We start from the raw sequence: 57,671 nt of genomic DNA, 5'->3' as shown, positions 1-57,671 counted from the left end.
TTCGTCTCGTAACGGAGCAGGCTATCCAGCTGCGCGCGGAACGACAGGCGCCCTGGCTCGCTTGCTTCAAGTCGCATCACGATGACACCGTCTGGGTGGGATGCGAAGGTCTCGCGCGTATAAACTACGGAGCCTATCGAATACTGGACACGTGAGACTCCTACCGATAAGTCCAATGTACGCACATACGACGTATAGCAATGACCATACTCGAATGTAAGCCGCAGATGGCCTAATGGCAGGTAGGACTGCGTATACGGTCCCATCATTTCCTTGCACAGTTGGTCCGCTTCGACATAACGTTCTTCAGCGACCAGTCTGCGCACCTCTGGGAGCACTTCAAGCGCACGCGGGTTCGTGCCGTCAATTGGAAACCCCGACCATAATGTATCTTCGTTTAATTGCAGCTCTTCTTGCTCGACACCTCCATAGATCATAGCGCCAAGGCATCCATTACCGACTGGAAGCGCTTCCGTCCACACGGTTGCGGGTCTGTCATATTGAAGTTTCAAGTCACTCGTCCCCCTCTCCACATATTGACAATGTAGCTTTTTATCCGAAGGACCGTCAAGCGATTCCGCGCCGCTTACCTTAATTTCATATTTGCATATAAAAAAACAGCCCCGATGAACGCTAGCCGAACAGGCCAGGCAAGATCATCAGAGCTGCTTCAAAAGCACCTATATTAGAACGTCTTCGTCGTCCATGACTCGCAGTTCCATACTTCCGTTACAACTTCGCGATAGAACTCCGGTTCGTGGGAGATCATCAGAATGCTGCCTTTGTATGCCTTGAGAGCACGCTTCAGCTCATCCTTCGCATCGACGTCCAAGTGGTTCGTCGGCTCATCGAGTACGAGCAGATTCGTTTCACGGTTGATCAGCTTGCACAGACGGACCTTCGCCTTCTCGCCACCGCTCAGCACAGCGATTTTGCTCTCGATATGCTTAGTCGTCAGGCCGCATTTCGCAAGCGCAGCACGTACTTCAAACTGATTGAAGGAAGGGAACTCATTCCAGATCTCATCGATACATGTGTTGTAGTTCGCGTCCTTCGCTTCCTGCTCGAAGTAGCCGATGTGCAGCGTCTCGCCAAGCTGTACGGAACCCGAGATCGCCGGAATTTCGCCGAGAATGCTGCGGAGCAGCGTCGTCTTACCGATACCGTTGGCACCGACAAGCGCGATCTTCTGACCGCGCTCCATCCGCAGGTTCAGCGGATTCGACAGCGGCGAGTCATAGCCGATCACGAGATCCGATGTTTCGAAGATGAGACGGCCGGATGTGCGTGCATCCTTGAAGTTGAACTGCGGCTTCGGCTTCTCCTTCGCAAGCTCGATAACATCCATCTTATCCAGCTTCTTCTGACGGGACATCGCCATGTTCCGCGTCGCAACGCTCGCTTTGTTGCGGGCAACGAAGTCTTTAAGATCCGCAATTTCCTGCTGCTGGCGCTTGAACGCGGACTCCAGCTGCTGCTTCTTCATGTCGTACACGTTCATGAAGTGGTCGTAATCGCCGACATAGCGGTTCAACTCTTGATTTTCCATGTGGTAGATCAAGTTGATAACGCTGTTCAGGAACGGAATATCGTGAGAGATGAGAATAAAAGCATTCTCGTATTCGTTCAAGTAACGTTTCAGCCATTCAATATGCTGTTCGTCGAGATAGTTCGTAGGCTCGTCAAGGAGAAGAATGTCCGGCTTCTCGAGAAGCAGCTTGGCGAGCAGAACCTTCGTCCGCTGACCGCCTGAGAGGTCATGAACGTCACGCTCCAGACCGATATCGGTCAAGCCGAGACCGCGAGCCGTCTCTTCGATCTTCGCGTCGATCATGTAGAAGTCCTGGTTCGTCAGCGTGTCCTGAATCGTACCGACATCCTCAAGCATCTGCTCGAGCTCCTCGGGAGTTACCTCGCCCATGCGGCCGTACATGTCGTTCATCTCTTGTTCCATGTCGAACAAGTATTGGAAGGCGCCCTTCAGTACATCGCGGATCGTCATTCCTTTGTTCAGCACCGCGTGCTGGTCCAGGTAGCCGACACGCATCCGCTTGGACCATTCGACTTTACCGTCGTCCGGCTGAAGCTTTCCTGTAATAATGTTCATGAATGTGGATTTACCTTCGCCGTTGGCGCCGATCAGTCCGATATGCTCGCCCTTCAGCAGACGGAACGAAACATCGTTGAAGATGGCCCGATCGCCGAAGCCGTGGCTAAGTCGTTCTACGTTTAATATGCTCATGATTGCACCTTTTCTGCTTAGACTTTAGATTTTCACAGTTTTCCACGTTATATTATAGCGTCAAGCGACACGCAACTCAATAATAAGAATCGCGGAAAAATACATAACAGGGCTGGTTCTTTCAAACATTAACGCTAATACTTGTGCAGGAGGTAACCGTTTTGACCGAAATGAACCAGACACTGTCCGTTTTTGCGCTTGGCGGCGTTTACGAAATTGGCAAAAACATGTATGGCATTCAGTATGAAGACGACATCATCGTCATCGATTGCGGTTCCAAATTTCCCGACGAAAGCTTGCTGGGCATCGATCTGATTATTCCCGACATCGCCTACCTGAAGGAAAACCAAGACAAAGTACGCGCATTAATTATCACGCATGGGCATGAGGATCACATCGGCGGCATCCCTTACATCCTAAAGCAGCTCAACATGCCGATCTACGCGACTCAGCTGACATTAGGCCTGATCGACGTGAAGCTGAAGGAACATGGGCTTCTCCGGGATACCGTATCTGCACGAATCGATGCGAATTCCATACTTACGCTCGGCGCTTTTACCATAAGCTTCTATCAAACGAACCACAGCATCCCGGATTGTTTGGGCGTTGTCGTTGATACGCCTCTAGGCACGGTCGTCCATACCGGAGACTTCAAGTTTGATCTGACCCCTGTTAACCGGCAATCGCCTGATATTCACCGCATGGCCGAAATCGGGCAACGAGGCGTTCTTGCACTGCTCTCAGAGAGCACCAATGCGGAGCGTCCTGGATTTACCCCTTCGGAAAATCAAGTCGGCGAGCATCTGATGGAAGCGTTCATGCGGGCGAAGCAGAAAATTATCGTCTCGACCTTTGCCTCCAACGTGAATCGCCTGCAGCAGGTTATAGATGCATCGGCGATGACGGATCGCAAAGTCACGCTGCTCGGCAGGAGCATGGTCAACGTCGTCGAAATCGCCGCAGAGCACGGTTATCTGCAGGTTCCCGACGGACTAATCGTTGAGATCGATGAAGCGATGAAGATGAAGCCGCACCGGGTCACGATCCTTTGTACCGGCAGCCAAGGGGAACCGATGGCCGCTCTTGCACGACTGTCGACCGGAAGCGCCCGCAATGCCAAGATCAATCGCGGCGACACGGTTATCCTCGCTTCCTCCCCTATACCAGGCAACGAACGGGCTGTCGCGCGGATTATCGACAATTTGTTCATCCTCGGCGCCAAAGTCATTTATGGTCCAGGCAAAGGGCTGCATGTCTCGGGACACGGCAGCCAGGAGGAGCTGAAGCTGATGCTGACGCTTATGAAGCCTAAATATTTTATTCCTATTCATGGCGAGTACCGGATGCTGTACCAGCATCGTTTGTTAGCTGAGTCTCTGGGCATAGAACAGGAACGAGTCTTCATCATCAATCTGGGCGATGTCGTAGACATTACAGCGGACTCTGCTGTACAGCGTCGCAAAATCAGTGCGGGCAATACGCTGGTAGATGGCCTCGGAATCGGCGTAGGCAGCATGCTGCTCCGAGACCGCAAGCATCTGTCGGAAGACGGCATCATCGTTGTCGTTGTCACGAGAAGCAAGGCAGACGGCACGGTTCTTTCTGGACCAGATCTCATCTCCCGCGGTTTCGTCTATTCCAGAGGTGAAGGCGAGGATCTGATGTCTGCCTCCAGCAAAATCGCCGCTGATGCGATTGCCCGGCTGCAAGAAGAGCATGTGAACGAGTGGAACCGCTTGAAGCAAAGCTTGAAAGAGTCGATTGGGCAGTTCCTCTACGCGAAGACGAAGAAGCGGCCGATGATCCTGCCGATAATCATGGATATTTAGACCAATAAGGGCCCAAGCTGCACAATGGAAGTGTGGTTTGGGCCATCATTTTTTATTTGATCTCGCCATAATCTTTAATGCTCGTATGCACGTTCACATGAATCTCCGCCTTTGCAAAAGCCTCCGGCCAATCGTTCTGGACCTTCTTCCAATTGCGATACTCAAATGCCCGAGCAAACAAACCCAGACCGATCGGATCGACTTTATTCTTCTGGAGCTTCTGTAAGAGGTTTCTAAGTTGCTTATTCAGCTGCTCATTGATCATTTGCTCAAGCTTATGCGCATCGTCCTTGACATTGTAATCAAATAATCGCTCCGTGATTTGAATGGGAAGCCCAATTTCATAGGTGAACTGGAACTGCCCGCCCCTATAGGAGGTTTTTATTTTACGGTTCACTTTCTTCACATAGAAACTAACCGTTCCCATATGAAAAACCGTGCCGGGCTTATCTTTCTCCGGAAGAACGACCGTTAGCGTCAAGTCTTGATATTTCTCATCCTGTAAGATTTGTAACAGCTCATTCTCCACGATATTCAGCGATGTGACGTACTTGCCTTCCTTATTGAGAAGCGCGGTGCCCATTAACCGAATCTCTCCAGGTTCTCTTCGCAGTTCCGTAATATACGGCGTGACGCCTTTCTCGTATATCTGTCGCTGCATTGTGAACAGTGTTGTCGTTTCAACAAGATTTCGCTCGTGAGCCGTATCGACTAGTTTCGCAATATGCAGCGGAAGCCTGCGTTTGTCTTCAGGCTCGAAGAACATGACGTCATCTACATCGCCGTCGACCATAATGATCCGTGCATTCGACCTCACTTTGGCATCGCGAAACAATACATCCAACAGCTTGTACCAATACGGGTGCTGCAGCAGCTTCTTGCCGATCAGCAGGTTTTGGAGCTTGCCTGTACTAACCAGCGCGGATACTTTCGCTTCAAAATAACCGCGAGCGTCACGAGGGGATATCGCCTTTACTTTCGTCTCTTCATTCTTCTTCTTCGCTTCCTTGCTGAAGACTGGACTGGACATATAAACGAGCAAGTGATTGTCTTTATCCAGATCTACGCCCTCCATGAGAATGAGCGTCACATTCTCAAGATTCAACCGGTCCTTGCAGCCGGTTAGCAGAAGGCTGACCGAGATTAGCAGCAGCATCGTACGTTTTGCGCGGCTCAAGTCTGCCACCTCTTGAATTGCGACATCACCAGAAGGACAAGCCATAAGCAGACTGGACCGATGAAAGCGACAGCAAATCCTATTTTGCTGAAATAGCCTGATGCTTCAATACTTTCATTCCAGCCAGTGTTCAAAGCGTAGTTTGTGATAACCATCGCAACGAGAAAAATTCCGGCGTGCACGTAGTACTTGCCAACAATCAGTCTGCTTGTACAGTATACCGACATGAAGAGAGCCGAAATCCATGTTTTGGCGATGACCATCAAGTAAATAGAAAGGATCAAGAGGTCGAATCGTTCAATGAACCTAAATTCGATAATCTTCACTGCGGATATGACCGCATCGTTAAAGAACGTAATTTCATCCGGGCTAAATACAAGAAAACAAATGATCGTGATGAACAGATAGATGAGCATCGTTAATGTATTCGCAATAATAACGCCTTTAGAAGCCGATTGCTTCTTCTCCAGATGCGGGTAGATGAAGAAAATACACTCGAAGCCAAGGAACGAGAGGATCGTCGTGTTAACCGTGCGTATCACTGGCAACCAGCCTTCCTTAAGCACGGGGAGCAGGTGGAGCCAGTTGCCGTCTTTAAACAAAGTGGAGATGACAAATACCATCCAAATGGAGGCAAAAAACGTAATCTCCGCGAACCGTCCGATATCGCGGACGCCTCCTTTGATAAGCATGTAAGCCGGTATTACGAATAGCAGCATCAGGACCCACGATTGGGTCTGCTGCATGATCCAGCTCTGCGTGAGCAGCACCATACGGTCAAAAATCAAGTACGCGTACAAGAGGAAATAGACCGCAAAAAGGGCCATAGCAAGCTTCCCGATCCATTTGCCAAAATAATGCTCGATTAAATCGATGATCGAGCCATCCGGATACTTCTTCATGACCTGCACGATAATCAGGCTGGCAGCGGTCGAGAGAATCCAGCCAAGAATAATCGCGATCCAGCCGTCTGTTCCGCTAACATCGGCAACGTCCTTCGGCATGGAGATGATGCCGACTCCAAGCTGCATGCTGTGTATGATGAGTATGAACTGCAGCGTTGTAATTCGATTGCTTTTGCTTGGTTTCAGAGCTGCATCCATTATTACATCATCACCTTTTAAAGACGTCTTTTCGGGCCTATTCTCGTTTTTTGCAGGGATCGGATGCTATCTGGCCGATTCTTCATGCTCCAGAGCGGCATACGGATGAACACATCCTTCCAATCCTTGATGCGCACCGGTGCGATCGGCGTGCTATATGACTCCCCCAGCGAGCGCAGCTGGACGAGATGGATAATCAGCGTCATGAAACATGCCACAATTCCAATGATGCCGAACATGGAAGCGATGAACATGACTGGGAACCGGATCAGCCGAATGGCCGCGGCCATATCGAAGTTAGGCAAGATAAACGACGCAACCGCAGTCGAGGCGACAACGACGACCATCAGATTGCTAACAATCCCCGCTTGCACGGCTGCTTGTCCGATGACAATACCTCCCACGATCCCGACGGTCTGCCCGACTGGCGCAGGCAGGCGAACGCCGGCTTCCCGCAGCATTTCCAGCATGAGCTCCATGAGGAGCGCTTCAAGTAATGGCGGGAACGGAACAGCTGCCCGGAACTGACCGATCGACAAAATCAGATCCAGCGGAATGACTTCCACGTTAAAAGAGATACAAGCGATGTAGATCCCCGGAAGGAATGCCGCAATGAAGCAGGCAACGAAACGCAGAATGCGCATAAATGTCGCAACCGGCCAACGGGTGCTATAATCATCAACCCCTTGGAAGAAGGCAGCAATGCCTACCGGTGCGATCATAACGCTTGATGAGCGGTCCACGACAACGCATATGCGTCCTTGAAGGAGCTGCGATGCGGCGGTATCCGGCCTTTCCGTTGTTATAAACTGCGGCAGCAGCGAGAACGGCCGATCCTCCAGGTACTCTGTAAGCTCGCCGGTATTCAGGACACAGTCAATGTTTAACTCCATTAAACGATTGTGCAGCTCTTGAACGAGCTCAGGCAGCGCAAGATCCTCCAAGTACAGGATGGTCACTTTGCAGCGGACCCGGCTGCCGACATAGAGCTCAATCATCTTGAGCTCTCGCGTACTGAGCATGCGGCGCAGCAGCGCGACATTCTGCCAGCCGGACTCGATGAAGCCTTGGTGCGCCCCCTTCAGCGATGCTTCGATCTGAGAGTCGGATATCGCGCGCTGCGGCCAGCCTTGCGTATCGAGGGAATATGCGAGCTCTGCCCCTTCCAGGAAGAGGATGCTATGCCCTTCCAGGAGCATGAGCTCGATCTGGCTCCACTGCTGCGTCGATTTCAGATCGCCGATTGTGATCGGCAAATTCGTCATATGCTGACTCTCGTCAATCGGCTCGAACATGAGCTGGTAGAGCACGTTGTTGTTGATCGAATTTTTGTCCACGAGGCCGCACAGATAGACGAGCGCCGCTCGCTGGCCGGACTGCTTATAGATGAACGAGCGGATAATCAGATCCGGAGCTTTGCTGAATATGGACTGAAGCACAGCCAGGTTCTCTTTCAGTCCCGCAGCAACGGTGCCGCGGTCCGGGGTATGGTCTTCTCTGGATTGCCGCAGCATGACAACTTGGCGGTGTGTTAGTAACTTGTATAAACGAAGAAAAAATTCCACAGCTGCCACCGTCCCTCGTGTTCAGAATCGATCCACCGTTCCCTTATTGTGCCAATTGAGGCTGGAAATTATTCGTAAATGCAGGTGCGGCGGGTTGGAGGCTGGCGTCTTGGGCTTGCTGGACGGATGGTTTTCAAGCTGCGCAGACTTGACGGATTGAGAGCGGGTTTCCGCTCTCCAGCAGCGGAAACACATCGGTTGGCTGGTTTGGCGTGCTGAGAGTCGGATTATCCGACTCTCAAGCACTAAAATGCCCGAATCCAAGCACGAGAGCCGGATATTCCGACTCTCATTGCTGAAAACATCCCAAATAGACCCAAATTCAGGGCTGAGAGTCGGAAAAGACGTCTCTCAGCACCGGCTTCCACTCTTATCAAGCCTGAGAGACGGAAAATCCGACTCTCACACAAAAAGCCGCCACTCCAGCCACTTCTACAAGTGACTTTCGGGACAGCTTCTACTCTCACTTATTCACACTTCGCCTACTGTTGCTTCAACTCAGCAAGCTTTGCACCCAACAACCCCAGCGCCTCGCGGACTTTGTCCTTCGGCGTGCCGAGATAGCGGTCGCCTAAGCTTACTTCAAAGTAGCTATTGTCCGCGTCCACTTCACGAACGTAGCGGGTCAGTCCGACGCCCGTCTCCGCGTAGACTGCCTTGAACAGCTGCTCCAGCCGCTCCTTTGGCACAGCCGCATGAACATGGAACATGTTCGACACCGGAACTTCCGGTCTCGTCTCAATATGCTGGCAGCTGTTGTACAGCTCAGCAAGCTCAATCGCAGCGTGATAGTACTGCTCCATCTTCGGCAGACGCTGCTCGAAGTAGTAGTCGCTGCTGATGATGTACGGGTACAGGCTGATCAGATCGCCGCCGTGACGCCGCTTCCAGACTTTCGATTCCGCAGTAAACGACTCGTCGCCTGCAAGCATCGCGCCAGCAATGCCGCCGAGCCCTTTATAGAACGAAACATAGACGCTGTCGAACAGCCGGCATACTTCAGCAGCTGTTTTCTTGTAATACGGCAGCACTTCGAATAGCCGCGCACCATCAAGGTGAAGCTTAATGCCGCGCTCACGGCAATAAGCCGAGATGGCTTCCAGCTCGCTGAACGGCAGCAGCGTACCGCCGATTTCGCGCTGCGGAAGCTCGAGCAGAATGCAGGATACCTTCTCTGTCATCTGCTGAATATCTTCCAGGCCGATCGTTCTGCTCTTATCAGCCAGCAGAAGCGGCTCCAAGTGATGCAGCTCGTGAAGACCGTTCTGCTCGTGGATCTCCAAGTGGCAGAGCGGATGATACGCGATCTTCTTATTGCCCGCTCCATCGCTCCAAATCCGAAGCGCGATCTGCTGCGCCATCGTGCCGCTCGGGAAGAACACTGCTGACGGCTTGCCTAGATACGAAGCGATTTTCGCCTGGAAGTTCTCAATAATAGCACCATTGCCGTAAATATCGCTGTCCTGCTCTCCGTCTATCGACCGGAACGCCTCCAGCAATTGATTCACATTCCATCTGCTGCTGCCTGTAAGTGGATAAGATGCTGCGTTAAAAGCTTCTAGTAGTGTTTGTTTTGCCATTTGTTCTGTCATTTGTTCTGCCATGATGCGATCCTTGCTCCTTCTTATCCGTTTAAACGTTTGTGATTCTGATGCGCCAAAGTCAGGAAATTCACATAAATTGGCTGCAAGTTGAACTTCTTGCCGAATTCGAACTTATAGCTGGCAACATGCACATTGTTCGACTTGTAATACGGCGAAGTGATGTAATGAATCGTCAATTCGCTATCGTCGAAGCCTGTGCCTCCCGTTTCCATCGTCACATCGATAATAGAATCGAGATGAATTGAAGCGACTCTCGTCTTCTTCCCGGTTACACCTTGATGATCGATGAAGATAAGACGCTCATCCGTTATGATGAACGAGTCACGGACTAACTTGAAGCCCATTTGGATTTTCTCATTCGACATTAAGTACATGCCATATTGGCTCGTTAACTCTTGTACGGATACTTCTGAATAGTTGCCAAACAGACCGCCTAATAGGTTTGCCATGCCACCCGTCCTCCTATGCGTCCCCAATAGTATGATGCATCTCGGTAGTATTCGTCATTTTGCGCGTTTTTCCTCTAATTGGCTCATCCCCTACCGGCTCAGCACTCGAATGCCCATGACGACATTCCAGATGACGACCAGAAAACCGAGCAGTGCCGAGATCAGTCCAAGGAACAGAATCGTCCCGACATGACCTGAGAATATCGCCACAAAGAACAGCGGCAGCGCGATTATCGGGATGAGATGGGACAGCAGCGCTCGCTTAGCGTGACCCTTCACTTCGTAATCGTTCGACACGAAGTAGATGACCACAGGTACAATGAAGCCCGCGAAGAAAATGCTGAAATAGCATAATGCCGAGATGATTTTGTTCGATTCCATGTTAGAGCCACCTCTCACTTCATTTTGAAACGATATACGAACCTTACTTGTACAAAGTTTCGATTTCCATCATTGTCCCGTCCCCCTTCTGACGGTCTCACATATGATAACGTATGCAGTAACACTCTTCCTCAGGGGGAGGTGATTCTAAGTGACATTTGCACTTACGGATTGGATGATGTATTCCATGTGGGTTGTTCTTGGCATGATGGGTCTGAACTTCTTGCTTGGCCTGTACAAAGGTTTGATGGCAGGCAGCTTTACAAGCGACATGTTCACCACTTACCTTAAGGACATGTTGTACTTTGTACTCCCGCTCTTCATGATGGCGAACATGGATGCTTCCTTCGACAACTCGGGTTGGATCATGTTGACTGCTTACTACGTTGGCGCATTCGGGGTTGTGTTCAAGTACTTCATGGACCTCAAGAACAAATTGTAAACGGATACGCGAACACCTACACAATTCCATGCCACACCACTGAAGCAAGCTGCCGATTCACGGACAGCTTGTTTTTTATATGCTGGCGCAAACGAAAAAAGCCCTCTTGCGCGGCAAGCGCAGGGAGCCTCTCTCTTCGATCTATTTCGGGCTGATCCACGATACGTCCAAATCTTGAAGCCCCTCCCGCCAACCGCTGGGTGGAGCGATGTTCGAAACGACGTGCTGGATTTGGCCAAGCTCGGCAATCTTCGCGACCGTCCGTTTGCCGATCTTCGATCCATCCGCTAGCGCAATGACCGTCTCCGCACTTCGGATCAGCTTACGCGTGAACAGTGCACGATCGTAATCGTAGCTCGTCAGTCCGTTCTCGAGCGATACGCCGTCGACGGAGATGAACGACTTGTTCACGTAGAAGTCCTCCATAATCTTCTCTGCGATAGGACCGGACACACGCAGATGCTTCGGATTCACTTCACCGCCGATAAAGATGATTTTGCCGTCAAAAGAACCCCGGGTATGGTAGTCAATGAGCAGCGTCAGCGTCGGAATCGAACAGACGAAGATCGTTAGATTCCGCTTGCCGTCGAGGCAATGGAGCATCTGCATCGCGGTACTGCCCTCGTCGATGACGATGACGTCGTTATCATCGATCAAATTCGCAGCCAGCGCGCCGATAATACGTTTCTCCTCGGCGTGGATAATTTCGCGCTCCGAGTAGGCGAGCTCGATATCCGCTTTATGCTTAACGGCGCCGCCGTATACTTTCTTCAGCTTGTTGTCTTTCTCGAGCTCATCAAGGTCGCGGCGAATCGTCTCTGTCGACACATCGAAATGGCGGGACAGCTCGCTTACGTTCACTTTTCCATGCTCGTTAAGCATCGCGATAATGCTTTTCTTCCGTTCTTCACCTGCAAGGGACACTGACTTTTATCCTCCCCGTTTACTCTACATTACATCAATTATAGCAAAGTTTTCCGGACTAGTAATACCTGCTGCGCGAATCCGTCAAATTCATGTCGCCCTGTTTACGGCTGAGTAATGTCAAGCTTCACGGATTTGCCGATATGTTCAGAGGGCAGCTTACGTGCCGCTGGAATCACATAGTTGAAGCCTTTCGTCACGACAGTCTGCACCCCATCGCCATTCGACTCCTGAACCGCGCCTGAGATCAAGTTCATCGGCGGGTTGCCAAGGAAGCTCGCGACGAACAGGTTGACGGGCTGGCTGAACAGCTCATGCGGCGGCGCATACTGCTGAATCTTGCCGCCGTTCAGGATCGCTACGCGGTCCGAGATCGCGAGCGCCTCTTCCTGATCATGCGTCACGATAATCGTCGTTACGCCAAGGTCGCGCTGCAGCTTGCGGATTTCATCGCGCACATCAAGCTTCAGTCTCGCATCGAGGTTCGACATCGGCTCGTCGAGAAGCAGAATCTCCGGGTTCTTCGCCAGCGCACGCGCCATCGCGACCCGTTGCTGCTGCCCGCCGGACAGCTGTGCCGGCTTGCGGTCGAGCAAATGGTCGATTTGCACGATTTTGCTGATCTCCTTCGCACGTTCGTACGCGGCTGGCTTTGCCATTTTGCGCTCGCGGAGCGGGAATGCGATGTTGTCACGCACCGTTAGATGCGGGTACAGCGCATAGGATTGGAACACCATGCCGATATTGCGGTCCTTCGGCTCGACGTGATTGACTAGACGTTCGCCGAAGTAGATTTCGCCGGATGTCGGCTTCAAGAGACCGGCCAGCATCATCAAGGTTGTCGTCTTGCCGCAGCCGGACGGACCTAACAGTGCTACGAATTCGTCTTTCTTAATCTCAAGATCAAGTCCGTCCACTGCATTCGCGCCGCTGTTTCCGCGCTTGACATCGTAAGCTTTCACAATATTTTTCAGCGTAATCATACTTGTTTCGCGCCTCCCATGTTGACCTTCATAAACAGCTTCTGCGTGAAGATATAGAACACGATGACCGGAAGCGTATAGAACAGGCCGATCGCGGTAATGAGAGCATAGTTAATGATCTGATTCTCTTTCGTAACGAGCTTCGACAGGTAGCCTGCCAGCGTCAACATGTCGTCATTGAAGATCAGCAGCTTGAACAGGAACCACTCGCCATACGCACCTAGGAAAGCGAACACGGAGATTGCGCCGATGCCGGAGAGCACATAAGGCACGAGCACTTTTATGAACGCGCCGTAACGCGTCGTCCCATCAACCATCGCAGCCCACTCGATGTCCCAAGGCACTTCATCGAAGAAGCCTTTCATAATGTACACGCGGCCTGGAAGAGAACCCGTTATCGCAACGAGAATAACGCCGAGGTACGTGTTCACGAGATGCATCTGCACAAGAATGAAGAACGTGGCAATGATCAGCGTAATGCCGGGAAAAGCACGCATCAGGAACAGAAACTTCATCATCGCGCGCTTCCCTTTGAAGTCGAGCCTGGAGAATGCATATGCGGTCGGCACCGAAATGCCCACTTCGATCACAACGATAAGCAGCGAATAGATAAGCGTATTGAGGACGATCGGCCAAATCATCGGCAGCTTCACGCCGGCGTATTCCACCGGCTCTTTGAAGAACATGAAGTTCGCAAGCGAAAATTCATGCGTCGTGAAATTCATCGTCACCGCCAGGAAGTAGCAGACGATCATGGCGATAATCGGCAGCGTAAACAGCGTCATATACGTTTGGACAAGCGCCTTCTTCAGCGTACTGGAAGACAGACGTGTTCACCTTCATTCGGAGTAGATTAGTCCTCGATTCGGGACGGTTTAATGAGCTGGTCAAAATCAAACAGACGAATGAGCAGCATCTTCGGCACGAACGAGATCAGTACAACGATCATCAAGATCGCAGCGCCATAACCGTAATACTTCAGGTTGAACGCTTGCTGGAACGCGTATAGCGAGAGTGTTGTCGTATCGCGCATCGGTCCGCCCTGCGTGAGCATGATGATGAAGTAAGACGATACGAAGCCGATCAGATCGGAGATCGTGATGTACATGAGCGGCCACTTGAGCGTCGGCAGAATGATCTTGAGAATGACGGACTTTTCGCTTGCGCCATCGACTCTTGCTGCTTTATACAGATCTTCCGGGATGGAGTTGATTGCTGCGGAGAGCAGAATCATCCCGCCGGAAATCGTCGATACGATCGTAGCCAGGGTGACAATTGCCATTGCGCCCTTCGTGAACCACGACACCGGCTCCGAGATAACGCCAAGGTCCATCAGAACGCCGTTCAAGAAACCGCCATCCGTCGGGTCAAACAGGGATTTCCAGAACGTGACATAGACGACGGACGGTCATCGATGCGTTCAGATCGGTGAAAGACATGCCAATCGTCGCAACCGCCGGCAATATGGAAAAGACGAGCACAAGCACAGAGAACGTTGCGATGAACAGATACGGGTAGATAATTTTGCGGAGCGGCTTCTTATAGGGCTTTGCTTTCACTGCATCGGAATAAGTATTCGTCTTGACAGCAGCTTCCAAATTGCTCATGGGCGAACACGCACCTTCTTCCTTCGCTTTAAAAAAATCAAGAGGCGCGCGAACGATCCATACGCCCTGCACGCCTCTGCTTCAAATTTACTTCTCGATCTCTGCACGATCAGCCGGCACATTCTGTTTTACGTCTTTCTGGAAGTAATCGAACGCTTCGTCAGCCGACTTGTTCTTCGTCAAGATGGCATCAATACCAAGTGTGTAGCCTTTCACGAATGTTGCGTAGTCAGGCAGCGCCGGACGAGTCTTCGTAAAGTCAACGAGGTACGCATGATCCTTATAGAACGACATTTCTTTGAAACGCGGGTCTTCTTGCGCTTCCGGCGTTACAGGCAGTTGTTTAATTTTGTTTTATGTGATATTAATCGCAAAATACTGCGGCAAGTGCGTCCTCAATCTGCTGCAGCGCCCATTCCAGTTGTTCTTGCGTCGTAATAAGCGGCGGAACAAGCGTCAGCACGTTGCCGTTCGATACTTTGAAGCTAAGTCCGCGCTCCATGCAGATATACATCACTTTCTCAGCGCCTTCTACAGCTTTCGCTTTCGTTGCACGATCCGTTACCAGTTCAATCGCGGCAAGCATGCCCTTCACGCGAATATCGCCGATGACTTCATGTTTCTCCATCATGCCGGAGAGTCGCTCCTTCAAGAACAGCTCCATCTGCTGCGCATGTTCAAGGAGCCCGTTATTCTCAATAAACTCAATCGTCGCCAGTGCAGCCGCGCAGCCAACCGAGCTTTTCTCATGGGTATAGTGGCCGAGCGAAATATCTTGCGCGACATCGAGACCTTCGCGAACGATGATGCCAGCCATTGGGAAGACGCCGCCGCCGAAACCTTTGCCGATGACGACGATATCCGGGATGATGCCGTAGTGTTCATGAACGAACATCGTTCCAGTCCGGCCGAATGCAGTCGGAATTTCGTCGAGGATGAGCAGTACGCCGTAGCGATCACACAGCTCACGGAGCCGCTCGAAGTATGCGATCGGCGGGATTTGGACGTCCGTGCTGCGAATCGGCTCTAGAATAATCGCGCCTACATCGCCTTCGCGCTCAAGCATGAATTCCAAGTAATCGAGGCATTTCAATCCGCAGCCGATGCAATCGCCCATAATGCACCGATAGGAGTTATATGGCATGAAATGCTCCGTGCCCGGCAGAAGCGGGCCGATATGATTACGGAACACGCCTTCTCCCCCAACTGAGATTGCATCCAAGCTTGCGCCGTGGAAAGAATCCCAAGTTGAGATGGTCTTGAATTTGCCTGTTGCTTTGCGTGCAAGCTTCAGTGCGATGCCGATTGCGCTCGTTCCGCCTGGCGTGAACAGCACTTTGTTCAGATCGCCTGGTGCGAGCTCGGCCAGCTTCTTCGCCAGCTTGATCGCAACCGGATTCGTGTATCGGCGCGGCAGGAACGGCAGCTCTTCGAGCTGTTTCACGACCGCATCGAGCACGTAGCGGTTCTTGTAGCCAACTTGGTGAACGCTGTTGCCGTGGAAATCCATATATTTGCGGCCGTCTTGATCTTCAAGGTAATTGCCTTCTGCATTCACGATGACGTTCAGGCACGGCGTTGACATCGATTGATGAAGGAAGTAGCGGCTATCCTCTTCCAAAATATCCATCGTTTCCTCGCTCAAATGCTGATCCTGCCAAAGCTCGCGCTCCGGGGACAAGTTAATATCCCCCTCCGTGCGCATGTACGATTTCATTTCCATCTGTGCGGCCTCCTTAAGCTGTAGGTTTTCTGCTGGTATTCTGTCGGTTTTCTGTCGGTATTAATTGAAGAAGTCTAGGCGACTTTCTTCTCGTTGTTCATGGTAAGAGTCAGATTGTTCGCTCATCGATTGGAGCGATAACGGAAATAGCCGATGCATGCTTTCGCGATCTCTTCCATCGCGAACATGAAGTAAACGACTTCGATGGACCAGTGGAACAGATACGAGGTGCTGAATACGAGCGGCAATGCGATCAACCAGGTCGTCACGCCGATCAGCTTCATCGTGTACACATTGTCGCCGCCGGCGCGAAACATGCCGACAATCCAGACATTGTTCAGGAAATACATCACCATTACGGCAGCCTGGATGAGCATCACATGATGAAGCGCCGTCTGAACTTCCGGGCTAGTGTAGCTGAACAGCTTAAGCATCAAGGGGCTTAATGCAACTATGAACACGCTGACGACGATGGATGCGGCAACCGATAATCGCGTGAACTTCTTCGCGTAGATGAGCGCTTCCCGAGGATCTTCCTGCGCCAGCTTCTGCCCGATCATGACCTTCGCGGCATAAGCGAAGCCGAAGATCACCATCATGTAGTAACCGCCCAACGTCCGAGCGAGCTGGAACGTCGCCAGCGCAGACACGCCCATGTAGCCGAAAGCAACCGCGTAAAGTATGATGCCGACCGACCAAAGTCCTTCATGGAGGATCAGCGGGAGCGTCGTAGCGAATAACTTCTTGGCGAAGGAGAAGCTGAATCCGCGCAGCATCTCTCTTGGCGTGATGTGGAAGTAGTACTGCTTCACATACACATAGCCGAGTAAGAGCAGCGTGCTGAACACCGATGCTGCCAGCGTTGACCATGCAGCGCCTTGAATACCGTAGCGGGCGAAGCCGAGCTTGCCGTAGATCAAGGCATAGTCCAGCACCGCATTCAGCGACATCGCCATCAATCCCACAACAAGCGTCAACCGATTGCGCCCGATCGAGCCTAGCGCCTGACCGTAGACATCTTTGACCGAGTTGATGAGATAAACAAACATGAGAACGGACAAGTATTGCACGCCGTGCAGGACGGCATTCGAATCGTTAATGAACAGGTATAGAATCGAACTGCGGAACAAGAGCACGATAATTAACAACATTAACGTTATGATGACGCTCGATAAGAGCATTAGTCCAAACGCTTCCTTCATCGACTCCTGATCTTGTTTTCCGTGGAATTGTGTCATATAAGCCGTAATCCCATATACCGCGGAAAGAATCATGCTGAGGATGAATCCGATTTGCCCCGCAGCAGCAACGACGGCGATGGCGGTATCGCCGAGGCGACCGACCATCACCGTGTTGATTAGGGAGAACGAGTTGCCGATGACCATCTGGAGCACGGAAGGAATGACTAGCCTTGTGATCTCTCGGCGGAACTGCTGATGCAGTTCGAGCTCGCTCGTTCTCATTGCTGCGAGCTGCCCTTCCATTCTCCTGGAAAGACCGGATTGGACCATGCGACATTTCCTTCAAAGTCAACACATTCCACACGAATGTAGCTTTCTTCTCCATCGATTCGGAATGCTGCGCTCGTTACCGGCGAAGCATCACGATTGAACGCGTTGCGTCCATTGAACGGATGCGTGATGAATCGGATGAACTTGACAGGCGAGCATTCGATCTTCAGGTAGCCGTCGTCTTCGACGCGCAGATCATAAACTTCCGGACCGGAGCTGGAGTAGAAGGAACCGGACTTCAAGCTGCGAATGACACTTTCGTGCGTCAGCTCACCCGCTTGAACTTGCACCCAGCCGCCGCCGTACTCTGGAATTCGCCAGTTTGGATAGTGCCCGTGCGAATCGTCCGCCGCAATGCCCCAGACGCGTTTGCCGTTCTGCAGCGCGTGGTCCCAATAGGCCCCTCCATAGGAGCTTGCAGTCGACCACTCGGTTACATGGTTGTAAATTTCAATAGCGAAGAAGTCGCGGTAGTTCACCATGTCTTCGAACCTCGTCAGATGCCATTCCGGATGGTTGAAAATAACGATGTTGCCTGCGCGCGCAGCTCGTCGATCATATCCTGCGGAGAGTGATCGCCTTTCCACGGAATCGGCACCGGAAACTGCTGCAGATGCTCATAGCGCTCAAGCTTCGTTTCTTCTGTCGGATCATCAAGCGCTCCCAGGTGGTAGCCGGGATCTTTATCCGGAACTTTATTAAGACTGCCGCGCTCCATGCCGGGAATCGTAATGAAATCAGCTGAATTGAACTCATCCGTGCGTGTATAAATTTCATGATCGCTCAAGCAGATGAAATGATAGCCTTTCGCTTTGAACGCTTCGACAACCTTCGCCGCCGGCAGCCTGCCGTCCGACCAAGTCGTATGAAGATGAAGATTACCTTTGTATACCGGTTTGCTGCGATCGATCAGAACGATATTTTTCATCATTGGGCCTCCCTCGAGGAAATTGGTTTATTGTGGTTTTATTATGTGTTCATGTTGCTTTAATCAGAATAACTTGCAAGTTTCTGCAATTCAATCCTCTGCTGCAAGATTTAACTTTCCGTTAACAATGTTGAAGGAAAGCATCACTTTGGAGACGATTTATGAACGTTTAGTAAAACGGATCGCAGAGAGGTCGAGGAGAAGCCACAACCAAATTTTCACATCATAAACCAACAGCAAAACAACAACAAAACAACTCTACTATTCTTGTTGTAGGAGCGTGAGGTTACTAGCCTTTTTTAATCCAGATCATTTCCTTGTCACAAACACTCGAATATGTTAAAAGAGTATAGATGATATTGCTTGGGGGAGATTCTTTCGTGGCACAGCTCTATTACAAATATGGAACAATGAACAGCGGCAAATCGTTCGAAATCATTAAAGTGGCGCATAACTATGAGGAGCAAGGCAAGCGGGTCCTCATCTATTCGCCATCGGTCAGCTCAAGAGACGGCGCGGAGCTTGTCGGCTCCAGGGTCGGATTCGAGCGGGCGGCCATTCCGGTAGATGAGCAGACGAATCTATATGAGAGCGTGAAATCGCATCTCACAACGAGCGGACCGAAGCAAATTTACTGTGTTCTAATTGATGAAGCGCAATTTCTGAAGAAGCATCATATTATCCAGCTGACGCAAGTGGTGGATGAGCTGAACATTCCGGTTATGGCATTCGGGCTGAAGAACGACTTCCAGAACCAGCTGTTCGAAGGCAGCTACAACCTGCTCGTGCAGGCGGATAAGATTGAAGAGATCAAGACGATCTGCTGGTACTGCGATCGCAAAGCAACGATGGTGATCCGGTTCCGCGACGGACAGCCGGTCAACGCAGGCGAACAGATCCAAATCGGCGGCAACGAAGACTATAAGCCGGTATGCAGAAGGTGCTATAACCAAGCCTTCCGCAGCCAAAGCGATAGCGAATAATAAAGAAGGAGAGGCGAATTTCGCCTCTCCTTTGCTGTTTTTCAATTCCTTTTGACAGGGTCCGGAGCTCTTCGGTAAAGTGGAAGGATAAGGCATATTCCAAGGAGGCAGTACGACCTATGCAATCTGAATCTCCAGTCTTACCTTTCACGTCCATGCGTCAACTTGTCGGCCCGCTTATCGCCATCATTGTCGGAATTTTCATGGTTATTCTCGACAGTACCGCGGTTAACGTCGCCATCCCTGTGCTCGTGGATGACTTCCACAGTACACTATCGATGGTTCAATGGACCGTAACTGGCTATGCGTTAGCTCAGGCTGCCGTTATTCCGCTCGCAGGTTGGATGACCGACAAGTTCGGCTCCAAGGAAGTGTTCCTCTTGTCCCTCGTGCTGTTCACTATCGGTTCTGTGCTCTGCGCGACGGCAACGAACGTGGATCAACTCATTACATACCGCATATTGCAAGGGCTTGGCGGCGGTATGGTCACACCGATTGCATTCGCCATGACGTATCGTATCAGCCCGCCTGAGAAAGCAGGCTCGATCATGGGTCTCATGGGAATGCCAATTCTGCTCGCACCGGCGCTTGGCCCGATTATCTCCGGCTACTTGGTCGACTATGTGAAATGGGAGTGGATCTTCCTCATTAATCTCCCGGTCGGCATCCTCGGCGTCGTCTTGGTCGGACTTCTTCTGCCAAAGCTGCCGAAAAAGGCGTCCACATCGCTAGATTTCCTGGGCATCATACTAGGTCCTCTCGCTTTCTCCGGCTTGTCCTACGGTCTCAGCGAAGGCTCGACGAGCTGGTCGTCGGACAAAACGATTATCGGTCTCGTCGTCGGCGGCGTAGCGCTGATCGGGTTTGTCATTGTTGAGCTGCTCCGCAAACAAGAGCCGCTGCTCGAGCTTCGCGTCTTCCGCTCCCCGCTCTTCACTCGCGGCATTATTGTGCAATGGGTGCTTCAATTCGTGATGTTCGGCATTATCTTCACCGTTCCATTCTTCATGCAGAAGCTGATGGGCATGACTGCCTTCCACGCCGGCATGTGGACACTGCCGCAAGCGATTGCTGCTGGTGTGTTCATGCCGATCGGCGGACGCTTGTATGACCGCATAGGCGCACGGCCGCTTGTCATCGTCGGCTTGACGATTGTAATGGTAGGCGCTTATCTGATCTCGCGCATCGATCCTACCGACAGCGCCTGGAACTTCCTCGTGCCTCGCGCAATGCTCGGCATGGGCATGGGACTCTCGTTCCTCGCTCTGAACACACATCTCATTCAGTCGGCTCCGAGCGATCTCGTCAGTCGCGTTACGTCGCTGACCAGCGCTGCGCAGCAAGTTGTCACATCGTTCTCCGTTGCAGGATTAACGACATTAATTGTTAGTCGCACGAATCACCATGCGGCTGAAGGCGAGAAGCCGATGCCAGACGCGATGTCGCATGCTTTTCACGATACGTATCTGGCGCTTGCAGGACTTGCGATCTTCGGCTTGCTGCTGGCGTTAACGCTGAAGCGTCCGAAAGCATCGAATGATTCGAACGCGCAGACACACATCGTCGATATGGGATAATGAGGCTCCTGCTAATACAGCTCCCACTCGCATGAATTCCCCCCTCCCCGCTCATGTTATGAAGGACGGAGGTGAAGCTCATGACAGGAAGAAACAGCAAGCCGAAGAACAGAGGCCCAGCCTCGCATCCCGGACGTTTGGAACAATATGGGGAACGATTAGCGGAAGACAGCGAGAATGTTGCCGCCAAGCAAGATGGCGGCAAGAGCTGCTAAACCTCAAGTGTAACCATCGATAAGCGCCAGCGCGCTATGGAAGACCCAAGCATCGTCCTCTCATCAGGACGGTGCTTTTTTGCTTTGTACCTCTAGATCGGACTCCTCGTACGCGAACACCGAGTCTCTGCTTATGATCGTCCCCCGATGCTCCCCTGCACAGATGGCGCTCATGGAGCCCGGCTCATCGAAGTTGAACACATGGACCGGCAGCTCGTAATCCCGTGCGAGAATGAAGGCCGACTGATCCATGATGCGCAGATCATGCTTCAACACGTCGTTATAGTGCAGCGAGCTGAACTTCCTCGCATAGACGTCCTTCTTCGGATCGGAGCTGAAGACGCCATCCACGCCTTGCTTCGCCACTAGCAGCGCGTCGCAATTCACTTCCAGCGCCCGCTGAACGGACGGGTAATCCGTCGTGACATACGGCTGGCCATTCCCGCCGGCGAAGATGACAATGTAGCCTTTCTCGAGATGGTGTATCGCTCGAAGTCGGATGTAAGGCTCTGCAACGGAGGTGAGCGGGATGGCTGTCATTACGCGCACTTCGTGGATGCCCTTCGCCTTCAGGACTCCGCGCAGCATTAAGCTGTTCACGACCGTGGCGAGTGTTCCGATGTTGTCCGCCTCAGCTCGCTCGATACCCCATGCGGAAGCCATATTGCCACGAAATATGTTGCCGCCGCCGATGACCAGGCATACCTCGATCCCTTTTTCCACCACGGACATGATTTCATTGGCAATGTGCTCCATCCGCTCCGGATCGAATCCGAATTCGCTTCCTCCCGCCACGGCACCGCCACTCAGCTTGATCAACACTCGCTTATACTTGTTGCTCACCTTCGCCTCAGCTCCCTTGATAAAAAATAAAACACTAAAGCGCAACGGCTTTAGTGTTTCGATAAATATAAACGATTGCTTCCACTCCCACTTCCACTTGAACATCCACTGCCATTACCGCCATCGGTCTCTTCCGCGTCATCTTCAAGCCGCATCGCTCCTTCCATTTCATTCCTTTCCATCAATTATATGCATATAGGCAAAATGGGTTCAAGTGGAAATTTACAAATTCATTATGTATATTCAACCCCACTTGGCGGGTACGATAACGCTTGTTGAAAAAAAATTACATGAGCAGGAGGTTCTAACACATGGCTAATCAGCAAAATGGTGTTTCGAAAGCAGAGGTTCAGTCCACAGAACTGAACAAGCTGCCAGTAGCCGGCGCAGCTGATACTGAATTTTCTGCTGAACAAGCAGCTGAAGCGTTCGAGAACAGCAACGGCGCGAATCAAGCAGCAGCAAGCGCACAATCCGCATTCGAACAAAACGAAGAAAACGAATAGTCTTTTGGATCACAAGAAGCCCGAATCCAGTCACTCTGGAATCGGGCTTCGCACTTTCAGGCTTCGCACGTTATTCTAATGGATGGATGTCGTCGCTTGAGGAAGACGTGAGCTCCGGCTCCGTTTCGAGCCGCCGCCGCGAGACACGCTTCTCATAAGCTCCGGGAGCGCAACACCTGCCAGGACGAGCGCAACGCCTGCCCATTGAAGTACACTTACATGCTCATGCAGCACGACTGCAGAGAGCATTACCGCCACTGGCAATTCGGCTGCGCCGAGGATGCCAGCCATGCCGCCGCCAATATGCGGCACGCCGATGGCGAACAGTACCGGAGGGATGAATGCGCCGAACAAGCCAAGCATGAATCCGAACAGCAGCAGGCTGCTCCAGATTACGCCGTTGAACAAGAACGTCGGCGGGAACAGAATGAAGACGAAGATCAATCCGCCTGTAATCATCCAAGCGCTGCGGTATGCCGGATGAACAGAAGGAACTGCTTTGCCGCTGAACAGAATGAATAGCGAATAGCTAACAGCAGCCAGCAAACCAAGTACAACGCCAGTTACGTTAAATCCATCAAGTCCTTGCTCCATAATGCCGGCAGCAAGCAGTGTTCCGCCGAACAGAATAGAGACCGTCAGCAGCATAATGCCGTTAGGGCGTTTGCGCTGGCTGACCGCTTGAATGAGTACGCCCATCCATGTGAACTGGAACAACAGCACGATCGCGAGCGAGTTCGGAATGTAACGAAGCGACTGATAGTACAGCAAGCCAGTCAGAGCAGTCGGAATACCTGCAGACATGAGCATGAAGCGCTGCATCCAAGTGAGACTCTTCTCTTCCGCAGTCCCCGCTTCCTTCGCCTTGCGCTTACTCCGTGCTTTCATGACCAGAACCATAAGCCAAGATAGCACAAATCCGGTCAGCAGCTGCGATCCGACAACTTCGCCAAGATTGTAACCTGCATCGTAAGCATGAACGACAATCGTAGACAGAATGCCGTAGCTGACCGCACCTAGAAAAACAGAAAACAAATATTTCATCTCTATGATGCCCTCCTTCGAGCAAAAAAAAATTCCTAACCGCAAATACAAAATTATCTGTTCGAGATAATTCCGTATTCGTAGTTAGGAAGTATGGCTTCCCGTAGAAACCCTCACCCATCTGTGAGGCTATACGAATCATATGCGGTTTTGCGATCACTTCTTGGAATGTTACAGTAGAAGCTTATGAATGTCAACCGCCATATAAGTCCTATTTTACACCAGTTTACCGAAATCACTTCTCATGATCGTTCGGACATGGGATGCCCATTTCGAATTGACGGGACAATACTTCCTCGCTACTTTCTCCACCGTCGTATACCCTCGCTCCACATAATTGTCCGACAGTAATTGTCCAAATTTCTGAACGCAATCCCCTTTGGTTGCGAAGGTGAACGCCCTCCGATACGGACTGCCCGAAGTCGCATTCAGGCCGAACAAATTGTTCTTCGTCCTCGCAAGCTTGCTCTTTCCGTTGCCGCTCTCCAGCTTCATAACCGCTATGGTGAAGAAGGCATTAATGCCATACTTCTCTTCTATATCCAAAATCGCTTTCTCCAGCCCTTGGCCTGCCAGCTTCGTTCCTTTGAGCAGCTGGGCAATTTGCGCCGAGGATAATCCAGAGTCTCGATTAATTGACGAACTTGGTTTGACCGGATTGCCATTATCGTCATCGTTACTTAAACCCGAGCTTGCACTTGCACTCGCACTGGATGCCGTACTTGACGCCGCAACCGCATCTGCTGCTAAAGCTGATTGAATCTTCACTTCTTTCTTCTTCACCGGAGCCGTATGTATTCTTGGTCTTACATCGATTTGAAGCGAATTGCTCTGCATCGCTTTGACCCCGGCAACCGCCGATGATACGGCAGATACGGCTGTCTGCGACGCTGCTTGCTGCACACCGATTACGGTCGCGTAACCGCCATGTACATAACCGCCGCCTTTCAGCACGAGCCATCCGGTATCATCCTTGGACAGCACTTGCAGCTGTGTCCCTTGTTTGACTTCGTATAAGATTTTGGACTCCGCATTCGGTTCTTCCCGGACATTGAGGTAGAACGCGGTTACTTTATATGTATAGAGGGGTTTTACACTTGCTATAGTTACGGGCTTCTTCTTCTCAGTGACGGTGGCAGAAGCGGATACTGGGACTGCGGCTGCCGTAATCGGCATCGCCTTATTCACGACTGTGGCCGGCTGGAATGCGGACTTGGGATAAATAACGGTAGAGGCACTAGCTCGATTGAACAGCACCTGCTTACTCGAACTATACTTTGACGGTAAAATCATATCGGCTGAACGGCTACTCCACGGGTTAAACGAATGGTTAAACGAAACGACGAACGACGCGAGCAGCGCCGCGATAATCATGTAAGCCACTACATTCCATTGGATGCTCCTAGACATAAACACACCTCTTTCTTGTATTTATTAGGGCCTTTCCGATATAGGTTAGATTGTAAAGGCTATCATATGAAAAGCGTGTCAAACCTTCTGCAAAAAAAAATTGTACTTTTGTCGATCTAACCACCTCTTTTGGCGAACAAAAAAGAAGCCTGAGTATTCAGGCTTCCGAAATCAGCGGATATTAGCACCCTGGATGCGGCTTCCGTCCAATAAAACCGTCATTGTAGCCATGATAGTGCGAGATTCGAGTTTCTCCTTGCTTCCAACAAATTAGAATTTTCTCACCATTCAATAGAGAAGGGAAATCAATCAGTCCGGGATTAATCATTTTGAGCATAACACCCCTGCGTTCGAAGTTCCCAATGCCAAGATCGATCTCCATCCGCATAAATTCCAGCTGGCTCTCCAGTTCGAAGAAAGGGTCGGATTCCGTACCTCTGTGCGGTTCTGCAAACTCACGATTCGCTTTCGCGATCTGCAATTCTTCATATTTCTCTTCAAACTGCTGCGCGAGCAGCTGCAACTTGAACAATTCCTCTTGCAGCAGCGGCAGCATGGCATTTGCTTCGTCTATAGTAAACATCGGTTGCTCCACTCTTCTCATCACTCCTCCTGACGATAGTGTACTTGATTTTCACGCAGAAAGAAAATAGGGACCGGAAAGCGCTGCTGGCGCTTCCGATCCCATCGTACTATCGCATTATGATTACTTGAAAAATTGCTTTAGGTGATGAGCGGCTTTCAAGATGCCATGCTGCTCCGCTTCAATCGTGCCCCAATAGCGGTGATCCTCAAGCTCGATGCTGACGGCGCCTTGGTAGCCGAGACGGTCAAGCCTCACGGCCACCTTGCTCCACTCGACAGCGCCATGTCCCGGAATCGTGTAGCGCCACGAGCCTTCCGAGAAGCCGTATTTAGCCCCGAAAGTCGCTGGCAGCACGCCGCACTCATACAGCTCATCGCTCAAAATCTCCGTGTCCTTGCCATGTGCGTGATTGATGCGCTCGCCGAACTCGGTCAGCGCACGCAGATAGTCAATGCCAAGACGGACAAGGTGCGACGGATCGTAGTTGAGTCCAAAGTATTTCGATGGAATCGCTTCGAACATCGCTCTCCACATCTCCGGCGTACAACCGAGCGTCGGGTAATGCGGTGCCGGTCCCGGCCAGCCTTCGATTGCGATATAGACTCCATTCTGCTCCGCATGCTTCACAACCTCCGGGAACGAATCTTTCCAGATCGCGAACCCTTCATTGCGAGGCAATGTATGATCCTCGGGCACTAAACACATAAACAGCACTTTGCCGCCAAGCTCGGCGATGCCGCTAATTTGTTTCTTCGTCAATTCAAGCGCCTGCTCACGCTTCGCTTCATCTTGGCTGAGCAGCTGAGCTGTATAACGAGCATCGACGGAGCCAATGCCAATGCCCGCTGCCGAACAAGCTTCCTTCACTTCAGCAGTCAGTTCCGATACGTCGAGCACGTCAAGTCCAGCTTCCGCTGCCCAAGCCGCTGTCTTCTGAATTCCCCCCGAGCCTATTCTCGGCGGAATGCGCATTCCGATCCGCGTGTTCATCCGTTACTCGCCCTCCCCATTGTTAGCAGCGGTAAGCGGCGAATAGCCGGCTGCTTCGTAGATCATTTCGGACAGCTTCACAACCTTCAATGCAAACTCGCCTGGTACGAGCACTTCATGCCTTCCCAGAATGGCATCCACGAAGCTCTTATCCTGATTCGTTGAAGCTTTCGGCAGCTCGGGTACGATTGGCTCTTCGCGTAAGCGACGGAGTGTAATGCGACCATTATCGTAGAAAATACCGCCGTTCTCGCCGCAGAATACGAACGTCTCGTGCCAGCAAGGCGAGAAGCCGACCAGATTAAGCCCTGCCACTTGTCCTTCCGCGAAACGAATGGACGTGAAGGTATCAATCTCAACCGGCGTGCCGTGCATATGGAGCTGCGGCTTCACTTCTACCGGTGTGAGACCTGTCGTCCACAGAAGCACATCGATAATATGGCTGCCGGAATCCATCAGGAAGCCGCCGCCGGACAGAGCAGGATTCGCCCGCCACGAGCCCGGCGTCCCTTGTCTCCATTCTTGGTAAAGCGAAGCTGTAATGGATGTCAGCTTGCCGATTTCACCGTTCTCGATCGCTTCTTTAATGTATAGAAATTCGGGTTGAAAATGACGCTGATACGATACCTGCATCAATTTGCCTACTTGATTCGAAAGATCAATTAATTGCCGTGCCTCTTCGGACGAACAGACCATCGGTTTCTCGATCATGACATGCAGCCCACGGTTCAGTACGTCACTCGCCTGCTCGTAATGAAGCGTATGCGGTGAACAGATAATAACAGCGTCCAGCTCGGCCTGTGCCAGCATTTCTTTATAATCCGAGTAAGCGCTTACCGACTCGAGCTTATGCTCGGTTACGAACTTCGCCCGGTTATCTGCGCTCGGATCTGCGATTGCTGTGATGGCTGCCTCCGGCAGCTCCAGCAGTTGTCTTGCATGCCAGTTAGCGATACCGCCCGTCCCAATCATGCCAATGCGAACTTTGCTCATTGCCCTAGAACCTCCAATATGGATTTGTTTGTCAGACTCTCCCTAAACCTATCACAAATCAGAGCGGCTACCAATCCAAAAAGGCGACAAATCCGGTTTGTTCGCGAACCAAATTGTCCATGTTTGCATGAGCCGGATTGCGGAAATGATAAGCAAGGGAACGACTGACTACGTATATAGCAGGAGGATGAACAACGACCCATGAAAATGACAGGTTCCATACTTAACAAGACCGCACTGTGCGTCATGCTGCTCAGTCTATCGGTAGGCGCATCAGCGAAGACCCACCCCGCTGCGGCAGATCATGGAGGCGGCGAGACGGTTAACGTGAAGATCGTTAATGCGCAAGGCACCGAGATTGGTACAGCGACATTGACGCAGAATCACGATGCGGTACGGCTTCATGTCGAAGCAAAGAACTTGCCGCCAGGCATGCACGGCATTCACTTCCACGAGACTGGCAAATGCGAAGGGCAGAAATTCGAATCTGCAGGCGCTCACCTCAATCCGAACAAGAAGCAGCACGGTTTCAATAACCCGCAAGGCTTCCATGTTGGCGACTTGCCGAATATTCAAGTAGCTGCTGACGGCACGGTTAAAGTCGATATCGAGACGAAGATCGTTACGCTCGAGCCGAATAAGCCGAATTCGCTTAAGAAAGCCGGCGGTTCAGCGCTTGTCATTCATGCTCAAGAGGACGATTATAAAACGGATCCATCCGGCAATTCCGGCGACCGCATCGCTTGCGGCGTCATTCAATAACGAACTGTTCACGGAACGGTCATCGATTGCGCGTATTTTGCGGTCGATGGCCGTTTACAACTTTGCGCGACTAATATACATTGAACCATGGAGCCCCGAAAGATATAGAGAACCAAGCAAGTCCGCATACTTGCACGAAAAGGAGAACCGCATACTGATGATTACAAAACAGCTATCACCGCTCGTTCAGCAGCTGGATCTGGAGCCGCATCCTGAAGGCGGCTGGTACAGAGAGCTCTGGAAAGCATCGTTTGAAATTCCGCAAGCCGTTCTCGGCGATCGTTATTCCGGTAATCGTGCCGCAGCGACGTCGATTTATTTTGTACTCCACCCCGATGAAGTATCAGATTGGAAGTTCTGTCTTGTCGAAAAGTGTGTAATAAGACTAGATAGACCATTCTCTCTTGTTTTTTTGGCTTTTTTATTCCTTACACATCATTTCCTGTGTAATAATACAATATTTTTCTGATGTACAAGACCCTTATGCTAGGAAATGGGATCCAGCGAATGTAACTGCATAAGATGCTTTTCTAGATAGTGATCTAGATTAGGACCTAGCATCAACCGTAGTCATCGGCATATTTCGCCGACTTATATTCAAAGTAAACTTCACAATCGACCCATTGTGTTTCTTTTAGTTAAAAGCAAAATAAGACGTGGTCAAAAGAAACAATCAAGCCCAAGGGTAAACAACAAAAGCTCATCCAATTGGTTAAGCAGTACGTATAAATAAAAAACGGACCAGTCTCCTGTGGACTGATCCGTTTTTTTCTCCGGCTTGCTACGAATCCCTGAAATTGTTACCTTTTATCTCTTCAATTCAGCTTGCCCCCAGTTCAGTTGTTGTGACCATAATAATATTCCTGCCTTCAGCGGACACGTTCCCCCTTAAAAAGCTAATCCTTATCCGGCGGCAACAAATTCAACTCCAGCACTGGGGTCCCATTTAACTTCACATTCGTTTGTGATCTGACGAAACCTTCGCCACTCACAGTACAGCGGAGTTGTAAGATCGAGCATATCTGCATTGCATCTCGAAGAGGTAAACCTTTCATACTCGGTACTTCAAGCTTGCTCTGCTCCTGCGTAAGCAAGTAAATCTTCTGATTGGGTCCGACGGCGGAGCCAGCTTTCGGGATCTGTCTCAGTACCTTGCTGCCTGCGCCGACGTCAACATAAATTAGCTTCTTTGAGGCTAATTTCTTCTTCGCCTCCGAAAGCGTTTGGTTTGTCACATCTGGAACCGTGACGGTTAATTCCTTGAAAGAACCTCCTTCTCTTTCGTCGTTCGTTAATATCGGCTTAACTCCAAGGTGGCTTAGGCTTTGCGACATAATTTGCTTGAAAATCGGTGCAACAGCGGAACCACCTGATAGTAGCCGGTCGTTCGGTTCGTCCATAACAATGTAGAGCACGACCTTCGGATTGCCAACCGGTGCGAAACCGATGAATGATAGCACATACTTGTCATCTGCATATCTATTGGTACCTGGTATAACCTTTTGCGCAGTCCCCGTCTTCCCAGCGACGCGATAGCCCTCAATATATGCGTTCTTACCTGAACCAATTTCTTGGTCGGATACAACTTGTTCTAAATATTCGTCAACCTGATCGGATGTTTTCTTAGTAACGACTTGCCGGACAAGCTGAGGCTTCGTTACGACCACTTTCTTCGACACAGGATCTTCAATTTCCTTGACCAAATGAGGTACAAGCAGCTTACCTCCGTTTGCGATGGCAGCGACGGCGGCAACCTGTTGAATAGGTGTCACTTGTACCTTGCCTTGACCGAACGCGGCTGTCGCGTACTCTACCGGATAATGAGGATTAACTCGCCCGGATGCTTCACCGGGTAATTCAATTCCGGTCTTCTTACCAAAGCCAAAATTATTTATGTAACTCATTAACTTGTCCGGCTTCAAACCCTCGTAGCCCAGTTTGACGAACGCGACGTTACTGGACCGTTTCAAGCCTTCTAGATACGTAATCGTACCCCAGTTCTGATGGATATCGTGAAGCGTATCCCCTGGTACCTTGATCGATCCTGATTTGTAGGTAGCATTGGGGTCGAAAATGTTATTCTCCACCGCACCCGCGAGCGTCACGATCTTAAACGTGGATCCCGGCTCGTACAGCGACTTGATTGCATTGTCGTAAAAATTTGCCTGAGGTGCTGTCCAATATGTATTAGGGTTAAAATTTGGTAAACTCGCCATGCCCAGAATTTCCATCGTCTGCGGATCAGCGGCGATAGCCGTAATACTCTTCGGTTGGTACTTTTTGAACGCTTCTTTTAACGCATCTTCAATATAATACTGAATGTTCATGTCGAGCGTAAGCTTCACGTTCTTACCATCGATCGACGGTTTGAAATCTACGTTACCATTATCGATGATGACCCCATTGCCATCTCGCTCGTAATTGATATGCCCCTCTGTGCCCCTTAATTGGCTGTCCAGTGACGCCTCCAACCCCATTACGGCGTTGCCTTCCTTATCTTCGTATCCGATTACATGGGAAGCAAGAGTATTCTTCGGGTAGAAGCGTTTTTTCTCGTCGATTAAATAGATACCGCTGTCCTTGTGCTTCGTTTGCTTACTCAGATCCTCACGAAATGAGAAGATTCGATCGGCGACAGCTTTGTCGATCTTCCAGCCGCCGTTGTGCAGCTCGCGCTGCTGATAAAACTTACCGTTCGCTTGTTTGGCTTCAACAACACTGCGGACATACGATTTTGAGATGCCGAGCACTGAGCTTAGCTTGTTTACAATAACTTCCTCCACTTTTAAGTCGTGTATGACTTGAGGGTTGACGGCGACAGTATAAGCAGTCACGTCCATAGCTAGTACGCTGCCAGAACGGTCAGTAATCATGCCGCGCTGCGGTATCAGTGTGTCCGATTTCGACCATACCTCTTTCGCTTTCCCTATCCAGAAATCCGCCTTAACGACCTGCACCCAATAGATTCGTCCGACAAGAAAAATAAAAAGGAGGGTAATAATCCCTCCTATCATTAGTATACGTAATTTAATAAGTTTGATTATCTTCTTCACCTTATTCCTATTTCAATGCGTGGTGATGTTTCGTAATAATATTTATTCGCCATTCACCAACTGATTCCTTCCTATTTTTCCTATTGTTAGACCTAGGTGACTATACTTAAGTAAAAGACACTATGTGCGACACAAAGGATGCCAATTGATGATTGGCATCCTGTTGATGTGCTACTGTATAGGTCTGTTAAATATAAACAAACTTAAAGTCAGGTTTGTTCTATTCATTCTTGTACTTGATTGATTACATTCATTAAATCATCCACAGTACCGTTTAATGAAGAAGCCGAGAACAGGTGGTCTTTTGTAATTAAATGCACGACTTTTCTAACCGTTCCGTCTACAACAATTGCGGAGTGACCATTAATCTGAGTCTGTTTGATATTTTCTCCATTATACCTACTTATTAAATTTTCTATAGTACCTTCTTCATCCAGTAGCGCTGGCCCCTGAGTAAAGGTAATTTCAACATTTTCTGGTGTAGTATAAGTTGTTCTCAATAAGAGACCTATGTCAGTTTCGCGAGCATAAATTTCTGATTCTGTCATAATAGAAGTAGAATTAATAGATCTTCCAGCGTTACCAATTGTAACTGACTGAGGTACAAAAATTTGGTTCTCAGGAACTTCTGAAATGTTTACTGCATCTGGATCTGGCGTTCCTTGGAGGAGAGGAGTTTCGACAGTTGTTTGGTTCGCCACTGGGATAGATGAATCTATGTTAGTTACTTGCGTTTGTTGTTGGTCATTTTCATTTGTTGCGGCATAAGTGTGATAACCATAACCACCAACTAATGCGAGAGCAAATAAACCGATACTAATCTTTTTTTTCACCATTTTTTATGCACTCCTTAATAAACTGTAAATGAGTTAACGATCGTATTATCGCTCTTATACTTCAATTTACCGACAAGGCTACTTGTAGTTGGGTTATTGTAATCGACATAATATGTTGTGCTACTTGGTGTATCTAACCAGAAAGTTGAAGTTGTTTCTGCTACTGTGTATGCAGACATTTTACTCCAAGATGCTGGCCCCATTGAGCCATCAGAAGTTAAACCATACGCAGTTTGGAAGTTTTGTACCGCCGTTTTAGTACTTGAACCAAAGCTTCCATCAATCGTACCAACAGTAGCAGCTTGGCCAAACGCATACAAATTCGCCTGTAGAGCCCTTACGTAACCTCCTGATGCACCTTGCTGCAGTGTTGGGAAACTATTAAAGTTTGTTGCATAAGCTGCTGCAGCTATACCAGCAACCATAAGTGACCCAGCAACTGCTAATGACAAAGCTACCACTGATTTTTTTTTCGATTTCACTATTTGCTCCTCCTCATCTTCACTTTCTTACATATTCCTTACAATTTTGAGGCACACCAAAAGGATAGCCCTACTTTATCGTGAGGTCAATCACTATATTTCCATTTTTTATAAAATGAGGAGATAGTAGGGGGTTTGTGGGTCCTGAAAATCCAATGCAATTTCGAATTAATACAATTTTCGACACCATTCAAATAAAATAGCCGCGAATTTCTGACCTATAATGAGAAAATATTCTTGTCACCTGACAGTATCAATGTGGGCCCCCACATAATCTGTGTATTATAAGGGGAGTTTTTTCTCGTTCGTACGTTATAAGGTAACCAGTAGAAACCTAAGATTATGGCTTTTCATCCCTTTTAACGGAGCCAATGAACTTACCATTATGTGGGACATTTTTCTTACAGAATCAAACATAGGACAAATGATTGTCTACAGTATTAGATCATTATTCTAAAGGCTATGTTAAATTATAGTGTTGATATTTAACCAAAAGAAAAACCGCCCGTATTATAAGGCGGTAAAGTGCTGTCATTATGCGTTTGTAAGATAATAAAGAGAGTCTATTGACTTTCGATAGTTAATCAATAGGTATTAATAGCTCGATTTTTTCTTCGTCTGCTTCTATATAAAAAAATTTCAATAGAACAAGCTCCATTTAGATGTTTACGCCCATTCTTTTGAATACAATCAAATACATGACCGTACCCATCACGGATTGTTTTATTGTGCAAGTAACTTTTACATAACCGTGGCTACATTTTATAAAACACATGAAATCGGTTGGGGGGGGGGATCTGAGATTTCGTGAAGCGATGTCCGTAACATCCACCTGACAGAGTCTCGCTCTGCCTTTTCCTTAATGCTCACCACCGACGGCTTTTGACCATAGCAGCTTAAGGTGGTTTTAAGCCTCCGCCTGTGCAGCGGCTCCGAGGGGCTCTCCCTCATTTTTTGTTCAGATTGCTTGGTGTGCTTACACGCCAAGTATTCGTGGCGCACAGTCATCTGCGTAACGGGTCAGTCGATGGCCTCGTTCTGTCATCGCTTTGTCCAACGGATGAAGATAGATATTGTCAGGCAGCGGGCATTATGCGACGCCATATAAAGATACAAGTTCATTTGTTCAAAAATTGAACAAGCTGACGCCGATTGAATACCGACGCCAGCTCATTTTAATTTAATGCATTATCACTTTATATAAGAATTAATTGAATCAAAATCAGAACAACATATAATTAATTCAGCACTATCTGGGTGAGAAAAGAACCCTAATACTTGGGAGAGATAATCTCTTTCACAGGCATCAACATGGATATGATAGCCGTTTTCATAATTTCTATTTGCTAGTTTAATCAAATGATACCCTAGTCCTATCATTGCGTTCTTACTTAAAGAAATCATTATTCGATCTTTATTTAATACTTCAATCAGACCGACGTTATCCTTATTAGGGAACTGTAAGCCACTATCATCGGACAAATTGATAACTATTTGATTTTCGCTCATATGCTCCTCCTACTTTGTTATTGCTTTTATTACTTTTCCAGCTTCATCCACTATTATGTGAAGGTTGTACTTAATATTACCGTATGCATTTTGAATTTCAATATTAAAGTGGTCGACTGGGTCGGGATATTCCGGTCTAATTGGATGAGCATGGTCCCCAACATCCTTTCTAAATATAATTTTCCAACCATCCTCCAATTCTTTATATAGCTGATTACCCTTTTTACCTAATGGTTTAGATTGCTTAATTAAGTCAACGAGCAAATCAATTGCTTTAGGCGCTTGTTTAGCAGTAAAAGCAACTTCCCCAGCTCCGTCTGCCATACTCAATATAGTAAGTGGAATATGGAATCCTTTACTATCCATCCACGACAGTGGATCACTCACGCAACCGCTACACTCTTCATGATGAGTCATATCCAAATCTGCTCGCATCATTGGGTTTCCAATAGGTTTACCGTTTACTTTTTCTTTCTGACCGATGTGTTCACTATCGTCGGAATAATGTGAACCACCCCAATCCTCATAATGCTTTCCAGTGCCACCACCATCACATGCACCAGCATGAGAGAATTTCCCATCTGCCGATGTACACCAGTGTCCTGTCGGATCAACATTCGTCAACGGATTATTATGCACATACGTATACCGATTCAAACTCAGAGGATTATCCACTTGTCCTTCATAAGTATCCTCATTAAGAAACCTACCAACACTTGGATCATACCATCTTGCACGCAAATATTGCAGCTTGGTTTTATCGTCATACAACTCACCGCTGTATTTGAACGGATTGTGAATCGTTTCGGACTGGGACAGAATATTGCCCCAAATATCATATTGATATTTGTTGAGCACATTACCCTGTTGATCCCTTAGCTCAACTAGATCGCCATGTCCATTGTATAGTGGATATGCTTTGGTTCCATCGGCGTATTCGATTGCTTCCATCTGATTGCCGCGAATGTAGTTTGCTTTCAGTTGAGGAACGCCATCTACGACTGTCGCTTCGGCGATAATCTGGTCGCCGTCATAGTAATACCGCGTGGTCTCACCGTTTTGCATGCGATCTACAAGTAGGCCGTCACCATTATAACGATATTGTACTGTCGTATTGTCTTCCGTTTTCACTTCGGTCAAACGATTGAAGTCATCGTATTTGTTCTCCATGACAGTCGGTGGAACCAGGCTTTGCTCTGATGAGGTCACTTTACGATTTCCGCGCGCATCATAGCTGTACGACTCTGCAAACTCCGTCGAAGTCTCGGCACGATTCAAAGCATCGTAGGTAAAATCGTCGGTCTTGGTATCATAAGAGGCATCTTCCGTTAGCTGTTTCTGAATACGATTGTCAATGTTCTTGTTCGCATCATAGTGATACGTGTATTGATTGATCTGTTTATCGTTTTGAACATGGTCCAGCCCTTCAAGCTGCATACCATTGAATGTGTTTCGGCTGCTTATTCCATTCAATGCATCCGTTTGCTCATGCAATCCGTTCAGGTAATACGAATAGGATGCATCTGCTTTTAACGGGTCTGTACCAACCGTCTTCAATTGATTCAAATTGTCAAACGAATAATAAGTTGTGCTTCCGAACGGCCCTGTCATTTGCTTGCGGTTGCCGCTCACATCATCATACTGTAGGGATACCTTGAGCCCATCTGGGTAGATCGTTTCTTTCAATTGCTCGGTAAACGGATCGTAGTGATATGATGTCATTCCGATTACATCCGTCATCGTGAGACGTTTGCCGGCATCATCATACTCGTAGCCGATCGATACCTCGTCGCTGCTATAAGATTTTAACCTGTTGCGCGCATCGTAGTCATACATGATCGTTTGACCGTTGCGATCCAGTTTCCTTACAACGTTGCCGTTGGTATCATAGTACAACTTCTCAATCCGACCTTCCTCATCCTTGGTTTGGATGACGCGGCCCATTTCGTCATATACGGATTCTTTGAATTTATTATCCGGGTTCGTCGTTTTGATCAGATTGCCCACGCTATCGTAATCGTAGCTAGTAATCTCATTCTTGGCATTAGTAACGGTTTTCAACCGTGCGAAGGCATCGTAAGCAAATTTGGTCGTTTGCTGCTTTGCATCTTTCTGCTCGACTACCGTGCCAAAGACCGGATGGTACACATAACTTGCTACAGGCTGGATGTTGCTGTTTTGCGTCGCTCTTTCTTCCGTCTTGCTGAGCATGCCCAACTTATCGTAGGTTTGAATGACGGAATAGCCTTCTGCATCCGTACTTGTGACTTGTCGGGATGTGTCATTATAGGCCGTGTTCGATTCAGAACCGTCTGGCAATACCGCTTTGGTCTCGCGGCCCCAACCGTCATATAGATGATTAGTTCGGTTGCCTTCAGCGTCTTCGTTCCAGCTCATCCGACCGTTACTATCGTAGCCGTATTTAGCCTTCTTTCTGTAACCTGTGCTGTCGAACAGTCCTTCTTCTATCTTGAGTCCAAGGGCATTCCAAGTTGTCTTAGCTTTTGCTCCGACCTCATTCGTTGTCGTGATCGTGTTCTGAATGTCATCGTAAGCAATGTTGAACGTTGATCCGCCTGGGTAAGTTACTTTGTTGGCACGTCCAAGCTTGTCGTAAACAAAGGAAGTACGGTTGTTCTTCCCGTCTACCCTGGCGTTAACTAGACCTGTGGCTAGGTCATACTCCGCTCTTGTCGTGACGGTCTGCGGATTCTGATCGGCATCCATTGCCGTAATGGATTGGCTCGTTGGATACGCGCCATTATAAGCAGCATCGTACTCAATATTGGTGACGATGCTTTTCGTGCCATTCTTTATGGTAATCGATTTGAAGTTCCCATGTGAATCCATATTGCCGAAATCGGATTGCTGCAGTACGTTGCCTGAGGCATCATTTTCCCTGACGACAACTAGCGTGACATCGCCCTGCGCATTGCGGTTATAGGTCGTATGATTATACTTTCCGGTATCCACCGGAACAAGCGTCGTTTGCAGTAAATGCTTAACGGTATCATATGTGTTCACGATTGTATTACCTTTGGCATCCGTAGACTGCACAATATTACCGTAGTCGTCGTACTGGCTACTGGTTGACACTGTATCCGCCGTCAGATTGTCGCTTTGAGTCGTTGACGTCGGTACAGAAACAGGATAGGTATTGCTTCCGACTTTCTTGGCATAGGCATTTGCTGTTGTTTTAACCTCACCATCTGACGTCATATCTGTTTTATCCAGAAAATACTTCGCACCTGTAGCGGTATCAATGTAATCTTTCTTGAAATAAGATATCGTTTCAGTTAATCCGTCACTAACCGATGTTTGGAAATTAAAATCCTGGTTATATGTTGAAGCGAAATCATTGCCGAAATAGTTCATCGTTTCCCGATTATACGTTGCTGTCGACCCATCACTAAGTTGTACGTCATCCTTGCGCGAAAAAACGCGATAAGCTTGGTTAAATGAACTTGCACCGATAAACCGTTTTACCGGATTTTCTTCATAGACGTACTCTGACATCGCGCCTGTTGGATGCTGGACATGCGTGAGAAGCGCATACGGGTTAGATTTTTCTCGGCTTGGATCATACGACATCAGATTAAACTTGGCATCTTTCAGATCGTATGAATAGGTCGTTATGCGGTCCTTTGCATCCGTTACTGAATTCAGAAGCTCGACGCCTTGCGAGGTAGACTTCGTATATTTAACCGTCTGTTGCCCTTTCGTTATCGTGACCTCAGTCTGGGAATAGGCAATATCAAGCGTATTACCGATTGCATCCTTGACCTGGCTAAGCAGTTTTCGGCCGTAAGTCGCATTCTGGGTATATCTGAACTGAATTGTATTGTCGTAAGCATCGGAAATCTGCAAGAGTCGTCCATCAGACGAGAAATGCTGCTTCCACGTGCCATCGACTGGAACGAGCGCGTACTGGGATGTTTCGCCTCCTACCGTGACGGAAGTATCAGTTACAAAACTTAGACCCTCCCAGTCGTAGCCTTTCAGCTTACTACCTTCCACTTTATAACTTCCACCACCGGCAAGATGAACGGTTTTATCCGAACCTTGAACCTCGACGTATGGAATATCCCACGACCACCCTTTTCCGATTGGGAACTTCTTCTCATCCGCTGGCATGGTCGTGTTGTTATAGTAGGTCGTTGAAGTGCCGATTTGTTCATTTGTTACGACAGGGCTTGGGCTGCTGCCGAAATAATAATTATACCCGGCATCATATTTATATTGGGCTCCAGGGTTACTAGCGACTGAATTCTTAAAATCATTTGCGCTTGTCGAATCTGTAAAATAGCCGACCTTGTCCTGGAAGCTTACCGGCGATCCTTCATACGTAACCGATTCATACCAAGCCGGAGGGTTATACTGATATGCATATCTCCACTTAGTTCCATTACCATAATCACTCCAAGCGCCATACGATTGGTTCCCAGATCCCGCCTTCGAGACGGTGCCTTTGTAATTTTGTTGATACATTCGAGTATCTACAGCCGGCTTGGTAACTTGCCCGGAGTAATTAGCTCTCCACTCTTTGGTACAGACATAACCTGGAGTGCCTGGATTCGCACAGGCCTTTATTAGGTCTGTAGACGTTCTGTAAAGCGTACCTGAATAAGTGCCGTCATCATATGGCTTGGAATCCGCGCAAGTGTTCGAATAACTGCCTGTTGCATACCACTGACCCTGAGCATCATACTTTCCGGGTAATGTGTTCGGACATGTACCTGATTGAGTCTTAGTATCAGCAGCCGTATACGATCCCGAAATTACAGTAGAAAGTCCGTCTTTACTTATTGTCCCGGTATAACCATCTTGATTATAGGAAATCGTTGATGGAAAACTGTTTGTCTTACTCGTTAGAGAACCAGTTCCTTCTTTGGAAACTGATGGTGTGCCGTAAGAAATATTGAGATGCTGCTGCGCTTCCTCTTGTGTTGCGTAGGAGCCAGCTGTTTTCTTATTTTCTTCAAGTACCATGGTATTATAATCCGGTGCACCATCCGCATTATAATCTTCTTGAACCCATTTTACCTCGTTGTATTTAACATCATAACGAGTTGTTTTGGGCTTCTTTATGGCATTAAAGGAAACAAAGTATCCATAGATGCCCGAAGTCGATACACCGGGTTCCATATCATAAAACTGCGCTGCATTTGAATCGTAGATTCTCTTTAATACAAATGAGAGGCCATTTCGTCCAGGCAAACTTATATCTTCACTATTTAGTGACAAGCTGCCAGACATACTGGAAATAGACTCATTTATCGAACCGATCCCGTATGGGGCTTGTTTCATTGCGTTCTTATCATATTCGGGCGGGGCTTCTGGTTCAGGTTCCTCACCGGCAACAGCACTCTGCATCATGGTTGATTCAGAATAGCTCTTATTCCCGTTGGATTTGCCACCAGCTTTCGCCATGGCCTTACGGATTTCCGATTTAGGTAAGTGGTCATTCACTTTCGAAGCCGCTTCTTGTGATTTATTGATCTCTTTCGGAAACAAGTCTCCCAGAGCGGTGTCATAGCTAACTTGATCTATCTTTGCCTTAACGAACACCGCATAAATTTGATCCAAAGAATATCCTTTATCTAATTGCTTTTGAATAAAGGACGCATTAGATCCAAAGCGGTCCACAATGGTCTGGATCGTAGGCTTGTTATTTTGATTGTCAGCTGCATAAGCGACTGACTTCGAATCGTATGGAATAAAGCCGATGATCAATGCCGCAATAAGAATAATGCTGACAATTGATTTGGATGTTTTGAAGAACAACTGTATCGCTCCTTAGTTTGTCTTGGTGACTTTCAGCAAGTTCCCATTGTTGTCGTATGAATACTCGTAAACCGCGCCGGTATCATACGTAATGCGTATAAGCCGGTTGGATGCATCATATTCATACACAGGATTTTTATATGAAAGTGTTGATGCAGTTACTGATGTTTCTGTCGAACGATTACCTGCGGCGTCCAATGCAACAACCGAGAACTCATAAGAGTATCCAGGTGTCAAATCAGAGGCTGACCAAGTTGGTTCCATGGATGAACCGACTAGCGTTCCATCTTGGTAGATTTCATATCCTGAAACAGCAACATTATCTGTAGCGGCATCCCATGCCAGTGTAATACCTGTTGCTCCAGACGCACTTGCGCGCAGATTTGTAACTGGCGTAGGCGGCACATGATCGTCTGCGGAAACCTGCGTAACGTTATCAATAATTTTATCTGCATTATAGTGATAGTCGGTCCGATTCCCCTCATCATCTGTTACCGAGGTCATCATGTTGGCTGCATCATAGCTATAATTGCTCGTATTTGTGTCGACAACTCCACCTGTCGTAAACGTCGTGAAATACTTGGTAACCTGTTCCGAAACATAATCGATGGTTCTTACTGTATTGTTCGGATCAGTGATTTTTGTCATGTTATGAGCGCTATCATATTCGAAAGCTGTCACATTACCGTTAGCATCCGTTACCGTTCGCAGGTTTTTAGATGCATCGTAACTATAATTGAAACTACGGTTTTCGGGATCTGTAACCTTCGAAACATAGCCATTCGTCCCATACTCAAAAGTCGTTATTCCACGTGCAGCGTCGTTGATTGTGCTCAACTTCCCGTTCGGTCCATAAGCGTATGACTTCGTGTTGCCGGTCGTTTCTGTTATCTTGGACAGTTTACCGTCTGTCGTAAAATCAATCACGGTGCCGTCCTTGGCAGTCAACATATAGGTGTCATCAGCATTTTTAACAAGATCTGCATATATGCCGTCAGGTGCTACATAGCCTCCATCCTGACCGAAATAATGACGAGTACCGTCTTCATCCATCAAAGCAACTGGACCTGCTACGTTTCTTTCCAGATGCATCTCGGCATTGACGAGCCAGCCATAACCGAATATGCCTGCAATAGACGATTGCTTGCTGTTATACGTCCTTACGAGATCGAAATCCATTTGCTGCTTTACAAGATTACCATTGGTTGGATTAACACCATCTTCTGTTGTAAACCAGTTCGGTCCAATACCAATCGGATCGATATTGTAATTGATCGTGAGTACCGGCAAGTTGGCTGTATCGTTGACGGAACTGAAGCTACGATAGGTTGTTGTGCTTTCATTTTGCTGCTTCAGCAAAAAGCCGTAATTCGGCCGTGCTCCTGAATACCAGTCTTTTACGAGATTAGATACATCCCACGTATAGTACCCGCCCACGACATTACTCGTGACAGATGCATAAGGCGACGCGGGAATCGTTGGGGGGTTGTTCCAGGTTGCTCCGGTGCCTGTCCAATAGTCTGTAATCCGGAAAAGGTCAATCGTCGCGTTCGTTGTTGCACTTGTATTCGACTGGTAAGCTTTAAAGGTAGCTGTAGAAATTTCTGCGCTATTTGGCAGACTTGGCAAATACCACTGAACAAGCGTTCGGGTTGTGCCGTATGTACTATGTTTACCCGTATACATTTTTGCGGCACTGGAATAGGCCGTATTTGGGTTTGTACTGGAGATAAATGTATCTCGCATTACATCCGAATTTGAGATCGTCGGATCAATCGTTACGGGATATACCGTATCCGCTTCTTGGAGGAAGGCAGAGTCCGCGACGACATCGACGTATGTTTTACCATTATCTTCGCGCAGCTCGAGTCTCACATCGTCCGAGTGCTTGCCATTTGCATCATCCATAAATGGTTTATCAAAATACCATTTCGTGTCGCCATTTAAATCTTTAAAACTGATTGTGCCATCATTCTCCATGTTTGGCGTAACGCCATTCAGGTTAAGTTCGAAAGAGAAGATGTTGTTCGTAAAGCTATGCAAGATCAAGTCTTCCTTCAACGAATCACCATTTGTAGTATAGCGAGCATCGGTTGCCGGGAATAGATTTGGATAGGTAATTTGATTATCCTTCACTACACCTTGAACCTGCTCAGCACCTACTGGCGTAAAGCCAACGCTGTTATCGTTCTCTTCTACGGAAACAAGGCTATCCGTTTGTTTTACAGATTCCGAAGCGCCCTTACTTCCTCCCTGCTCTGTCTGAACAGGTGATGCAGGTTCTGTAATAACAATTTCTTGATCGGAAGAATCAGGAGCTTCCGTTTCTACTGTTCCTTCTTGATCAGAAGAAACAGCCATATCTGTTTCAGTTTGAGTTGTTATATCAGTTGCTTCCTCTTGTAACGGAAGCTCTGTATTTTCTTGCTCAACAGGTGTTGTTGTGTTTTCCGTATTCGTGTTAGGCTCTTGTTCAATAATGTCCGAACCTGTACTTGTTTCTTGTTCCGTATTGTTAGGATTCGTCCCCGATTCTTGTTCAATGTTATCGGGATCCGTTACTGCTTCCGTATCGGAAGGACTAGACTCTTCAGAAAATGAAAAAATAATGTCATTTGCAGCACTTTCAAATTTTTTATTTTTCTTTCCACTCTTCTTGAGTGTATTGTCTATTTTCTTCCACTTATTATCCACTTTGTCCAGATAGAATTGCGGTTCCTTGAAGACTTCTTCAGTATAGCTACCATCACGGTTCAAATATCGGGTAGAGTATTTGGTCCGTTTACTTACTAGCTCCTGCTTGTCTTTAGGCAGTTTGGTAGGTAGCTCACTAACTTCTGTAGCGCTGATTAGTTCTGGATTACCTTCCGCATCAATAGGAACAGCATTTGTGGTTGACGAAGATAAACAGTTAAACACCAATCCAAGTGATACAAGTAAGGTTGAAACACGGAAAAACTTCTTTTTAACTTTTGCCATTGATGCAATCAGTCCCCCAGCTAGAAAAAGATGAATGTAGTATGTAGTAAAACAATTTCAAACCTTTCAACAATTGAAATAAGTAGTTCCACCTTTCTATATTGTTCATTCCCTCCCAATAACTCACCAATAATGTGAATGATTAATGGCAGACTTGATCGATTATATCAGCCATAGTGTTGACAGGTAAGCAGTATAATGTGGATATAAAGTATTACATTTCCATACATTTTGATTTCAAAATGAACTTCTGGTAAAAGTGAACTATACTTTCAATGATCTTTTTCTTACCTATAACAGGCTTATCCGGAACAACATTAATAAAAGCACTCGCTTTATCTTCTGGCAGCGAGTGAACCCCCATGTTATCCACGAAGAATTCGAGCTCCTAACTTTAAAGCTTGATCCCCAGCTTCATGCCCGCTTGTTAGAACGGAAAGGCTTTCTGCTGGTCTGAATTATAATCATACTTAGATTGGAAAGATTCCTTGGGTTGAAGGGAGGGGAATGCTAGTACAATGCTTAGTTTATAGCTGCCTGCCTTTTTTAGATAACTGTGGTACTGCCCAGAAAAAAAGGAAAACCGCATTAGCGAGGTTTAGTGCGACAAAGATGATCTCTGTCAGTGAATTCTTGATGATCATCGATAGCAACGCGGAAACAAGAAGCATTCCCGTTCCTACAAGTAACAAACGTATGCTTTACTTCGGTTTGAACGTGTGGAACAACCCTATGAAAATCAGCATGCTCGCTACGTTAAAAGCGGAATGAAGGAAGATATACCTAATACAGCCTCAATCATACGTTTTAGTACGGATTTGTCGAAATCAATAGATTTGCGTTTTTTTAGTACTTGATTCTAGAAAGACACGCAAAAACTTGAACATTTTTGTTCTCGGTGGTTTGCGATCCTAGCTTGGTGTTCAGTCAATTCAGAAAAAAAAGCAAGGGGCTAGATCTCGAGCGATAAAATTACAGCTGCAGGGGAGAACGAGAATACTTAGTGTAGATTTTTGTATATTATCGTTAAAATGTTTGCGGGACCCAAGAATGAAAGCAACATCTCTTAGCCTTGTTAAATACTAAGGCTAGAAATGTTGCTTTATATAGCGAGCATCTTTTATTAAAGCACTGCAACTTTTTTATTTCGCAGTTCTTTTATAAGCTCCTGCATTGACTCAATCTGTGCAAGCAGCTCATGTTTTTCCAAAACAAGTTTTCTATTATTTTCCAATAATTTTGCGTTACCGTTTTTAACCTTTTCAAGCTCGCGCTTCAAACGATCTTTCTGATCTGCTAAGTTCTCAGAACTCTTTAGCTTCACTCCATCGTCTACTTCATGCGGTCCTTTTACGAGCTCTTTTTGTATTGCAATTGCTTGCGTACAGCGCTCTTTAAGATCTGGACGGTTATAAATGGTCTTTCGTTCAATCCCTGCTTTCTTAGCTATACCAGCTATTGTTAATTTATGATTACCACGTTTCAAGTTGGTTATAGCTCTATCAACTTTTTCTAGCATTGGGTTCGATATATCCGTACTCATTATTACATGCCACTCCCCCATACACTCACAACATCTACGTATTCCGACCGATCAACCTGACCGCTGTGTTTCATTTGCGTTACCAAGTCGTTGATTACACCAATCAAATACGATTCCATAGTTTTCAGTTTTGATTCGTAAGGACCATTTGGTGGTGCGGCAGACAGTTCTCGTTGAATTTTTTCTAAACGACCTTTGTGCACTCCCAAGTATTCAGGCGTAGTCAGGAAGTTTTGGCAGCCCAGGCAAACACCGTCACCTGTACATGGCTCATTGCGCATTGGATGATGCAGACACAAGCCGTGTGACAAGATTTGAATCTTCATGGCCCTGCGAACTTTATCCACTTGGTCAATGGTTTTACCTTTGAATGGATTTTGAAGTTTCAATTTTTCTTTGATTTGCAGAGCTTTCTTGCCTGAAATAATCGCACCTTCGTGCAATATCTTGGCGAAGTTCTGTTTTACTTCGTTTTCAATTACGTGGGAGTAATGAGTTGTGCCACGAATCGATTTATGATTCATAATTCTAGATATTACTTCTATACTTGCTCCGCCCTTTAATGCATAAGTTGCAAATGCATGCCTGAATGTATGCGCGGTGAAGTCAATCGAATTGTTATTTGAATCTTTAATGTGATGTTTTTCTATCCATGGCCGAATGAAGCTTTTGTTGAAATTTCCATGGGAAACTCGATCAACTTTAGCTTTCTCTACTCTTTTATGAAGATAAAGGTACGATGGACCATCCCACTCTGATTGGAAAGACTTTGTATAGGCTTCTAATGCGCGGACTGCTTCTACAACCAACTCGTTTGCGGGTTTATAAACCCGAACAGGTTCGTGATTCAGTTTCGCAGTCACGTAACTGAATTGCTTCTGTCCATTAAACTCCTCAATTAGAGCAGAACGAATAATTAGCAGTTCTGATATTCGTAATCCTAACTGCGACATAATAACAACCGCAGAAGCAGCGATGACATTCTCTTGTTTGTCTAAGTCGTTCAATGCAATCTCTATAATCCGGTCAATTATTTGTTCATCCCCAAGCTTTTCTTTGAACTTTTGCTCCTCAACAGCTTTGTTGACTTTTAGATTTTTGTTCTCGATGATTTTGTCTTTATAAAGTGGCATGACAAATTTCACATTGTCGGGTACATCCCATTGCTTTACATTCCCGACCAATAACAAATCTTTGATAGCCAGTGCGATTTTCTTGATACTGGTTATGCTTAATCGATTTCCTGGGTTGGTTTCACTTCGCGCATTCAACGCATATGTGAAGTATTTTTCCAGAAAGTATCGATTGACTTCAGAAAAACTTTCAATATCTGGGCAGAATTCGTTTGTATATTTAACAAACCGAATAATCCCGTCAAGGCTGCGTTTCGCGGTTTGAAAGCTACCTGTTGTTAATTCGTGATGCATAAACCATTTTATCGTTTTCAGCATGCGAGGCTTATGAATCGCGAATTCAAAATCGAGCATTAATTTTTTTCCTCGTAGATGTTCGATTGGAACAAAACCGTTGAAATCCCAGACATTGTCTGAAAATCTATTGGCCCCACATCTAAAATCCATTTCAGGCTTTACGGGAGTGTAGTCAAACAATTCGATTCTGCTTTTAATGCTTGCCAACCACCATTACCTCCAATTGCTCTATAACCGCTTTCAGAGCGGTCTCAATGACTTGTAAGTGGTTTGAGGTACCAATGTATTCGGCAGCCATATAAGCCTCCTTATCAGACAATATCCGTGCTAGATGATCTTTGTGGATTTGTAGATGATCAGGCGTAGTTACGAATTTAGGGCAAATGATGCACATGTTATATTTTGCGCATATCTTGCCTTCATTGCTTATTGGCTTCACACAAGAACCATCAGGTAATGCAGCTGATTTAAGCGTCTCAGGATCGAAGCGCTTATCCTCGCCCAACGTTTTTTGATTAATTCCTTCAACAATTTTTCCAACAAAACCCAATTTGTTGTACTCCTGACTTACCGTTTCGGACAAGACTTTCGCATAGCCTGCTGTCGAATGCAGAGAAAGGTGCCCCAGGTATTCTTGAACTTCAAAAATGGTCATTCCACAATTCAACATTTTAGTGCCAAGCGTATGCCGTAATGCGTGATAGGTTAAGGGATACAAACCACCATCGCTATCATATAAGTCATTCCGTTTAATGAAGTACTTAAGTTTTTTTCTGAAATAAGCTTGTGTCATTCTATTATAGCCTTTAGTTATTTTCATCCGATAACACGTAATTAGGTTTGAACCGAGTCCAATCCTAGCCTCTTCTGAAAGTGTCTCCAGAGTATTTACTGCTTTCTTCACGCGAACAGATACAGGTATAAAACGTTCAGTATTGTTTTTCTTTGATACTACGTGCAAAATAGGCTTTCCTGTAAAATCTTCAATAATGCAACCGCGTTCAAGCTCCAACGCCTCAGATAACCTAATGCCCGTGTCGATTCCGATCTCTATCAGACACTTAAGCATGGTATCTTTATCGTTTACTAAAGCAGATTCGATTCTAATCATAATTTCGTCTGAAATATGTTTTGTTTTCAAAACATCTTCCGTCTTAAGCTTAGAGTATTCTTGTCCGTCGAAGATTTCTCGTTCTGGAAAACCATCGTAATCAAAGAATTGACCATATTCGATTATCCATTTCAGAGTGGACATTGCAATACTGCATGTAGAGTTAGCCATGCCACTTTGTTGTAAATAAAACACAAACATCTCTGTGTGCCGATTGGTCAAGTCGGCAAAGCTATTTAACTCAATAGAGTACTCCTTTAAAAAAGCGAAGAAATGCTTCAGGGACGTATTATAACGAATCAGGGTCATTAGAGATGGCTTTCCCAGAGCGATTGAATCAATGGTTAGCTCTTTAATTGTCTTCTTTACCCATTGATTCGGAATGAAATCAAAGAAAAATGTGACTACATCACCTAGGCTGCTTGAGTTCTGCAAATCCCATCTATCGGATTTTAAATTTATTTTGCCGATATCTAGTACAGTCATTTTAGCACCGCCATTTTATTTCGCGCCATTACTCGTTCATATGCTTCGCGCTGCGATTCATATGATGGGTGTTGATACTTGCTAGTCGACAGGATGGAGCTATGTCCGAGACGGTGCTGTACATATACAGAGTTGTAACCCAATTCTGTAAGTTCCGTTCCGTGTGTGTGGCGCAATTTATGCGGTGTACATTTAATGTTGCTTCTTAATGACAACTGTTCAAACAATTCCGATGGTGTATTTCGTGTTAGAAATTTTCCATTATCAGAAGAGCTGTGTTGCACGAATATCGTCTCAAAAGGACTCTCAGGACGTGAGAAGCACACATATTCATCAATTGCGAATATCAAATCCATTGAAACGGGAATCTCACGTTCCAATGTCTTTATTTTGTGATCTTTATGATACAAAGGATCACGTTTCTGGACTTTTATACACCCAATCTTACTTCCTAGATCAGGTTCTGTATAATCCATTAACCGTAAACCTAGAACTTCACCGATACGACATCCCGTTTCATACAGAATACGAAAGAGCAATTTTCCCCGCATCTTTAAATCGTCGCTCATCTCTAATTCATCGATCGTGTTATAGAGAGTCTCGACTTGATTTGGAAATAATCGCAAATTATTAGTTTTCTTCGTAACCTTCTGCCGAAAAAAGCCAATATCCAACTCCTTTCTTAACACTGTATGTGTGAAGTAGTTGCTTTCCCGTTCTACCTTGGTTTTTAACGGATTCTCACTTATGAAACCGCCGATGCCTTCATAGTAATTGTAAAAGGAACCAACTGCCGCTAGGTGTTTGTTAACAGTCACCGCTGCCATATTCTTATCGTCAGATTTTAAGTACTTTACCCACGAGATCATTTTCCGTTTGTTGACCTCGTAGAATTTCAAGTTTTCCGAATTTAACCATTCGAAGTACTTTGCAAGGCAATGGCTGTATGTTTCAATGGTATTCTCCGAACGCCCCTTTGTCTCAAGGTAGTCCAAGAAACACGTTATTTCTTCAATGATGTTGTAATCATCGTCAATTACCACATACGAATATATTCCATCCTCACGAAGGGTTCTTTCAGCTTTCAAAGAGCGCATTTATGATGTATCCACCTTCGTTTTGTATTGTAATGTCCCTCTATTTCACGATTGGGCGTGGATAACTCTTCGAGTTACCCACACCCAATCGTTCAATACGAGGCTGTGTCCCCCATCGGATGATCATCTTCGTTATACATTACATTCGACAAATAGTTACATTCTCCTGCATTTCTTACACATATTACACATTAAATAAGGAAGGAAGAATTCACTTGACTTCTACACACCATTAATAAAAAATTACACACAGCAAAAGGCGTGAAAGCCTTGATGTGTGTAGTAGTGTACGGTTTCTTAGTGTACAAGAGATTTCCGCCAGTCAGAATGGCATGTCGTCTTGTCGGACGAGCTGTGGTTCTGGCATTCCGGCAGTCCGCTGCTTCTGACGCTTGGCGGTTCGGATGAAGATCCGCATACGACCGAGGAAATCATCGTCGGTCCGGATATTTCGAAAGGTCAACGGCCGCAAGCACTCGTTCCTGCAAACGTATGGCAGAAAGCGAAGCCGCTCGGCGATGAACCCGTCTTCGTTTCTTGCGTGGTAGCACCTGGCTTTCATTATGATGACTTCAAACTCATTTCCCGCACTACTAAATAACATAGGGTTCCATCGTGAAAGCCAATTTGGATATGCTTGCATATCTGGATTGGCTTTTTCTTATTGTCAATTCCATTATCATGAAGCTTTTCTCATGAAGTTTTAACAAATGCAGCCAATACAGCGGATTTACTGGGATTTCATCCACATTGGAAAGTGGTGGCAATCATAACCGTGCTATAGTGTTACAGGTCAACACCACACGGCAGATGTCAAAATACTTTCCATGCAGGAGGATCACAACATGAATACAACAACAACTACAACAACTACAACAACTACTACAACAACTACAAATACAATCACGACAACTTTAAATAAAAAGGGTTTCGGCAAGAAGCTGCTCGGCATCACGCTTAGCGCAGCGATCCTTTGCTCGGGCGGGCTGATGATTAAGCCACAGACGATTCACGCTTCGTCGGCTTCCGACACTCGACTTGTTAATAATATCATCGCAACAGGCAAACACTATCTAGGTACACCTTATAAGTTCGGCGCAAAATCGGGCATTACGAGCTCGTTCGACTGTTCGTCTTTTACGCAATATATTTTCAAGAGAAATGGCATTACGCTGCCCCGCTCCTCTCGCGATCAATCTCATGTCGGCACACGTGTGTCCAAGAGCAATCTGAAGGCGGGCGATTTGATCTTCTCGGATACGAACCGCGATGGAAAAATCAACCATGTCAGTCTCTACATGGGTAATGGCAAAGTGCTTCAAACGTATCGCGTCGGGATCGGCGTCACAATCTCGACGTTCAAAGGCAGCATTTGGGACAAGACGTACATCACGGCACGTCGTGTCATCTAATCGATAAACTTAGGCCCTTTGCGTGCAGCGCTTCTTCTATAGAAATACTGCACGTTTTTGCTGTGCCTGTGGGCAAGCGTACGGACCCCGGCCAGATCTCATCCCATACACTGGTAGGTATCGAGCTCGGTAATATAGCGCCAAGCATCAATGGCAGACCGCTGCCGTATGCGAATCCGGATAATGGCATTACGCTCGGCACTGTCACGGTACGCCTGACGAATTCGGGGAATCATGCTGCAGCAGTCACGCTCTACGTCCTCATTCCGTATGAAACGTCGCTCGATGGGCTCGTTATCTATGTGAATGGACGCGAAGTACATGTTATCCCAGGTGAAGGCGTGTTTATCGGCATCCTTGATCCTGGTGCAACGGTTGTTATCACGTACCGGCTCCAGCTGTCGGATCCCCCCTTCCAGAGTCGTATCCGATTCCGAATCCGTGCTGCAATTACATATGAGGTGAACGGCGTTCAAATTTCGAATACGGTCTATTCGAACGAAGTCGTCATTCTCATTGAGACGCATGATGAGTAGCACCTACCCATATTCACTCATGTAAAAAGGCTCTCCGCTCAGCAGCGCATGTAACATGTCGCTGTGAGTGAAGAGCCTTTTTATGATTTACTATCGCTGTACGACCATTAGCCCGTTCCCATCGGGATCGTAGAATGTGAATACCTGCTGACCGAGCCGATTGACGATACCCTCCGAAGCTTCAGCTCCTTTGCTGCGCACGAATTCGAGAGCACTGGCAATATCCGGTGTCTCAATGACAACGATCGGATTGACGCGAAGATCAAGCTGAAGCCTGTCGTAATGCACTTTCTCCGTCTGTGCAAGCTCGTTCGTATCGATCAGCAAATCCGCGCCTCTCTTCATACGGAATGAAGTCAGCCCTGCGAATTTGGAATCAGGCTTAGCGGGCAGCTCGAGGAAATGGCTGTACCAGTCTTCCGTTTCCTTGCGATCATTCGCATGAGCAATGACCCGGACAATACGCGTCAGCAGCGGGTGCATCTGCCGATCCTTATCCTTCGGCTGGCGCACATGCTGACAGAGCATGTTCCCCTGTACGTTGAAGAACGCCACATGCTCATACCGGAACAGATCGCTCGTGATCGGCAGCTGGCTGCGCTGACAGAACGAATATGCTTCGTCAATGTCGCTCGCATCGAACATAATCGTCGGCGGGAAGCCCCAAATATTGCTGTCGAGAATGATGTCCGTTCCCTCGAAGGTGAAGTAATAGATACCGCCGCCGTCCTGCTTCGGCTCGACTGACACTTCAAACAGTCTCGTGTACCACTCGATGGATTGCTTCAAGTCACGTACGGGGAAGAAGATCGTTGGCATATAGGGCAGAATCGGATGAACCTTCGCTTGATCTTGCATTTGCGCTCGCACTTGAGAATGCTCTGTCTTCATATCGATACCTCCATGATTTGGGATTTCAATAACTAAGCGCGATAAACATATGGATCCTTCGGCTTCGGAATCGAATTCCACTTCTCAACGGTCAGTTCGGGAATTGTCTGTTTGAACGGTTGATAGAAGGTCCAATTCAGCTTACCCGTGACATGAACCCAATCGTCGTCATGGAAGGTCGCGTCCGATGGGAAATTGACGAGCATCCCGAACACCCCGGAGTCCGCAACGCAGTGGATGAAGCCGAAGCGGAATACGAAGTAATGATTGCCCTCTACCTGCTCGCCTTTATAAATAAACCCGTCAAAGCTGACCGTGCGCCCCGTGAATGTCGTCGGGTAATTGTAAATCGATTCGAGCCCCTTCAAATAATTAATGTCATTAAGCTCCACGTTCTTCATATTGCTGAACTCTTCGAGCTCCTTCTTCGACACCTTCGCATAGCCTTGCTTGCCGTAGAAGACGCTTGTGTCCGGCTTCAGGAACTGGTGGAATCCCGGATTGTCTGCGGATGCGTCGAAGTTCGGGAACGAGAAGCCTTTTGCCTTAACAAAGCTGGAATCGAGCGTCTGAACAGGCAGGAAAAACCCTGTAATCAGGGGGAAAATAAGAATCCCATAACCGAGATACCTCTTCCACCGGATCGGTTCATCGTGCGAATGTCCATGATGATCGTGGTCGTGATGAGCATGGTGCAAATGATGTTCGTGGTCACGGTCGTGACTGTCATGACTATGGCTGTGACCGTGAGTGTGAGCATGATTATGGCCGTGTGCCGCGTGATCATCCCCGCCCACCTTTTCATCTCCGAGCAGTTCCTTCGTCTTGCGCCGATTCGCCTCTCTCTCCTTGGCGTACAGTCGAATGAATTCGAAGACGAACAGGGTGACGAGCAGCACGATCGCGCTTTCAGACAAATAGGCGTATTTCGTATTGATATATTTGTTCAAATTGCCGTTCAAGTGCATCATAAGGAACAAGCAGGAGAATCCCGCCAAAATATAAAGACGTATCATCCGAACAGCCTCCCTACGAGTAACGAAGTACCGAGTGTGCATGCCGCGACGAGTGCGATCAGCACAATCACGAACCGTCCTTTAAAGACGCCGAGCAGCATCAGCGTATTCTTAATATCGATCATCGGACCGAACACGAGAAAAGCCGACAACGCGCCGACCGAGAACGTACTTCGGAACGAGGAAGCGATGAACGCATCCGCCTCCGAACAGAGCGACATGACGAAGGCCAATCCAATCATAACCAGCGAAGCCGTAACCGGATTATTGCCCATATGCATGAGCGAAGATGTCGGAATGAATGTCTGCATGGATGCAGCGATGAAAGCGCCGAGCACCAGATATTTTCCAACCGAAAAGAATTCCTCAATAGCATGCAGCATGACATCATACAAGCGACGGTGGAGCGGCTCGCGTTCGGCTCTATGAGCATGTCCAGAATGCGCAGCAGCTGCAGAACCCGCATCGCCGGCTGCAGTTTCCATAACCGCAGCTTCATGCAGCCTCATCGGCAGCTTCGGATACAGGTAAGAGATAACAATTGCGGTCACATAAGCAACGACGACGGCAGATCCCCCGCGGATTAGCACCATCCGCCAATCATTGCCGAACGCGATATATGTAGCAAACAGCACAACTGGGTTAATGATCGGCCCGGTCAGCATGAACGCGATGCCCGCGTGGAGCGGAACGCCTTTACGAATAAGCCGCCTCGTAATCGGTACGATCCCGCATTCGCACGCAGGGAAGAACAATCCGACCCCGCAGCCTAGCAGCGATGCTAGATACCGGTTCTGCGGCAGCAGCCGCGAGATCCATCTCTCTGATAGAAACGTCTGAATAAGTCCCGACACAATAACACCAAGCAGGATGAACGGAATGGCTTCCATGATCATGCTTAGAAATATCGTATTAAGTTGAAGAAAAGTAACCACGAAATCCCTCCGATTCAATAGGCGCCGCGCCTGAAATCACTAAAAATCAGTACTCTCATTATCTATTAAATCAGATCGAAATGCCAATGTTGCTCTTTGCGCGCAGCAGCGTTAGACTTAAGTAGTACGACGAATTTCAGGTAAACACCGGAGGCACTGCGTGGACTATATTATTCTTGATATCGAATTTAACGGACGAAAATTTGCAAGCGAATTGCCGATGGAGGTCATCGAGATTGGCGCAGTGCGGCTTAACGAGTCGCTTACGCCGGTCGATGAATTTACGGCATTAATTAAACCGGTTTATTTTGCCAAATTGAATGAATTCATTAAGAAGAAAACCGGCATTCCCCAAGAGGGGATCGATGCCGCAGACAGCTTCCCGAAGGTAATCTCCGAATTTCTGAGCTGGCTCGGACCCTACGAGGACTTCCTCATCGTCACTTGGGGCGGCGAAGATATGAAGCGGATCGTGTTCGATACGCGCATGCATAAGATGGATGATGCCTACTGGATGGGTGCGAAGTACTATGACCTGCTTAAAGGATATATTCACTTCAAAGGCGTCACGAATGACGTCAGCGTCGAGGCCGCCCTGACCGATCTCGGGCTTGGCGGCGAAGACAACAACGCGCACCGGGCACTTGAAGATGCACGGATGACCGGAGACATCTTCCGCGCAGTGTTCCAAGAGCTTGATTTCGGACGAATCCAGCAATTCAAGGACGTCTACTCGAATGCCAAAGAACGCAAACTTGTCAAGAACGCCATCCGTATTATCGCGCAGCAGAAGGTAACGCCTACCTGGACCGCAATCGCCCGGCACGTTCTTGAAGGCAAAGTATCCCTGGAGGATCCACGCAAAGTGGCGGAGCTTCAAGCGTATTTCGATGCCGAAATGGCCAAGCCCCGCAAGATGCGCGCAAGTCCGCCAGCGACAGCGGAAGCATCAGAAACAGAAGCAGCCGCTTCGCCGACACCAGCTCCAGAGCTGGACGCAGACGAATAAATGCAAAAACCGCGGTCCATCAGGACCGCGGTTACTTGTTATATCACATGGGACGCCGGCAAGCATATCTCGCGCAGTACACGATCCCATATCGTATCGATGGTGATGACGAGGTTCGACCCGCGTTCCGGATGCACATATGGCGCTTCTCTGCGAAAATAATGCTGGTGCCCGCCGACGAGCGTCAGCGGAATGATATGCTTCGGCGCATACTTCGACCGGTTCCAATACCACATCCCGAACCGATTTCGGCAGATGCCTCCCCAGCTTCCAAGCCGCGTAATATAATCCGCGCATTCGCCGTCCTCATTCACAGCCACCACATAGTGCACCTTATGATTATGCTCCCGCTGAATCGGCAGCTTCGGTGAACCGACCTGGATGACCCGCCAATCGGTGATACAGCCTTCTTCGCTCAGCAAGACCGCCGCTTGATACGCGGCAACTCCGCCCCCGCTATGGCCGATGAAGATGACCGGCCTGCCGGCGGATAGCTTCCGCACCTGTGCGGCAACCGCCCTCGCACCGAACTGTACCGCCCTCCGGAGACGGTATAGATCCTTGCGGACTTGCAGCAGCTGCTGAAAGAAATTATGCGTATGGTCGCCGTAAGGGAACAGCTCGCGAATCGCGGAGATCTTTCCGTTATCGGTTAACCTGTGCTGCAGCTCCTTGACGCATTCGCTGAAGATCGTCCTTCTTGAACCGACGCCAGCCAATAAGTAAACATCCCATTCCGAGGTAACATCTGCATACATGATGTCGTCACCGCCCTGTTGTCTGAAGGCTGATGCAGACTGCACAGCCGTGTAGCGATTAGTATGCGGCGGTGAATACGTTGTCATTCATTCACTGCTGCAAACGATACCTCATTATATTCAGGAGCTACCTCTGCCGCTTCTGTATTTCGTGCATTCCGAGAATGACAGTAATCCATTCATAACTGTCAACCGATGGAGTGAAGTTCTCCAGGCAATACGCAGACGACTCGAACCAGTTGCTGACTCTTGCGAAGGAAGCAGCAAGCGCGCCGTTCTCATCAATCACTTCGTATTCCTGCGAGAACGCGGGAGAGATTATCTCGTATACGCCGCGACCGTAGGCTTCGTATTCGAATTTCTTGGAGAAGAAGGACATTCTTGCACGGAGCAAGCCTACCTCTTCTCCGGATGGTCCGGAAATCGACCACTTGCCCGACAGAAAAGGAAAGCTGCCGCTATATACAGGATTGCCGCTGCCGTCATATACATCAAGTCCAGAACCGAACATGCTGCGCAGGTCAACTTCTCCGACGCGATCGTTCTGCCCATTCAGAATCTCCGTCTGTCCGGCGTTAAAGAAATTGTCGCGAAAATAGAGCTTCATTAGAACCGCCTCCTCTAAAGCTCCTTACGAAGCAAATTTCCAAAAAGTTTCAGCGGGCATTCAAATTCCGCTTCTGCTGAGCGAGCTGCTTGAATTCCTCATCGAGCTGCGCGTACCCGGCGTCTGTCGGCTTCAGCTTGCTCAGCTCCCCAAGCAAATACGTCATCCGATTCGCAATGATAAGCTTCTCTTCCTCAAGCTGCATTGCCTCCGCTTCCGCTGAGACAGCCGGCCCTGCTTCCCGCTCCCGCCACTCGGCGTAGCCGCTCTCGACTCGCTTGATCGCACCGTCCTGGAACATGAGCAGCTTCGAGCAAATTTTGTCGATCAAATAACGGTCGTGAGAAACGATAATAAGCGTCCCTTGATATTCTTCAAGGGTCTCCTCCAGATGCTCACGGCTCGCGAGATCGAGATGGTTCGTCGGCTCGTCGAGGATGAGCATATCCTGTTCCCGCATCATGAGCTGCGCCAGCTTTACGCGCGTACGCTCGCCTAGACTTAACTGATGAATCGGTTTCTGCAGCATCGAAGCATCGAAGCCCATGTTCGCCAGCAGCGTCCTCGATTTGCCGACATCAATGCGAAGCTCATGCGTTTCCTGCAGCAGCTCCAAGACCGTCTGATTCTGGCTGAGATCGTTCACATCCTGCGTTAAATACGCAACATTCGCTGTAGGGCTCAGCCACAGCTGACCAGCATCAACGGACTTCTCGCGGAGCAGCATTTCGATGAAGGTCGTTTTGCCGCTGCCGTTCGGCCCGATGAGCCCGATTTTCTCGCCGCGACCGATATAGAACGAGCTGTCATGGAACAGTTTCCGTTCGCCATATCCTTTGCTAATGCGGGATGCCTCCACAATGCGCCTGCCGCGTTTCTCCGGATTGTCCCAACCGAACGAGACCTTCGCTTCTTCCTTCGGCTTCTTCACACCTTCGAGCTCGATCTTCTCCAGCCGATGAAGACGCGACTTGATTGCCTTATCCATTGCTTTCGCCTTGCTGCGATAGAACTCTTTGACCCCGCGCATCTCCGCCATTTTCCCCGTCTTCCCGGCTTCGCGGTGCGCTTTATCCGACCAGTTCCTGAGCCGGTTCATCTCCGCTTCAATCTTCTGCTCAACCTTCTGCTGTTCCTCGAACTGGTGCAGCTGGCTTTGATAACGGCGGGCTTTCTCCTCACGGTAAAACGTGTAGTTGCCCGAGTAGTTGATCGACTTGCCATCGTCCAGTTCAATAATGCGATCAACGGTCTGATCCAGGAAATAGCGGTCATGCGAGATGATAATCGTCGTTCCATTAAACTTCTCAAGCTCCGCCACTAGCCAGTCGACACCCTGGAAATCCAGGTGGTTCGTCGGCTCGTCAAGGAGCAAAATATCCGGCTTCGATGCCCAAATATGCGCGATGGCCAGCTTCGTCTTCTCGCCTCCGCTTAATCCGGCAAGCCGATCGCCGTCCCACTCCTTCACCTTGCGCAAGCCAAGATGGCTCGTCACTTGCAGGAACTGTTCAGCCTCGCGCGAATGCTCCACATCATCGATCATGCTGCTGAACGTATTTACGGTATAGGACGTCGACTGCAGCAAGTAGCCGATCTTTAGCTGCTCCCGATGATAGGTCAGCTTCCCTTCATCCGGCTGCAGCGTGCCGAAGATCAAGTTCGCAAGCGTCGTCTTGCCCGCTCCATTCATCCCAACGAGACCGACACGCTCTCGTGCTGCCAGGTCCAGATCGACCTGATTTAGTACGGCGTTATCGCCAAAGCTTTTCTTTAATGCGCGAATTGTTAATAGTGTCATACGGATCACCACTTCTAGT

Annotated in this window: 51 protein-coding genes, 2 pseudogenes and 1 riboswitch (1 of these 54 only partly in view); of the genes and pseudogenes, 12 read left to right on the top strand and 41 right to left on the bottom strand. The window is 48.1% G+C overall.

Going from position 1 to position 57,671, the window contains the following annotated elements; genetic code table 11:
- Together A8990_RS16825 and A8990_RS16820 are read right to left on the bottom strand one after the other, a co-directional pair.
- Window positions 1-512: the 5' end (the start) of a glycoside hydrolase family 95 protein gene (locus tag A8990_RS16825; protein ID WP_116190203.1), read on the bottom strand. 1,906 nt of this gene lie to the left of the window's left edge; the window shows 512 of its 2,418 coding nt (coding positions 1-512); its start codon is at window positions 510-512; the stop codon falls past the left edge of the window.
- Window positions 513-685: 173 nt separating this feature from the next.
- Window positions 686-2,242 carry an ABC-F family ATP-binding cassette domain-containing protein gene (locus A8990_RS16820; RefSeq protein WP_116190202.1) on the bottom strand — a complete coding sequence of 519 codons (1,557 nt, stop codon included), beginning with the start codon at window positions 2,240-2,242 and terminating at the stop codon, window positions 686-688.
- 161 nt (window positions 2,243-2,403) lie between these two features.
- Here A8990_RS16820 and A8990_RS16815 point away from each other — a divergent pair, with 161 nt between their 5' ends.
- Entirely contained in the window at window positions 2,404-4,071 is a 1,668-nt protein-coding gene (locus A8990_RS16815) for a ribonuclease J (protein ID WP_116190201.1), read from the top strand.
- Between the two features lie 52 nt (window positions 4,072-4,123).
- Here A8990_RS16815 and A8990_RS16810 read toward each other — a convergent pair whose 3' ends face one another.
- The 6 genes from A8990_RS16810 to A8990_RS16785 form a co-directional block, all read right to left on the bottom strand.
- Window positions 4,124-5,248, bottom strand: a complete 1,125-nt coding sequence (locus tag A8990_RS16810) for a Ger(x)C family spore germination protein (RefSeq protein ID WP_181909623.1) — start codon at window positions 5,246-5,248, stop codon at window positions 4,124-4,126.
- Complete coding sequence (locus tag A8990_RS16805) at window positions 5,245-6,351, bottom strand: GerAB/ArcD/ProY family transporter (protein WP_116190199.1); 1,107 nt, start codon at window positions 6,349-6,351, stop codon at window positions 5,245-5,247. The genes A8990_RS16810 and A8990_RS16805 overlap by 4 nt, the downstream gene beginning before the upstream one ends.
- A gap of 17 nt (window positions 6,352-6,368) precedes the next feature.
- Entirely contained in the window at window positions 6,369-7,916 is a 1,548-nt protein-coding gene (locus A8990_RS16800) for a spore germination protein (RefSeq protein WP_245996063.1), read from the bottom strand.
- A 482-nt stretch (window positions 7,917-8,398) separates the two neighbouring features.
- Window positions 8,399-9,520 carry a threonine aldolase family protein gene (locus A8990_RS16795; protein WP_425463913.1) on the bottom strand — a complete coding sequence of 374 codons (1,122 nt, stop codon included), beginning with the start codon at window positions 9,518-9,520 and terminating at the stop codon, window positions 8,399-8,401.
- A gap of 20 nt (window positions 9,521-9,540) precedes the next feature.
- Window positions 9,541-9,969 (bottom strand): PH domain-containing protein, encoded by a 429-nt coding sequence (locus tag A8990_RS16790; protein ID WP_116190198.1) that lies wholly within the window; start codon window positions 9,967-9,969, stop codon window positions 9,541-9,543.
- Window positions 9,970-10,059: 90 nt separating this feature from the next.
- Window positions 10,060-10,350: a magnetosome magnetite crystal formation protein family gene (locus tag A8990_RS16785; protein WP_116190197.1), complete on the bottom strand. Its 291-nt coding sequence runs from the start codon at window positions 10,348-10,350 to the stop codon at window positions 10,060-10,062.
- A 151-nt stretch (window positions 10,351-10,501) separates the two neighbouring features.
- On the opposite strand from A8990_RS16785, the gene A8990_RS16780 reads away from it, so the two are divergent.
- A complete protein-coding gene (locus A8990_RS16780; RefSeq protein WP_116190196.1) occupies window positions 10,502-10,792 on the top strand; it encodes a hypothetical protein in 291 nt (96 codons plus the stop codon).
- Window positions 10,793-10,933: 141 nt separating this feature from the next.
- Here the strand turns inward: A8990_RS16780 and A8990_RS16775 are convergent, their stop codons facing one another.
- The 10 genes from A8990_RS16775 to A8990_RS16730 form a co-directional block, all read right to left on the bottom strand.
- The gene (locus tag A8990_RS16775; protein ID WP_116190195.1) at window positions 10,934-11,716 is read right to left on the bottom strand and encodes a DeoR/GlpR family DNA-binding transcription regulator; all 783 of its coding nucleotides are present in this window, start codon (window positions 11,714-11,716) and stop codon (window positions 10,934-10,936) included.
- 104 nt (window positions 11,717-11,820) lie between these two features.
- Window positions 11,821-12,699, bottom strand: coding sequence for an ABC transporter ATP-binding protein (locus tag A8990_RS16770; RefSeq protein WP_116190194.1), 879 nt, complete (start codon window positions 12,697-12,699; stop codon window positions 11,821-11,823).
- Window positions 12,696-13,484, bottom strand: coding sequence for a carbohydrate ABC transporter permease (locus A8990_RS16765; RefSeq protein ID WP_116190193.1), 789 nt, complete (start codon window positions 13,482-13,484; stop codon window positions 12,696-12,698). Before A8990_RS16765 ends, A8990_RS16770 begins: the two co-directional genes overlap by 4 nt.
- Before the next feature lie 68 nt (window positions 13,485-13,552).
- Window positions 13,553-14,047 (bottom strand): carbohydrate ABC transporter permease, encoded by a 495-nt coding sequence (locus A8990_RS16760; RefSeq protein ID WP_116190192.1) that lies wholly within the window; start codon window positions 14,045-14,047, stop codon window positions 13,553-13,555.
- Between the two features lie 19 nt (window positions 14,048-14,066).
- Complete coding sequence (locus A8990_RS16755; RefSeq protein ID WP_116190191.1) at window positions 14,067-14,306, bottom strand: hypothetical protein; 240 nt, start codon at window positions 14,304-14,306, stop codon at window positions 14,067-14,069.
- Between the two features lie 87 nt (window positions 14,307-14,393).
- On the bottom strand, window positions 14,394-14,600 hold the full coding sequence (locus A8990_RS16750; protein ID WP_116190190.1) for a hypothetical protein: 207 nt from the start codon (window positions 14,598-14,600) through the stop codon (window positions 14,394-14,396).
- Between the two features lie 70 nt (window positions 14,601-14,670).
- Entirely contained in the window at window positions 14,671-16,029 is a 1,359-nt protein-coding gene (locus A8990_RS16745) for an aspartate aminotransferase family protein (protein ID WP_116190189.1), read from the bottom strand.
- A 122-nt stretch (window positions 16,030-16,151) separates the two neighbouring features.
- Entirely contained in the window at window positions 16,152-17,492 is a 1,341-nt protein-coding gene (locus A8990_RS16740; protein ID WP_181909622.1) for an MATE family efflux transporter, read from the bottom strand.
- Window positions 17,489-18,022: a CehA/McbA family metallohydrolase domain-containing protein gene (locus tag A8990_RS16735; RefSeq protein ID WP_116190187.1), complete on the bottom strand. Its 534-nt coding sequence runs from the start codon at window positions 18,020-18,022 to the stop codon at window positions 17,489-17,491. The genes A8990_RS16740 and A8990_RS16735 overlap by 4 nt, the downstream gene beginning before the upstream one ends.
- A 14-nt stretch (window positions 18,023-18,036) precedes the next feature.
- Complete coding sequence (locus tag A8990_RS16730) at window positions 18,037-18,468, bottom strand: PHP domain-containing protein (RefSeq protein ID WP_116190186.1); 432 nt, start codon at window positions 18,466-18,468, stop codon at window positions 18,037-18,039.
- A 380-nt stretch (window positions 18,469-18,848) separates the two neighbouring features.
- On the opposite strand from A8990_RS16730, the gene A8990_RS16725 reads away from it, so the two are divergent.
- From A8990_RS16725 to A8990_RS32495, 3 genes are all read left to right on the top strand, one after another.
- A complete protein-coding gene (locus A8990_RS16725; protein WP_116190185.1) occupies window positions 18,849-19,451 on the top strand; it encodes a thymidine kinase in 603 nt (200 codons plus the stop codon).
- Window positions 19,452-19,570: 119 nt separating this feature from the next.
- The gene (locus A8990_RS16720; RefSeq protein WP_116190184.1) at window positions 19,571-21,028 is read left to right on the top strand and encodes an MDR family MFS transporter; all 1,458 of its coding nucleotides are present in this window, start codon (window positions 19,571-19,573) and stop codon (window positions 21,026-21,028) included.
- A gap of 80 nt (window positions 21,029-21,108) precedes the next feature.
- Window positions 21,109-21,243 carry a hypothetical protein gene (locus tag A8990_RS32495; protein WP_281272511.1) on the top strand — a complete coding sequence of 45 codons (135 nt, stop codon included), beginning with the start codon at window positions 21,109-21,111 and terminating at the stop codon, window positions 21,241-21,243.
- Window positions 21,244-21,306: 63 nt separating this feature from the next.
- Here A8990_RS32495 and pyrH read toward each other — a convergent pair whose 3' ends face one another.
- Window positions 21,307-22,086: a UMP kinase gene (gene pyrH, locus A8990_RS16715; RefSeq protein WP_245996062.1), complete on the bottom strand. Its 780-nt coding sequence runs from the start codon at window positions 22,084-22,086 to the stop codon at window positions 21,307-21,309.
- Window positions 22,087-22,397: 311 nt separating this feature from the next.
- Between pyrH and A8990_RS16710 the strand changes: the two genes are divergently transcribed.
- Window positions 22,398-22,592, top strand: a complete 195-nt coding sequence (locus A8990_RS16710) for a hypothetical protein (protein ID WP_116190182.1) — start codon at window positions 22,398-22,400, stop codon at window positions 22,590-22,592.
- A 75-nt stretch (window positions 22,593-22,667) separates the two neighbouring features.
- Here A8990_RS16710 and A8990_RS16705 read toward each other — a convergent pair whose 3' ends face one another.
- The 5 genes from A8990_RS16705 to A8990_RS16685 all read right to left on the bottom strand — a co-directional run bounded on the left by A8990_RS16705 (window position 22,668) and on the right by A8990_RS16685 (window position 27,615).
- On the bottom strand, window positions 22,668-23,636 hold the full coding sequence (locus A8990_RS16705) for an EamA family transporter (RefSeq protein WP_116190181.1): 969 nt from the start codon (window positions 23,634-23,636) through the stop codon (window positions 22,668-22,670).
- Window positions 23,637-23,697: 61 nt separating this feature from the next.
- Window positions 23,698-23,793: riboswitch (purine riboswitch) on the bottom strand.
- 59 nt (window positions 23,794-23,852) lie between these two features.
- On the bottom strand, window positions 23,853-25,046 hold the full coding sequence (locus tag A8990_RS16700) for a glucosaminidase domain-containing protein (protein ID WP_116190180.1): 1,194 nt from the start codon (window positions 25,044-25,046) through the stop codon (window positions 23,853-23,855).
- Between the two features lie 181 nt (window positions 25,047-25,227).
- Window positions 25,228-25,650 carry a DUF2203 domain-containing protein gene (locus A8990_RS16695; RefSeq protein WP_181909621.1) on the bottom strand — a complete coding sequence of 141 codons (423 nt, stop codon included), beginning with the start codon at window positions 25,648-25,650 and terminating at the stop codon, window positions 25,228-25,230.
- Between the two features lie 102 nt (window positions 25,651-25,752).
- Window positions 25,753-26,622 (bottom strand): sugar phosphate isomerase/epimerase family protein, encoded by an 870-nt coding sequence (locus A8990_RS16690; RefSeq protein WP_116190179.1) that lies wholly within the window; start codon window positions 26,620-26,622, stop codon window positions 25,753-25,755.
- 3 nt (window positions 26,623-26,625) lie between these two features.
- Window positions 26,626-27,615, bottom strand: coding sequence for a Gfo/Idh/MocA family protein (locus A8990_RS16685; RefSeq protein WP_116190178.1), 990 nt, complete (start codon window positions 27,613-27,615; stop codon window positions 26,626-26,628).
- A 201-nt stretch (window positions 27,616-27,816) separates the two neighbouring features.
- Between A8990_RS16685 and A8990_RS16680 the strand changes: the two genes are divergently transcribed.
- Window positions 27,817-28,377, top strand: coding sequence for a superoxide dismutase family protein (locus A8990_RS16680; protein ID WP_245996060.1), 561 nt, complete (start codon window positions 27,817-27,819; stop codon window positions 28,375-28,377).
- 160 nt (window positions 28,378-28,537) lie between these two features.
- Window positions 28,538-28,729: pseudogene (locus tag A8990_RS32155) on the top strand (cupin domain-containing protein); the annotation flags it as partial.
- A 544-nt stretch (window positions 28,730-29,273) separates the two neighbouring features.
- Here the strand turns inward: A8990_RS32155 and A8990_RS16670 are convergent.
- From A8990_RS16670 to A8990_RS16620, 11 genes are all read right to left on the bottom strand, one after another.
- Window positions 29,274-31,430, bottom strand: a complete 2,157-nt coding sequence (locus tag A8990_RS16670; protein WP_147306822.1) for a penicillin-binding transpeptidase domain-containing protein — start codon at window positions 31,428-31,430, stop codon at window positions 29,274-29,276.
- Between the two features lie 224 nt (window positions 31,431-31,654).
- Entirely contained in the window at window positions 31,655-32,266 is a 612-nt protein-coding gene (locus tag A8990_RS16665) for a hypothetical protein (RefSeq protein WP_116190176.1), read from the bottom strand.
- A gap of 14 nt (window positions 32,267-32,280) precedes the next feature.
- Window positions 32,281-32,748: a peptidoglycan-binding domain-containing protein gene (locus A8990_RS16660; RefSeq protein ID WP_116190175.1), complete on the bottom strand. Its 468-nt coding sequence runs from the start codon at window positions 32,746-32,748 to the stop codon at window positions 32,281-32,283.
- 1,191 nt (window positions 32,749-33,939) lie between these two features.
- A complete protein-coding gene (locus A8990_RS16655; protein ID WP_116190174.1) occupies window positions 33,940-34,257 on the bottom strand; it encodes an Imm32 family immunity protein in 318 nt (105 codons plus the stop codon).
- 9 nt (window positions 34,258-34,266) lie between these two features.
- Window positions 34,267-40,041: an RHS repeat domain-containing protein gene (locus A8990_RS16650; RefSeq protein ID WP_116190173.1), complete on the bottom strand. Its 5,775-nt coding sequence runs from the start codon at window positions 40,039-40,041 to the stop codon at window positions 34,267-34,269.
- A 12-nt stretch (window positions 40,042-40,053) separates the two neighbouring features.
- Window positions 40,054-43,020: a DNRLRE domain-containing protein gene (locus A8990_RS16645; RefSeq protein WP_116190172.1), complete on the bottom strand. Its 2,967-nt coding sequence runs from the start codon at window positions 43,018-43,020 to the stop codon at window positions 40,054-40,056.
- Between the two features lie 214 nt (window positions 43,021-43,234).
- Complete coding sequence (locus tag A8990_RS31590) at window positions 43,235-43,393, bottom strand: hypothetical protein (protein ID WP_181909620.1); 159 nt, start codon at window positions 43,391-43,393, stop codon at window positions 43,235-43,237.
- 750 nt (window positions 43,394-44,143) lie between these two features.
- Entirely contained in the window at window positions 44,144-44,563 is a 420-nt protein-coding gene (locus A8990_RS16635) for a DUF6262 family protein (RefSeq protein WP_116190170.1), read from the bottom strand.
- A 2-nt stretch (window positions 44,564-44,565) separates the two neighbouring features.
- Window positions 44,566-46,200: a tyrosine-type recombinase/integrase gene (locus A8990_RS16630; protein WP_245996059.1), complete on the bottom strand. Its 1,635-nt coding sequence runs from the start codon at window positions 46,198-46,200 to the stop codon at window positions 44,566-44,568.
- Window positions 46,187-47,590 (bottom strand): tyrosine-type recombinase/integrase, encoded by a 1,404-nt coding sequence (locus tag A8990_RS16625; protein ID WP_116190169.1) that lies wholly within the window; start codon window positions 47,588-47,590, stop codon window positions 46,187-46,189. The genes A8990_RS16630 and A8990_RS16625 overlap by 14 nt, the downstream gene beginning before the upstream one ends.
- The gene (locus A8990_RS16620; protein WP_116190168.1) at window positions 47,587-48,687 is read right to left on the bottom strand and encodes a tyrosine-type recombinase/integrase; all 1,101 of its coding nucleotides are present in this window, start codon (window positions 48,685-48,687) and stop codon (window positions 47,587-47,589) included. The genes A8990_RS16625 and A8990_RS16620 overlap by 4 nt, the downstream gene beginning before the upstream one ends.
- 322 nt (window positions 48,688-49,009) lie before the next feature.
- On the opposite strand from A8990_RS16620, the pseudogene A8990_RS16615 reads away from it, so the two are divergent.
- The 3 genes and pseudogenes from A8990_RS16615 to A8990_RS16605 form a co-directional block, all read left to right on the top strand.
- Window positions 49,010-49,288: pseudogene (locus tag A8990_RS16615) on the top strand (cupin domain-containing protein); the annotation flags it as partial.
- A 244-nt stretch (window positions 49,289-49,532) separates the two neighbouring features.
- Window positions 49,533-50,099 carry a C40 family peptidase gene (locus A8990_RS16610; protein WP_116190166.1) on the top strand — a complete coding sequence of 189 codons (567 nt, stop codon included), beginning with the start codon at window positions 49,533-49,535 and terminating at the stop codon, window positions 50,097-50,099.
- Between the two features lie 62 nt (window positions 50,100-50,161).
- Window positions 50,162-50,635, top strand: a complete 474-nt coding sequence (locus tag A8990_RS16605) for a hypothetical protein (protein WP_116190165.1) — start codon at window positions 50,162-50,164, stop codon at window positions 50,633-50,635.
- 90 nt (window positions 50,636-50,725) lie between these two features.
- Here A8990_RS16605 and A8990_RS16600 read toward each other — a convergent pair whose 3' ends face one another.
- From A8990_RS16600 to A8990_RS16590, 3 genes are read right to left on the bottom strand one after another with little or no spacing between them, the layout of a single operon-like run.
- On the bottom strand, window positions 50,726-51,526 hold the full coding sequence (locus tag A8990_RS16600) for a VOC family protein (protein WP_116190164.1): 801 nt from the start codon (window positions 51,524-51,526) through the stop codon (window positions 50,726-50,728).
- 32 nt (window positions 51,527-51,558) lie between these two features.
- On the bottom strand, window positions 51,559-52,542 hold the full coding sequence (locus A8990_RS16595; RefSeq protein WP_116190163.1) for a TIGR03943 family putative permease subunit: 984 nt from the start codon (window positions 52,540-52,542) through the stop codon (window positions 51,559-51,561).
- Window positions 52,539-53,477 carry a permease gene (locus A8990_RS16590; RefSeq protein WP_116190162.1) on the bottom strand — a complete coding sequence of 313 codons (939 nt, stop codon included), beginning with the start codon at window positions 53,475-53,477 and terminating at the stop codon, window positions 52,539-52,541. The genes A8990_RS16595 and A8990_RS16590 overlap by 4 nt, the downstream gene beginning before the upstream one ends.
- Before the next feature lie 160 nt (window positions 53,478-53,637).
- Between A8990_RS16590 and A8990_RS16585 the strand changes: the two genes are divergently transcribed.
- A complete protein-coding gene (locus A8990_RS16585) occupies window positions 53,638-54,486 on the top strand; it encodes a 3'-5' exonuclease (RefSeq protein WP_116190161.1) in 849 nt (282 codons plus the stop codon).
- Between the two features lie 38 nt (window positions 54,487-54,524).
- On the opposite strand, the gene A8990_RS16580 is transcribed toward A8990_RS16585, so the two are convergent.
- Genes A8990_RS16580 through abc-f form a run of 3 tightly spaced genes read right to left on the bottom strand, consistent with a single transcriptional unit; the run spans window position 54,525 to window position 57,652 of the window.
- The gene (locus tag A8990_RS16580; RefSeq protein WP_116190160.1) at window positions 54,525-55,331 is read right to left on the bottom strand and encodes a hypothetical protein; all 807 of its coding nucleotides are present in this window, start codon (window positions 55,329-55,331) and stop codon (window positions 54,525-54,527) included.
- Between the two features lie 40 nt (window positions 55,332-55,371).
- Window positions 55,372-55,851, bottom strand: a complete 480-nt coding sequence (locus tag A8990_RS16575) for an LURP-one-related family protein (protein ID WP_116190159.1) — start codon at window positions 55,849-55,851, stop codon at window positions 55,372-55,374.
- Window positions 55,852-55,900: 49 nt separating this feature from the next.
- A complete protein-coding gene (gene abc-f, locus A8990_RS16570; protein ID WP_116190158.1) occupies window positions 55,901-57,652 on the bottom strand; it encodes a ribosomal protection-like ABC-F family protein in 1,752 nt (583 codons plus the stop codon).
- Window positions 57,653-57,671 lie beyond the last annotated feature (19 nt).

Source organism: Paenibacillus taihuensis (assembly GCF_003386535.1).
Classification (GTDB): Bacteria; Bacillota; Bacilli; order Paenibacillales; family Paenibacillaceae; genus Paenibacillus_Z; species Paenibacillus_Z taihuensis.
The sequence above is the reverse complement of the archived record's forward strand: the minus strand, read 5'-3'. Positions and strand labels throughout refer to the sequence as shown.

Coding starts and splice junctions, on each gene's coding strand:
- A8990_RS16820 (WP_116190202.1), bottom strand. CDS start 2,242: ATGAGCATATTAAACGTAGAACGACTTAGCCACGGCTTCGGCGATCGG.
- A8990_RS16805 (WP_116190199.1), bottom strand. CDS start 6,351: ATGGATGCAGCTCTGAAACCAAGCAAAAGCAATCGAATTACAACGCTG.
- A8990_RS16795 (WP_425463913.1), bottom strand. CDS start 9,520: ATGGCAGAACAAATGACAGAACAAATGGCAAAACAAACACTACTAGAA.
- A8990_RS16790 (WP_116190198.1), bottom strand. CDS start 9,969: ATGGCAAACCTATTAGGCGGTCTGTTTGGCAACTATTCAGAAGTATCC.
- A8990_RS16785 (WP_116190197.1), bottom strand. CDS start 10,350: ATGGAATCGAACAAAATCATCTCGGCATTATGCTATTTCAGCATTTTC.
- A8990_RS16770 (WP_116190194.1), bottom strand. CDS start 12,699: ATGATTACGCTGAAAAATATTGTGAAAGCTTACGATGTCAAGCGCGGA.
- A8990_RS16765 (WP_116190193.1), bottom strand. CDS start 13,484: ATGACGCTGTTTACGCTGCCGATTATCGCCATGATCGTCTGCTACTTC.
- A8990_RS16755 (WP_116190191.1), bottom strand. CDS start 14,306: ATGAGCAATTTGGAAGCTGCTGTCAAGACGAATACTTATTCCGATGCA.
- A8990_RS16750 (WP_116190190.1), bottom strand. CDS start 14,600: ATGTCGTTCTATAAGGATCATGCGTACCTCGTTGACTTTACGAAGACT.
- A8990_RS16745 (WP_116190189.1), bottom strand. CDS start 16,029: ATGGAAATGAAATCGTACATGCGCACGGAGGGGGATATTAACTTGTCC.
- A8990_RS16740 (WP_181909622.1), bottom strand. CDS start 17,492: ATGAGAACGAGCGAGCTCGAACTGCATCAGCAGTTCCGCCGAGAGATC.
- A8990_RS16735 (WP_116190187.1), bottom strand. CDS start 18,022: ATGGTGAACTACCGCGACTTCTTCGCTATTGAAATTTACAACCATGTA.
- A8990_RS16730 (WP_116190186.1), bottom strand. CDS start 18,468: ATGAAAAATATCGTTCTGATCGATCGCAGCAAACCGGTATACAAAGGT.
- A8990_RS16720 (WP_116190184.1), top strand. CDS start 19,571: ATGCAATCTGAATCTCCAGTCTTACCTTTCACGTCCATGCGTCAACTT.
- A8990_RS32495 (WP_281272511.1), top strand. CDS start 21,109: ATGACAGGAAGAAACAGCAAGCCGAAGAACAGAGGCCCAGCCTCGCAT.
- A8990_RS16710 (WP_116190182.1), top strand. CDS start 22,398: ATGGCTAATCAGCAAAATGGTGTTTCGAAAGCAGAGGTTCAGTCCACA.
- A8990_RS16705 (WP_116190181.1), bottom strand. CDS start 23,636: ATGAAATATTTGTTTTCTGTTTTTCTAGGTGCGGTCAGCTACGGCATT.
- A8990_RS16700 (WP_116190180.1), bottom strand. CDS start 25,046: ATGTCTAGGAGCATCCAATGGAATGTAGTGGCTTACATGATTATCGCG.
- A8990_RS16695 (WP_181909621.1), bottom strand. CDS start 25,650: ATGAGAAGAGTGGAGCAACCGATGTTTACTATAGACGAAGCAAATGCC.
- A8990_RS16690 (WP_116190179.1), bottom strand. CDS start 26,622: ATGAACACGCGGATCGGAATGCGCATTCCGCCGAGAATAGGCTCGGGG.
- A8990_RS16685 (WP_116190178.1), bottom strand. CDS start 27,615: ATGAGCAAAGTTCGCATTGGCATGATTGGGACGGGCGGTATCGCTAAC.
- A8990_RS16680 (WP_245996060.1), top strand. CDS start 27,817: ATGAAAATGACAGGTTCCATACTTAACAAGACCGCACTGTGCGTCATG.
- A8990_RS16665 (WP_116190176.1), bottom strand. CDS start 32,266: ATGGTGAAAAAAAAGATTAGTATCGGTTTATTTGCTCTCGCATTAGTT.
- A8990_RS16655 (WP_116190174.1), bottom strand. CDS start 34,257: ATGAGCGAAAATCAAATAGTTATCAATTTGTCCGATGATAGTGGCTTA.
- A8990_RS16645 (WP_116190172.1), bottom strand. CDS start 43,020: ATGGCAAAAGTTAAAAAGAAGTTTTTCCGTGTTTCAACCTTACTTGTA.
- A8990_RS16635 (WP_116190170.1), bottom strand. CDS start 44,563: ATGAGTACGGATATATCGAACCCAATGCTAGAAAAAGTTGATAGAGCT.
- A8990_RS16625 (WP_116190169.1), bottom strand. CDS start 47,590: ATGACTGTACTAGATATCGGCAAAATAAATTTAAAATCCGATAGATGG.
- A8990_RS16620 (WP_116190168.1), bottom strand. CDS start 48,687: ATGCGCTCTTTGAAAGCTGAAAGAACCCTTCGTGAGGATGGAATATAT.
- A8990_RS16610 (WP_116190166.1), top strand. CDS start 49,533: ATGAATACAACAACAACTACAACAACTACAACAACTACTACAACAACT.
- A8990_RS16600 (WP_116190164.1), bottom strand. CDS start 51,526: ATGAAGACAGAGCATTCTCAAGTGCGAGCGCAAATGCAAGATCAAGCG.
- A8990_RS16595 (WP_116190163.1), bottom strand. CDS start 52,542: ATGATACGTCTTTATATTTTGGCGGGATTCTCCTGCTTGTTCCTTATG.
- A8990_RS16580 (WP_116190160.1), bottom strand. CDS start 55,331: ATGACAACGTATTCACCGCCGCATACTAATCGCTACACGGCTGTGCAG.
- A8990_RS16575 (WP_116190159.1), bottom strand. CDS start 55,851: ATGAAGCTCTATTTTCGCGACAATTTCTTTAACGCCGGACAGACGGAG.
- abc-f (WP_116190158.1), bottom strand. CDS start 57,652: ATGACACTATTAACAATTCGCGCATTAAAGAAAAGCTTTGGCGATAAC.